General features: G+C 51.6%; 60 protein-coding genes and 1 pseudogene (2 of these 61 only partly in view). 22 read left to right on the top strand and 39 right to left on the bottom strand.

What is annotated here, in order from left to right:
* The 5 genes from J1836_RS13835 to trpD form a co-directional block, all read right to left on the bottom strand.
* Window positions 1–3,075 carry the 5' portion of a pyruvate carboxylase gene (locus J1836_RS13835; protein WP_207251710.1) on the bottom strand. The gene continues 369 nt to the left of window position 1, outside the view, so the window shows 3,075 of its 3,444 coding nt (coding positions 1–3,075); it begins with the start codon at window positions 3,073–3,075; its stop codon lies beyond the left edge, outside the window.
* A gap of 129 nt (window positions 3,076–3,204) precedes the next feature.
* A complete protein-coding gene (locus tag J1836_RS13840) occupies window positions 3,205–3,999 on the bottom strand; it encodes a thymidylate synthase (RefSeq protein ID WP_207251711.1) in 795 nt (264 codons plus the stop codon).
* A complete protein-coding gene (gene lgt / locus J1836_RS13845) occupies window positions 3,996–4,781 on the bottom strand; it encodes a prolipoprotein diacylglyceryl transferase (protein ID WP_207251712.1) in 786 nt (261 codons plus the stop codon). Before lgt ends, J1836_RS13840 begins: the two co-directional genes overlap by 4 nt.
* A 20-nt stretch (window positions 4,782–4,801) precedes the next feature.
* On the bottom strand, window positions 4,802–5,596 hold the full coding sequence (gene trpC, locus J1836_RS13850) for an indole-3-glycerol phosphate synthase TrpC (protein ID WP_207251713.1): 795 nt from the start codon (window positions 5,594–5,596) through the stop codon (window positions 4,802–4,804).
* Entirely contained in the window at window positions 5,596–6,618 is a 1,023-nt protein-coding gene (gene trpD, locus J1836_RS13855; RefSeq protein WP_207251714.1) for an anthranilate phosphoribosyltransferase, read from the bottom strand. The genes trpC and trpD overlap by 1 nt, the downstream gene beginning before the upstream one ends.
* Before the next feature lie 87 nt (window positions 6,619–6,705).
* Between trpD and J1836_RS13860 the strand changes: the two genes are divergently transcribed.
* Complete coding sequence (locus J1836_RS13860; RefSeq protein ID WP_207251715.1) at window positions 6,706–6,894, top strand: YgaP family membrane protein; 189 nt, start codon at window positions 6,706–6,708, stop codon at window positions 6,892–6,894.
* Between the two features lie 87 nt (window positions 6,895–6,981).
* Window positions 6,982–7,659: a hypothetical protein gene (locus J1836_RS13865; RefSeq protein ID WP_207251716.1), complete on the top strand. Its 678-nt coding sequence runs from the start codon at window positions 6,982–6,984 to the stop codon at window positions 7,657–7,659.
* Here the strand turns inward: J1836_RS13865 and J1836_RS13870 are convergent.
* Window positions 7,632–7,802: a MerR family transcriptional regulator gene (locus J1836_RS13870; RefSeq protein WP_207251824.1), complete on the bottom strand. Its 171-nt coding sequence runs from the start codon at window positions 7,800–7,802 to the stop codon at window positions 7,632–7,634. The two genes, J1836_RS13865 and J1836_RS13870, sit on opposite strands and share 28 nt — an antisense overlap.
* Window positions 7,803–7,867: 65 nt before the next feature.
* Here J1836_RS13870 and J1836_RS21595 point away from each other — a divergent pair.
* A pseudogene (locus tag J1836_RS21595) lies at window positions 7,868–7,990 on the top strand (IS607 family transposase); the annotation flags it as partial.
* A gap of 68 nt (window positions 7,991–8,058) precedes the next feature.
* Here J1836_RS21595 and J1836_RS13875 read toward each other — a convergent pair.
* Window positions 8,059–8,349, bottom strand: a complete 291-nt coding sequence (locus tag J1836_RS13875) for a zinc ribbon domain-containing protein (RefSeq protein WP_207251717.1) — start codon at window positions 8,347–8,349, stop codon at window positions 8,059–8,061.
* Window positions 8,350–8,488: 139 nt separating this feature from the next.
* Window positions 8,489–8,824, bottom strand: coding sequence for a LysM peptidoglycan-binding domain-containing protein (locus tag J1836_RS13880; protein ID WP_207251718.1), 336 nt, complete (start codon window positions 8,822–8,824; stop codon window positions 8,489–8,491).
* A gap of 226 nt (window positions 8,825–9,050) precedes the next feature.
* Between J1836_RS13880 and J1836_RS13885 the strand changes: the two genes are divergently transcribed.
* Entirely contained in the window at window positions 9,051–9,524 is a 474-nt protein-coding gene (locus tag J1836_RS13885; protein ID WP_207251719.1) for an STY0301 family protein, read from the top strand.
* A 108-nt stretch (window positions 9,525–9,632) separates the two neighbouring features.
* Here J1836_RS13885 and J1836_RS13890 read toward each other — a convergent pair whose 3' ends face one another.
* From J1836_RS13890 to J1836_RS13900, 3 genes are all read right to left on the bottom strand, one after another.
* Window positions 9,633–9,866 (bottom strand): hypothetical protein, encoded by a 234-nt coding sequence (locus J1836_RS13890; protein ID WP_207251720.1) that lies wholly within the window; start codon window positions 9,864–9,866, stop codon window positions 9,633–9,635.
* 183 nt (window positions 9,867–10,049) lie between these two features.
* Complete coding sequence (locus J1836_RS13895; protein WP_207251721.1) at window positions 10,050–10,625, bottom strand: protoglobin domain-containing protein; 576 nt, start codon at window positions 10,623–10,625, stop codon at window positions 10,050–10,052.
* 10 nt (window positions 10,626–10,635) lie between these two features.
* Window positions 10,636–10,998 carry a roadblock/LC7 domain-containing protein gene (locus tag J1836_RS13900; protein ID WP_207251722.1) on the bottom strand — a complete coding sequence of 121 codons (363 nt, stop codon included), beginning with the start codon at window positions 10,996–10,998 and terminating at the stop codon, window positions 10,636–10,638.
* Window positions 10,999–11,233: 235 nt separating this feature from the next.
* Between J1836_RS13900 and J1836_RS13905 the strand changes: the two genes are divergently transcribed.
* On the top strand, window positions 11,234–11,509 hold the full coding sequence (locus J1836_RS13905) for a pirin-like C-terminal cupin domain-containing protein (protein ID WP_242632855.1): 276 nt from the start codon (window positions 11,234–11,236) through the stop codon (window positions 11,507–11,509).
* 239 nt (window positions 11,510–11,748) lie between these two features.
* Here the strand turns inward: J1836_RS13905 and J1836_RS13910 are convergent, their stop codons facing one another.
* On the bottom strand, window positions 11,749–13,434 hold the full coding sequence (locus J1836_RS13910; RefSeq protein WP_207251724.1) for an alpha-amylase family glycosyl hydrolase: 1,686 nt from the start codon (window positions 13,432–13,434) through the stop codon (window positions 11,749–11,751).
* 138 nt (window positions 13,435–13,572) lie between these two features.
* On the opposite strand from J1836_RS13910, the gene J1836_RS13915 reads away from it, so the two are divergent.
* Together J1836_RS13915 and J1836_RS13920 are read left to right on the top strand one after the other, a co-directional pair.
* Window positions 13,573–14,601 carry a substrate-binding domain-containing protein gene (locus J1836_RS13915; RefSeq protein WP_207251725.1) on the top strand — a complete coding sequence of 343 codons (1,029 nt, stop codon included), beginning with the start codon at window positions 13,573–13,575 and terminating at the stop codon, window positions 14,599–14,601.
* Window positions 14,602–14,681: 80 nt separating this feature from the next.
* The gene (locus J1836_RS13920; protein ID WP_207251726.1) at window positions 14,682–16,283 is read left to right on the top strand and encodes an alpha-glucosidase; all 1,602 of its coding nucleotides are present in this window, start codon (window positions 14,682–14,684) and stop codon (window positions 16,281–16,283) included.
* Window positions 16,284–16,325: 42 nt separating this feature from the next.
* On the opposite strand, the gene glgC is transcribed toward J1836_RS13920, so the two are convergent.
* The 19 genes from glgC to J1836_RS14015 form a co-directional block, all read right to left on the bottom strand.
* On the bottom strand, window positions 16,326–17,576 hold the full coding sequence (glgC, locus tag J1836_RS13925; protein ID WP_207251727.1) for a glucose-1-phosphate adenylyltransferase: 1,251 nt from the start codon (window positions 17,574–17,576) through the stop codon (window positions 16,326–16,328).
* 27 nt (window positions 17,577–17,603) lie between these two features.
* Window positions 17,604–19,049 carry a pyruvate kinase gene (gene pyk, locus J1836_RS13930; protein WP_207251728.1) on the bottom strand — a complete coding sequence of 482 codons (1,446 nt, stop codon included), beginning with the start codon at window positions 19,047–19,049 and terminating at the stop codon, window positions 17,604–17,606.
* A gap of 34 nt (window positions 19,050–19,083) precedes the next feature.
* Window positions 19,084–20,091: an ABC transporter ATP-binding protein gene (locus J1836_RS13935; RefSeq protein WP_207251729.1), complete on the bottom strand. Its 1,008-nt coding sequence runs from the start codon at window positions 20,089–20,091 to the stop codon at window positions 19,084–19,086.
* A 16-nt stretch (window positions 20,092–20,107) separates the two neighbouring features.
* The gene (locus J1836_RS13940; protein ID WP_207251730.1) at window positions 20,108–20,932 is read right to left on the bottom strand and encodes a carbohydrate ABC transporter permease; all 825 of its coding nucleotides are present in this window, start codon (window positions 20,930–20,932) and stop codon (window positions 20,108–20,110) included.
* Window positions 20,929–21,864, bottom strand: coding sequence for a carbohydrate ABC transporter permease (locus J1836_RS13945; RefSeq protein WP_207251731.1), 936 nt, complete (start codon window positions 21,862–21,864; stop codon window positions 20,929–20,931). Before J1836_RS13945 ends, J1836_RS13940 begins: the two co-directional genes overlap by 4 nt.
* Before the next feature lie 68 nt (window positions 21,865–21,932).
* A complete protein-coding gene (locus J1836_RS13950; RefSeq protein ID WP_207251732.1) occupies window positions 21,933–23,219 on the bottom strand; it encodes an ABC transporter substrate-binding protein in 1,287 nt (428 codons plus the stop codon).
* A gap of 178 nt (window positions 23,220–23,397) precedes the next feature.
* Window positions 23,398–24,501, bottom strand: a complete 1,104-nt coding sequence (locus J1836_RS13955) for an ABC transporter ATP-binding protein (RefSeq protein ID WP_207251733.1) — start codon at window positions 24,499–24,501, stop codon at window positions 23,398–23,400.
* Window positions 24,502–24,522: 21 nt separating this feature from the next.
* Entirely contained in the window at window positions 24,523–25,398 is an 876-nt protein-coding gene (locus tag J1836_RS13960; RefSeq protein ID WP_207251734.1) for a carbohydrate ABC transporter permease, read from the bottom strand.
* Window positions 25,391–26,269: a carbohydrate ABC transporter permease gene (locus J1836_RS13965; RefSeq protein ID WP_207251735.1), complete on the bottom strand. Its 879-nt coding sequence runs from the start codon at window positions 26,267–26,269 to the stop codon at window positions 25,391–25,393. Before J1836_RS13965 ends, J1836_RS13960 begins: the two co-directional genes overlap by 8 nt.
* A 74-nt stretch (window positions 26,270–26,343) precedes the next feature.
* Window positions 26,344–27,609: an ABC transporter substrate-binding protein gene (locus J1836_RS13970; protein ID WP_207251736.1), complete on the bottom strand. Its 1,266-nt coding sequence runs from the start codon at window positions 27,607–27,609 to the stop codon at window positions 26,344–26,346.
* Entirely contained in the window at window positions 27,603–28,601 is a 999-nt protein-coding gene (glk, locus tag J1836_RS13975; protein ID WP_207251737.1) for a glucokinase, read from the bottom strand. The genes J1836_RS13970 and glk overlap by 7 nt, the downstream gene beginning before the upstream one ends.
* Window positions 28,602–28,831: 230 nt before the next feature.
* Window positions 28,832–29,458: a bifunctional 4-hydroxy-2-oxoglutarate aldolase/2-dehydro-3-deoxy-phosphogluconate aldolase gene (gene eda, locus J1836_RS13980; RefSeq protein WP_207251738.1), complete on the bottom strand. Its 627-nt coding sequence runs from the start codon at window positions 29,456–29,458 to the stop codon at window positions 28,832–28,834.
* Window positions 29,459–29,460: 2 nt separating this feature from the next.
* The gene (edd, locus tag J1836_RS13985; RefSeq protein WP_207251739.1) at window positions 29,461–31,293 is read right to left on the bottom strand and encodes a phosphogluconate dehydratase; all 1,833 of its coding nucleotides are present in this window, start codon (window positions 31,291–31,293) and stop codon (window positions 29,461–29,463) included.
* Window positions 31,290–32,762 (bottom strand): glucose-6-phosphate dehydrogenase, encoded by a 1,473-nt coding sequence (gene zwf, locus J1836_RS13990; RefSeq protein ID WP_207251740.1) that lies wholly within the window; start codon window positions 32,760–32,762, stop codon window positions 31,290–31,292. Before zwf ends, edd begins: the two co-directional genes overlap by 4 nt.
* Window positions 32,759–33,718 carry a carbohydrate kinase family protein gene (locus J1836_RS13995; protein ID WP_207251741.1) on the bottom strand — a complete coding sequence of 320 codons (960 nt, stop codon included), beginning with the start codon at window positions 33,716–33,718 and terminating at the stop codon, window positions 32,759–32,761. The genes zwf and J1836_RS13995 overlap by 4 nt, the downstream gene beginning before the upstream one ends.
* A gap of 12 nt (window positions 33,719–33,730) precedes the next feature.
* Entirely contained in the window at window positions 33,731–34,717 is a 987-nt protein-coding gene (locus tag J1836_RS14000; RefSeq protein WP_207251742.1) for a carbohydrate porin, read from the bottom strand.
* Window positions 34,718–34,878: 161 nt separating this feature from the next.
* Entirely contained in the window at window positions 34,879–35,697 is an 819-nt protein-coding gene (locus J1836_RS14005) for an ATP-binding cassette domain-containing protein (RefSeq protein WP_207251743.1), read from the bottom strand.
* A 2-nt stretch (window positions 35,698–35,699) separates the two neighbouring features.
* On the bottom strand, window positions 35,700–36,752 hold the full coding sequence (locus J1836_RS14010) for an ABC transporter permease (RefSeq protein WP_207251744.1): 1,053 nt from the start codon (window positions 36,750–36,752) through the stop codon (window positions 35,700–35,702).
* A 96-nt stretch (window positions 36,753–36,848) separates the two neighbouring features.
* On the bottom strand, window positions 36,849–37,868 hold the full coding sequence (locus J1836_RS14015) for a sugar ABC transporter substrate-binding protein (protein WP_207251746.1): 1,020 nt from the start codon (window positions 37,866–37,868) through the stop codon (window positions 36,849–36,851).
* Between the two features lie 259 nt (window positions 37,869–38,127).
* Here J1836_RS14015 and J1836_RS14020 point away from each other — a divergent pair, with 259 nt between their 5' ends.
* Together J1836_RS14020 and J1836_RS14025 are read left to right on the top strand one after the other, a co-directional pair.
* Complete coding sequence (locus J1836_RS14020) at window positions 38,128–39,390, top strand: ROK family transcriptional regulator (protein ID WP_207251747.1); 1,263 nt, start codon at window positions 38,128–38,130, stop codon at window positions 39,388–39,390.
* 8 nt (window positions 39,391–39,398) lie between these two features.
* Window positions 39,399–39,650 (top strand): SemiSWEET transporter, encoded by a 252-nt coding sequence (locus tag J1836_RS14025; protein WP_207251749.1) that lies wholly within the window; start codon window positions 39,399–39,401, stop codon window positions 39,648–39,650.
* Here the strand turns inward: J1836_RS14025 and miaB are convergent.
* Entirely contained in the window at window positions 39,647–41,008 is a 1,362-nt protein-coding gene (gene miaB, locus J1836_RS14030) for a tRNA (N6-isopentenyl adenosine(37)-C2)-methylthiotransferase MiaB (RefSeq protein ID WP_207251750.1), read from the bottom strand. The genes J1836_RS14025 and miaB overlap by 4 nt on opposite strands.
* Before the next feature lie 152 nt (window positions 41,009–41,160).
* Here miaB and J1836_RS14035 point away from each other — a divergent pair, with 152 nt between their 5' ends.
* The 3 genes from J1836_RS14035 (at window position 41,161) to tgt (ending at window position 43,563) form a co-directional block, all read left to right on the top strand.
* Entirely contained in the window at window positions 41,161–41,637 is a 477-nt protein-coding gene (locus J1836_RS14035) for an SH3 domain-containing protein (protein ID WP_207251751.1), read from the top strand.
* 40 nt (window positions 41,638–41,677) lie between these two features.
* Window positions 41,678–42,361: an SH3 domain-containing protein gene (locus J1836_RS14040; RefSeq protein WP_207251752.1), complete on the top strand. Its 684-nt coding sequence runs from the start codon at window positions 41,678–41,680 to the stop codon at window positions 42,359–42,361.
* Window positions 42,362–42,447: 86 nt separating this feature from the next.
* Entirely contained in the window at window positions 42,448–43,563 is a 1,116-nt protein-coding gene (gene tgt / locus J1836_RS14045; RefSeq protein WP_207251820.1) for a tRNA guanosine(34) transglycosylase Tgt, read from the top strand.
* Window positions 43,564–43,567: 4 nt separating this feature from the next.
* Here the strand turns inward: tgt and J1836_RS14050 are convergent, their stop codons facing one another.
* The 3 genes from J1836_RS14050 to J1836_RS14060 form a co-directional block, all read right to left on the bottom strand.
* Window positions 43,568–44,056 carry a PIN domain-containing protein gene (locus tag J1836_RS14050; protein WP_207251753.1) on the bottom strand — a complete coding sequence of 163 codons (489 nt, stop codon included), beginning with the start codon at window positions 44,054–44,056 and terminating at the stop codon, window positions 43,568–43,570.
* Window positions 44,041–44,385, bottom strand: coding sequence for a UPF0175 family protein (locus tag J1836_RS14055; RefSeq protein ID WP_207251754.1), 345 nt, complete (start codon window positions 44,383–44,385; stop codon window positions 44,041–44,043). Before J1836_RS14055 ends, J1836_RS14050 begins: the two co-directional genes overlap by 16 nt.
* A gap of 66 nt (window positions 44,386–44,451) precedes the next feature.
* Complete coding sequence (locus J1836_RS14060; protein ID WP_207251755.1) at window positions 44,452–45,306, bottom strand: PfkB family carbohydrate kinase; 855 nt, start codon at window positions 45,304–45,306, stop codon at window positions 44,452–44,454.
* Between the two features lie 88 nt (window positions 45,307–45,394).
* Here J1836_RS14060 and J1836_RS14065 point away from each other — a divergent pair, with 88 nt between their 5' ends.
* On the top strand, window positions 45,395–46,339 hold the full coding sequence (locus tag J1836_RS14065; RefSeq protein ID WP_207251756.1) for a serine protease: 945 nt from the start codon (window positions 45,395–45,397) through the stop codon (window positions 46,337–46,339).
* On the opposite strand, the gene J1836_RS14070 is transcribed toward J1836_RS14065, so the two are convergent.
* Window positions 46,314–47,732: a tetratricopeptide repeat protein gene (locus tag J1836_RS14070; RefSeq protein WP_207251757.1), complete on the bottom strand. Its 1,419-nt coding sequence runs from the start codon at window positions 47,730–47,732 to the stop codon at window positions 46,314–46,316. The genes J1836_RS14065 and J1836_RS14070 overlap by 26 nt on opposite strands.
* 235 nt (window positions 47,733–47,967) lie before the next feature.
* On the opposite strand from J1836_RS14070, the gene hflK reads away from it, so the two are divergent.
* From hflK to J1836_RS14115, 9 genes are all read left to right on the top strand, one after another.
* Window positions 47,968–49,188, top strand: a complete 1,221-nt coding sequence (gene hflK / locus J1836_RS14075) for an FtsH protease activity modulator HflK (protein ID WP_207251758.1) — start codon at window positions 47,968–47,970, stop codon at window positions 49,186–49,188.
* A 5-nt stretch (window positions 49,189–49,193) separates the two neighbouring features.
* On the top strand, window positions 49,194–50,057 hold the full coding sequence (gene hflC / locus J1836_RS14080) for a protease modulator HflC (protein ID WP_242632856.1): 864 nt from the start codon (window positions 49,194–49,196) through the stop codon (window positions 50,055–50,057).
* A gap of 9 nt (window positions 50,058–50,066) precedes the next feature.
* Window positions 50,067–50,261, top strand: coding sequence for a DUF2065 domain-containing protein (locus tag J1836_RS14085; RefSeq protein ID WP_207251762.1), 195 nt, complete (start codon window positions 50,067–50,069; stop codon window positions 50,259–50,261).
* 9 nt (window positions 50,262–50,270) lie between these two features.
* Window positions 50,271–51,458, top strand: a complete 1,188-nt coding sequence (locus tag J1836_RS14090) for an ATP phosphoribosyltransferase regulatory subunit (protein ID WP_207251763.1) — start codon at window positions 50,271–50,273, stop codon at window positions 51,456–51,458.
* A gap of 40 nt (window positions 51,459–51,498) precedes the next feature.
* A complete protein-coding gene (locus J1836_RS14095) occupies window positions 51,499–52,794 on the top strand; it encodes an adenylosuccinate synthase (protein ID WP_207251765.1) in 1,296 nt (431 codons plus the stop codon).
* Between the two features lie 8 nt (window positions 52,795–52,802).
* Window positions 52,803–53,552, top strand: coding sequence for a tRNA threonylcarbamoyladenosine dehydratase (locus J1836_RS14100; protein ID WP_242632858.1), 750 nt, complete (start codon window positions 52,803–52,805; stop codon window positions 53,550–53,552).
* A 61-nt stretch (window positions 53,553–53,613) separates the two neighbouring features.
* Window positions 53,614–54,435 (top strand): DUF2189 domain-containing protein, encoded by an 822-nt coding sequence (locus tag J1836_RS14105; protein WP_207251768.1) that lies wholly within the window; start codon window positions 53,614–53,616, stop codon window positions 54,433–54,435.
* A gap of 171 nt (window positions 54,436–54,606) precedes the next feature.
* On the top strand, window positions 54,607–54,843 hold the full coding sequence (locus tag J1836_RS14110; protein WP_207251770.1) for a hypothetical protein: 237 nt from the start codon (window positions 54,607–54,609) through the stop codon (window positions 54,841–54,843).
* Window positions 54,840–55,376, top strand: a complete 537-nt coding sequence (locus J1836_RS14115; protein WP_207251771.1) for a sensor histidine kinase family protein — start codon at window positions 54,840–54,842, stop codon at window positions 55,374–55,376. Before J1836_RS14110 ends, J1836_RS14115 begins: the two co-directional genes overlap by 4 nt.
* A gap of 89 nt (window positions 55,377–55,465) precedes the next feature.
* Here J1836_RS14115 and dcd read toward each other — a convergent pair whose 3' ends face one another.
* The 3 genes from dcd to apbC form a co-directional block, all read right to left on the bottom strand.
* Complete coding sequence (gene dcd / locus J1836_RS14120; protein WP_207251773.1) at window positions 55,466–56,032, bottom strand: dCTP deaminase; 567 nt, start codon at window positions 56,030–56,032, stop codon at window positions 55,466–55,468.
* On the bottom strand, window positions 56,029–56,475 hold the full coding sequence (locus J1836_RS14125; RefSeq protein WP_207251774.1) for an LEA/WHy family protein: 447 nt from the start codon (window positions 56,473–56,475) through the stop codon (window positions 56,029–56,031). Before J1836_RS14125 ends, dcd begins: the two co-directional genes overlap by 4 nt.
* A gap of 92 nt (window positions 56,476–56,567) precedes the next feature.
* Window positions 56,568–57,026: the end of an iron-sulfur cluster carrier protein ApbC gene (gene apbC / locus J1836_RS14130; protein WP_207251776.1), read on the bottom strand. 621 nt of this gene lie beyond the right edge of the window; 459 of the gene's 1,080 nt are visible here — the last part of the coding sequence; the start codon falls outside the window, past its right edge; the stop codon is at window positions 56,568–56,570.

A 57,026-nucleotide genomic window follows, 5' to 3' on the forward strand; every position in this document is an offset into this window, starting at 1 on the left:
GCGCCCTAATTCAACCAGCACTTCCTCATTCAACTTCAAGCCGTAAAAGAATAGTGATGTCGGCAGATGGCTAATTTCACCGTATTCCTGCTGATGCTTGTAGAAATCACGGAATACTGCCGGATACATTTTGAACGACAAGAAATCGAGGAAGGTTTGTTCAGGGTCAAACTCCTGCTTGAACGCCTCAAATTCGGCATCCAAATCCACCGGCTTTAAATTGTCATTCGGACGCCCCGTATACGGCTTCTCACCTTTGAGGATAATGTCGCTCAAAGTCTTCGGGAAACCGCCCGGTACTTGCCCTAAACCACCTTTAAACAAGTCGATCACGGAATCAGGGAACGCCAACGTGCGCCCACGTTCCATCACATCCTGCTCAGTCAAGCCGTTGGAAGTCATGTAAATCGCCATGTCACCCACGACTTTGGAGGACGGGGTAACTTTCACAATGTCGCCGAACATGCGGTTGACGACTGCGTAGTTTTCCTTGACTTCCTCAAACTTGTGCTCTAACCCTAACGCAATCGCCTGCGGACGCAAGTTAGAATATTGCCCACCTGGAATTTCGTGGTTGTACACTTCCGCCGTCCCTGCCTTCAAGCCAGACTCGAACGGGTAATACATTTCGCGCACATCTTCCCAGTAATTCGCGTAAGCATTCAAGGACTTGAGATTGTAGGGCTGTTCACGCGGCTGACCTTCCATCGCTGCAATCAGCGAGTTCAGGTTGACCTGTGAAGTCAGCCCCGACATGGAGCTCATGCAGCCATCCACAATGTCCACACCCGCTTCAATCGCTTTCAACAAGGTAGCGGATTGAATCGACGCGGTATCATGCGTATGCAAATGAATCGGAATACTCACCGATTCTTTCAACGCTGTAATCAAGGTGGTCGCCGCATACGGCTTCAATACGCCTGCCATATCCTTGACCGCCAGCATGTGCGCACCTGCATCTTCCAACTGCTTCGCCAAATCCAAGTAATATTGCAAATTGAATTTATTGGACGGATCTTTGTTCAACACATCGCCGGTATAGCAAATTGTGCCCTCTGCGATCCCGCCAGTACGCTCACGCACGCACTGAATGGATTTGCGCATCCCCTCAATCCAGTTCAAGGAGTCGAAGATACGGAACACGTCGATACCATTTTCCCACGACTTTTCGATGAAGGCTTCCACCACATTGTCGGGGTAGGCGGTATAACCCACCGCATTCGAGCCACGGAACAGCATCTGGAACAGGATGTTCGGAATCGCTTCACGCAATTGACGCAACCGATCCCACGGGCATTCGTGCAAGAAACGCATTGCCACGTCAAACGTCGCGCCGCCCCACAATTCCAATGAGAACAATTGCGGATGGTTTTTCGCCAGACCTTCGGCGATTTTCATCATATCATCGGTACGCACACGGGTTGCCAACAAAGACTGGTGCGCATCACGTAGCGTGGTATCGGTATAGAAAATATTCGGCTGGTCTTTCACCCATTGGCAGAACTTTTCTGCACCCATTTCGTCCAGCAAATTTTTGCTGCCCTTCGGGTATGCGCCCAACTTGTCAAAATTAGGCACAAGCGGCTTGCGGAAATGCTTGTGCGGGTCGACGTATTTCACATCCGGGTTGCCGTTAACGGTGACATTACCGATGAACTTCAGCGTTTTTGTGCCACGGTCAAAACGCAACGCAGTGTGGAACAGTTCAGGGTGGTTGTCGATGAACGTAACCGCGCATTTACCCGTGGTAAATACCTGATGTTGCAACACGTTTTCAAGGAAACCGATATTGGTTTTCACGCCACGAATACGGAATTCCTGCAAAGCGCGTAAGTTGCGGTTGGCTGCACCTTCCAGTGAACGCCCCCACGTCGTGACTTTTACCAACATGGAGTCGAAGAACGGTGATACTTTCGCACCGGGGTAAGCTGCGCCTGCATCCAAACGCACGCCGAAACCGCCGCTGCTGCGGTAGGCAATGATTGTGCCGTAATCGGGTTTGAAACCGTTTTCAGGATCTTCGGTGGTGATGCGACACTGCACTGCGTAACCGTTGCATTCGACCGATTCTTGGTTGGGAATACCAATGTCGGGGTCGTCCAACCGCGCACCGCCAGCAATCAAAATCTGGCTGCGCACAATGTCGATGCCGGTAATTTCTTCGGTGATGGTGTGTTCAACCTGCACACGCGGATTTACTTCGATAAAGTAAATGCGTTCGTCTTTATCGACCAAGAATTCGACTGTACCCGCGCAGGAATAATCCACGTGACGGGTAATCGCAAGGGCGTATTTGTACAGATTTTCGCGGGTTTCATCTTTCAAACCCGTGCTGGGCGCGACTTCGACCACTTTCTGGAAACGGCGCTGCACGGAGCAATCGCGTTCATACAAATGCACCAGATTGCCATGCGTATCGCCCAAAATCTGGATTTCGATATGCTTGGGCGAGTCGATGTATTTTTCGAGGAAAACCGTATTGTCGCCGAACGCTTTCAGGGCTTCGTTACGCGCATCGTTGTACGCGCCTTCCAATTGCGATGGGTCACGCAAGACGCGCATCCCACGCCCACCGCCGCCAGCAGCAGCTTTAAGCATGAGCGGATAACCAATGCGGTCGGCTTCGCGACGGGCGATGTCCACGGTATCCAGTGGTTCGCGGCTGTCTTCAATGACGGGCAAACCAGCGGTAATGGCGTTTTCTTTGGCGGCAACTTTGTCGCCTAAACGCTGCATCGCTTCGGGGGTAGGCCCCACAAAAATAATGCCTTCTTCGCGGCAACGCCGGGCAAATTGCACGTTTTCAGAGAGGAAGCCGTAACCGGGGTGAATCGCGTCCACATGATGACGCTTAGCGGTTTCAATAATGGCTTCAATATCGAGATAGGGCTTGAGCGGCTCGTCGTCTTTGCCGATCTGATAGGCTTCATCCGCTTTATAGCGATGCGGTGAGAAGCGGTCTTCATAGGTGTACACGGACACCGTACACAGCTTGAGTTCGGCTGCGGCACGCAAGATACGGATCGCAATTTCGCCACGGTTGGCGACCAGCAGTTTCTTAATTGGTCGGGTCATGGAACTACCTTCGATAATGGTGGAACAAGGTTGCCGTTAGCGGTGAATGATGTGCGGTAAGCCCACACTCTTATTGTGTCGATAGTTTGCGTGACTGATAGGTCGCTGTAAAGCCAAGATAAGCGGTAATCAAACCGCTATCGGCGCTTTTATCAAGGAATGATGCGTATAATCCAGCAACTCAAAATCAGCGTAGGTGAACGCAAACAAATCGTGCACCGCTGGGTTCAGTTTCATCTGTGGCAGCGGGTAAGGTTCACGACTGAGTTGCAGCTCCACCTGTTCCAAATGATTGGAATACAGGTGCGCATCCCCCAACGTGTGGATGAATTCACCCGGTTGCAGCCCTGTGACCTGCGCCACCATCATGGTCAGCAAGGCGTAAGAGGCAATATTGAACGGCACACCGAGGAAAATGTCGGCACTGCGCTGGTACAACTGGCACGACAGCTTGCCTTCCGCCACGTAAAACTGGAAAAAGGCATGGCACGGCGGTAGCGCCATATTATCCACATCCGCCACATTCCACGCGCTGACGATAATGCGGCGCGAATCGGGGTTGGTTTTCAATTGCTGGATAATTTGCGCCATCTGGTCGATATGCCGCCCATCAGGGGTAGGCCAGTTACGCCATTGGTAGCCGTAAACAGGACCCAACTCACCCTTGTCATCCGCCCATTCATCCCAGATGCTCACGCCGTTGTCCTGTAAATAGCGGATATTGGTATCGCCTTTGAGAAACCACAGCAACTCATGAATAATCGAGCGCAAATGCAACTTTTTGGTGGTGACAACGGGAAAACCAGCACTCAAATCAAAACGCATCTGATAACCGAATACGGATACCGTACCCGTACCCGTGCGATCCGCTTTAACGACACCATGATCACGCACATGGCGCATCAAATCGAGGTATTGCTTCATCGCTTACCCGCTTTGTATGCCCAGCCCATGAACAACAGCCCCAGTAAGACCATAGGCACACTCAAGACTTGCCCTTGCGTGACCCAGCCCCATGCCACGTAGCCAAGTTGTGCATCGGGTTCACGCACAAATTCAACAATAATCCGGGCAATGCCGTACCCCACGAGGAATAAGCCCGAAATCGCACCCACTGGCGGCGAACGCTTTCTAAACCAATTCAACACGAGGAATAACACCAAACCTTCCAACAATGCCTGATAAAGCTGTGACGGGTGGCGTGCAATATCGTCTACCCGTGGGAATACCATACCCCACGGCACGTCGGTTGCCCTACCCCACAATTCACCGTTGATAAAATTGCCGATACGCCCAGCCCCCAAACCAATGGGGACAAGTGGCGCAACAAAATCACTGACTTGAAAGAACGTCAGCTTCCAACGCCGTGCCAACAGGAACATCGCCAGAATCACCCCCAGCAAACCGCCGTGGAAACTCATGCCGCCATCCCAAATCTGAAACAACGAAATCGGGTCAGACAAAAAGCCTTTCAGGTTATAAAACAGCATGTAACCGACGCGCCCACCAGCAACCACGCCGAGAGCACCCCAGAACATCATGTCATCCACACGGTCTTCGGTCATGATGCTATGCGGTTCTTTCGCACGCATTTTGCCAATGAATAAAAAGCCGAGGAAACCGATCACGTACATTAGCCCGTACCAATGCACTTGCAACGGGCCCAGCGATAACGCAACGGGGTCAAATTGAGGGTGTACCAGCATAAGTTGTGTTTACTCGCTTGCTAGAAAAACAGTTTTTTGAGTTCAGTGCCGGGATCTTCCGCACGCATGAAGGCTTCGCCCACCAGAAAGGCGTTCACGCCGTGGTCACGCATCAGTTGCACATCGGCGGGGGTATGGATGCTGCTTTCCGTGACCAGCAGGACATCCTCTGGCACATCAGGAAGCAGATCAAGGGTCGTTTGCAGAGACGTCTCAAACGTCCGCAGGTTGCGGTTATTGATACCGATCAGTGGGGCATTGAGACGCAAGGCACGCCCAAGTTCATCCTTGTCATGCACTTCAATCAGTGCATCCATGCCCAGTTCCGTTGCCAGCACGTACAGATCCGTCATCTGTGCGTCAGCCAATGCCGCCACGATCAGCAGGATGCAATCTGCACCAATCGCCCGTGCTTCGTAAACCTGATACCGATCAACGATGAAATCTTTACGAATAACGGGCAATTGGCAGGCGGCACGCGCGGCCTGCAAATAGCTTTCGCTGCCTTGAAAGTAGTGCGCATCGGTCAGCACCGACAAACACGCCGCACCGCCGCGCTCGTAACTCGCCGCAATCGCAGGTGGGTCGAAATTTTCGCGAATCAGGCCTTTGCTTGGCGAGGCTTTTTTAATTTCCGCAATCACCGCTGCTTCACCCGCCGCCAGACGTTTGCGCATGGCTTGCTCGAAACCACGCACGGGCGAAGCACTCGCTGCCTCTGCCTGCAATTGTGCCAAGCTACACACGGCAGAACGTGCCGCGATTTCCTCCTGCTTAGTACGCAGGATTTTTTGCAAAATATCAGGGGTACTCATCAGGCATCAAAACTTTTGGTTAGGTCAATCAATTGCTGCAAACGCACGGCGGCTGCACCGGAATCCAGCACTTGCTGGGCTTTGGCAACACCAGCAGCATGGCTATCCGCCAGACCTGCCACGTAAATCGCCGCACCTGCGTTCAAGCATACAATGTCACGCGCTGTGCCTTGTTCACCGGCAAACACGCCCTGAATCAGTTGCAGGCTTTCTTGCGCCGTTTCCACCCGAATACTGTCAAGGCTGGATTGCTGCAAGCCAACATCTTCAGGCTGCATGGTGTATTCGGTAATCACACCATCTTTTAGTTCTGCCACAAACGTCAAGGCTGCGGTGCTGATTTCATCCAGCCCATCGGCAGCATGAACCACCATAACATGATGACTTCCCGAGGTTTTCAACACCTCAGCCATCGGGCGTACCCAATGTTGGTCAAACACACCGAGGACTTGGTTGGGTGCATTCGCCGGATTCGACATCGGCCCCAGCAGGTTGAAAATCGTGCGTACCCCTAATTCCCGCCGTGGCGCACTCGCATGACCCATCGCACTGTGATGCTTTTGCGCAAACAGAAAGCCCACGCCCAAGGTATTGATACACTCGGCAACCTGTGCGGGGGTAATGTTCAGATTCACGCCTGCCGCTTCCAACACATCCGCGCTGCCGGATTTGCTGGAAATCGAACGGTTGCCGTGTTTAGCCACTCGCGCTCCCGCCGCTGCTGCGACAAACGCACTAGCAGTGGAAATATTGAACGTGCCGGATGAATCCCCGCCCGTACCGCACGTATCCACCAAATGTTCCGGCGACACCTCAACACGGGTCGATAATTCGCGCATGACACTGGCGGCGGCACTGATTTCAGTCACCGTTTCACCCCGCATCCGCAAGCCTATCAGAAACCCGCCGATTTGCGCGGGAGTGGCTTGACCTGTCATGATGATGCGCATGGCTGCGGTCATTTCTTCCTTGGAAAATGAACTGTTTTCCGTGATTTTGCGTATAAAGTTTTGCAATTCCATGAATTCTGCTTGATTCTTGCTAAGCTATGAATGGACGAATGCTAACATGATTTAGTCCTTTGTGTTCACTACTGAAAGAGGTGTCTGATGGAAAAGAACGTTGGTAGCATGGATAGAAATATCCGCTTCGGGGCAGGCGCTGTCCTGCTGATTTGGGGCTTGGTGTTCAAAGGTGGCTTTTTGCTAACCCTGATCGGCATTGTGCTGTTGGCAACTGCCTATCTGAATTTCTGCCCTGCCTACAAACTGATTGGCATGAATACCGATAAGAAATAAGGTGATTTCTACTGGTCTGGTTAGCGTCATTTGCCGCTAGCCAGTCAGTGTGCGATATTGCCCGCCATTCAGTTGGAAGGACATACCATGATCATCAAACCCAGTGAACGCCCCGGCTCACACGAACGTCATTTGCTGCGCAAAGCCAGCAACCCACTATTCCCGTTTGCTCCCACCTTAGACGATGACAACCTCATCGACGCGCAACGCCTTGACCACGAAGCCTTGCAAACCTTTAACAGCGAATTTCGCACCTTGCTGGAAGAAACCACCGCGCTCACGGGCAACGTTGACAGCGACGTGATTTTGCAGCTCAAAGACCGCTTAGACCGCACTTACGAAACAGCCTCCAGCCTCGGTGATGAATTAGGCAAAACCAAAGACGCTATCCGCAAACTGCTAGGGTTTATGATGGCAAGCGTGCGCCGTGGCGCAGGTTCGGATATGCAGGCACACAGTGAACTTGATCAGGAAGAAATGGCGCGAGAAGCGCATTTCGCCTTGTTAGATGCCCCCTTGGTGGCAGATTTGTTGAACCCTGCCTCGCCAATTCACCCTGACGAATTAGTACCCACGCTGTTGTCTGCCGACAAAGACGAGCTGCAATTAGCGCTGCAAATGTTTGACGAAGTGCAATTGTTAGCCATTTTAAGCCAAGGCGCGGCGTTGCTTGAACAGTTACAGGGTGAAGGCGTGAATGTCAGCGTTCCGCAGGAAAAGTTGGCGTTTATGCAAGGCTATGCGGAATTTGCGGGCGGATTGTAATACGGCAGCGTACTGAACGCCTGATGCTGCGCTGGGTAACGCTGCTCAAACAAGTGATGCCACTGGCGCATAGTCGCCTCGTCCAAGCCAGTTTCACGGAATAGTTCAATCCACTGGGTTTTGGTCATGTTGGTGTTTGGCATAATGCATTCCTGATTGTTGATTGGAATAGGGGCTTGAACAGTTCGTTTGAACTCTACTTTATACTAATCAAAAAGACGATTTGGAACGCCAAAAGTAAGTGCTGGGATTCTATTGCGGCCAGCATGGCTGGACATTTGAGCTAATATCCGACCTCGGTTCAGGCATGAACTACTACAAAAAAGGGTTAGTAACAGGTGAGTTGTATCAGACTAAAAGTAGTCATGGTGTTGAATTCCTGCTTCACGGGGGCTGGTTTCACCTTCGGCTTGCGCCTTCCCTTCCACAGGCCGACACCGTGTCACTCACGGCGTAGTTGGCTAGGTTAATAGCCGCATTCACATTCCGGTCGTGGTTTCTGCCACAGGTCGGGCAAGCCCATTCACGTACCGATAGTGGCAATTTGTCCACTTTATGCCCACATCCTGGGGCAGAACAGGTCTTGCTGGAGGCAAAAAACCGATCTTGCCGATGGTGTGGAAACGGCGGGTCAGTGTGGGAAACTGTGGCTGAGAGGATTTTGCCGGAAAAGCGTAACGTTTCCTGCATCCGCACTAACCCAAGGTTGGGAATGCGGATGCGGCAAGTGTTTCAGCCTGTTACTAACCCCTTACACAAAAAGGCAAGCTAACCCAGCATTACCTGAATTAGCCTGCCTCTTCCCTATGCTAGCAGCTCTAACTTCAGCTTAACGAATACGCAGACGCTGACCGACAAAAATAGTATCACCCCGCAGATGGTTCAAGCGTTTCAGCGTGGCGACACGCGTGCGATACTTATGCGCAATACCACTCAGCGTATCCCCCCGATGTACACGGATAAAACGTGCCTTTTGTGGGTGCTGCTGTTGTTGTCCTTGCTGTTGTTGTCCTTGTGGCTTAGGCGGTGGCTTGACTGGCACTTGCTGCTGTTGTTGCATCGGTTTCTGTTGCACAGGGTTAGCCCCTTCCGCAAATACAGCACTACTTACCGCGACCATCATTGTAGATGCCAAAGCCGCTACGATGAAATGACGTATTTTCATAATCGTTCTCCTTGAATTTGATTATCGACTATTTAGCCTCACTTTAAGTTTAGCCCATACACTCTATAATATTGAGGCTTTCAAATGTAAAGTTATGTAAATTATTTGTGCCATCCAGAACCCTCCTAAAAGATGTGCCATAATTACAGCGAGCCATGTAACAAATCTATAGAGAAGACAATAAATACGTTTTATTTTTAAAATAACTGATCAGGAGTTTGCGAAAATGTTGACACAATGGTTTTTTTTAGCAATGGCAGCATCAATGTTGTCACCGAGTGTTGCTGCGGACGATTACACCTGCCCTTTATCCTTGGAAATTAAGGAAAAACTTGTTTCCGAGCCAGCCGACTGGTCAGGCATGTACGAAAAGTCATCTGGAGAAATAGCTTACACAGGTAATAACGAAGTCAGCGATACGGTTAATTTAGTAGAAATCATGCTTTATTCCGGTGAACCTAAAGAACAAGCCACTCTTATACCCGATAATGCTGATAACCTTTCAGAAGAAGAAGGTGATAGCCTTTGGTCTTTTAAATCACCTGATGAACAGAAAAAACACCCACTGTATATGGTTTGCCGCTATGACGGTTCAAGTTTAGGAGTATTCAGGAAACTAGCAACGCCTGTTAAAGCCTGCACTTGGCATTTTAAACCAGACGCAGCAAATAATATCCTGACGTGTGTGCCTGCTTTGTAACAATGGAACTGTATCGACGAGCTGGGCGATGGTGTTTACCACTACGCCCCGCACGAACATGCGCAAAAGCCAACCCACTAGGCGGCTTCCCCAAACACAACTGACCAATCATAGACGAATAATGTGGGATATATAGACGCTATTCATCCATCGCGTCGAAGGTTTACCCGCTGGTTTATACGCCCTACCCCGCCACACCGCACCCTTTCCTGCCATCAGGACATCGCCTCCACCTACCTTGAAGCGGTTCGAGCTAGGCAATTCCTCTGGCAAAGCGGCGGAACTGGCGGGTATGTCACGCATCGACTTTTTGATGAAATGTGGGTAATACAAAGTCAGCATTTTCAACTACGACGCTGACGAACTGGCACAAGAAATGGACGCTGACGTGGCGACATTGTTTGCCTAACCGAAGAAAATGTGGCGCGGTGCGTGGTGACAGAGGAAGTGGTGAAGGGCGCGGCAGAGGTTGTGTGGAATACCATGAGCCAGAAACCACTCAACTCGAAGCCACCACGTAACCGATTACTTATACGCTCTTGCCAGATTGTCAAACAGCTTCCGGCTCATGCCAGTGATGCGCAGGAATTTTTCCAATTCTTCCGCCAAGGAGGAGGACTGGTAGGATTCCTGCATGATCAGCAAGGAAAAGCCGGTCGCCGCGTTGAGCGCCCGAATTGCTTTCAGCAACATGGCCTGATCATCGGCGTACACCTCGCCGAAAATACGGATCAGTTCGGACTGGATAATGGTCATCGCCCCCGCCACAAACTCGACCGGCAGCTTGACCTTGACGTGGACATCACCCACTTTATAGAGCTTCTGGGTATATTCCACGCCGAAATCACTGCTGAACAACTCATGTAGCCACGCCACATGCGTTCTTTTCAAGCCCTCGACCCGCCCTTCCAGAAAGTCACGCGTTTTGGGAATGAGCAGCAAACGGTCATAGAAAATATCGCTCACTTCTTGCAGCCTTGCACTCACATCGGGATACACCTGATGCAAGAGCGCGATGTTGGCATTATCCAACCCAGAAAATTGTTTGGCATACTCACAAAGTGCCTGTATGTCGATGTTTTTCACTGTTTTCGTCCTCATTGAAAGCGTTTTATCGATATTCTTTTATTTGCACTACTGTCTGCTGAATAGCAGCGGTAATCAGGTCAAGGCGGGCATCTGGCTTTACCAACACGGCAATAAATGCCTGTTCGCCTGCTGGGGTAATCAGCACAGTGCCGTACTTGGCGGTGATGAGTACTTGTTCAACATCGCCATACCGCAATGTCCGCAGGGTACTTTTGCCCAACGACAAAACCGCTGCACTGATCGCGCTGACTCGATCCTCATCCACATCGGGGGGCAGCGATGAAGCTAGCGCCAAACCGGTCATGGAAATAAGGGTAGATGCCTCAATAGTGGCATGAGTACCGTTCAAGTCAGCGAGTATCTGAGCTAACAAGTCTGAGTGCATGTAGTGATCCCTAAATTCAGGTTAGGAAGTCTAATAATGAAGGGAGTATAGAAGGATACTGCGCCAATGTGCGGAATTTAAGACAAGTGACCGTTGATACTGCATAGTAGAATAATAGTCCACACAACACTCACAGGAGCTTTCAACATGGCAATCAAATCCTTACACCGCATTTTGTGTTCGCAGGGCAGCCACTGGGTAGGCGATGGTTTTCCGGTATGTTCCTTACTGTCTTATGACAGCGGGTTGGAGGCGCTGCAAAGCCCGTTCCTGCTTTCCCGCCGACAGAGCGGCGACTGGGGGTGGGTGCGCACCCGCACCGGGGCTTCGAGACCGTGACAGCAGCGAAGCCGCTACCGTGCTGCTGCTGACGGGCGAACCGCTGCATGAACCTGTGGTTGGCTATGGGCCTTTCGTGATGAATACCCAGCAGGAAATCCGCCAAGCGATAGAGGATTACCGCAACGGCAAAATGGGCAAACTGAATCCGCGCACCTTTCCCGCCGCATGAGCTACCACCCCGGAAATCACGATAACCACCACAAACAGTTCCGCCCGCCACTGCGGTAACAGGGTGATTCCTGACTTTCAGACACCTCTTTGGCGGTGAGTGCAAGAATACCGTTGCAACCTTTCACCAGCGGTACGCGGGTATCGGGTGGCAGCTAGGTGTCAGCAACGGTGGAAACCGATGCTGACTCGCAGCCCAACAACCTTGTGGGTATAACGCCTGCGCAAGACGATGAAATCTTAAAATCTCTCGCTGGTAACAACGTGCTGGTTCGAGTCCGGCTTCTGACACCAATCTATATCGGCAAACCACGCGCCATAGCCACCAAGATACACCGTATTCCCCTCACATCGTCCACCCAAGCCGTTGTTAGCAGCTAGCGGATTCAATACCATCGCCACTGGCAACACATACGTTTGCACCGCACTCCCCAAATTAAACAGACAGCACACCTGACCGCGCAACATCACCAACAACGGCTCTGGTGCATCCAAAAACTGGCAATCGCCACTCAGCAAATCCGGCTGTTGCTTCCGCCAATGCAAAAACGTGCTAACACGTTGCAACACCGAATCCGCCGCAATCTCTTGCACCTCAACCGCCAATGCCTGATGTACCGCTGGCACAGGCAACCACGTTTTCACGCCTTCTGGCGAAAATCCCGCATTCGCACCATCACGCCACGGCATCGGCGTGCGGCAACCGTCACGCCCCTTGTATTCCGGCCAAAAGCGGATACCAAACGGGTCTTGCAAATCCTCAAACGCAATCTCCGCTTCCGGCAAACCCAACTCTTCACCTTGATACAGGCAAGCACTACCGCGCAAACTGGTCAGAATTGCCACCAATAAGGGCGCTGCTTGCGGCTCTAAACCCCAACGGCTCACCACGCGCATAACATCGTGGTTGGAAAAAGCCCAACATGCCCAACCACCGCCTTGCGCCTGCATATTTTCTGCGACGCGCCGAATATGCGCTGCACTGAATTCATTGGTCATGAAATCAAAGCTATACGCCATGTGGATACGCTTACCCGTTTCGGTATACTCCGCAATTCGCGCATACATATCCGTCACCGCCCCCAATTCACCCACCGATGTCACCGCCGGATACGCATCCATCACCCCACGCAAGCGTTCCAAAAACGCCAGATTTTCTGGGCGAGTAATATTGTAGAGCGGCTCTTGCAGCGCATACGGGTTGGTTGCATCAATCCCATTCACGCGCTTATCACCAATCGGCGGATTGTCACGCAATTGCTGATCATGCACGTACATATTGACCGTATCCAGCCGGAAACCATCCACCCCTAAATCCAGCCAGAACCGCACCACAGCCAACAATGCATCTTGCACGTCACGGTTGTGGAAATTCAAATCCGGCTGACTGGTGAGGAAGTTATGCAAATAATACTGACGGCGGCGCGTATCCCATTCCCATGCCGAACCGCCAAAAATCGACAACCAATTCGTCGGTGGCGAACCGCCTGCTGTGGCATCTGCCCACACGTACCAATCCGCTTTGGCGTTCGTGTCTGACGCACGGCTTTCCACAAACCACGGGTGCTGATCGGACGTGTGCGACAATACCAAATCAATCAGCACCCGCACGTCCAATTGATGTGCCGAACTCAACAACGTTTTAAAGTCATCCAACACCCCAAACAACGGGTCAACATCGCAATAATCCGCCACGTCATAGCCAAAATCTTTCATCGGTGAAGTAAAAAACGGTGAAATCCAAATCGCATCCACACCCAGTGCCGCAATATAAGGCAACCGTTGAATAATCCCCGGCAAATCGCCAATCCCATCGCCATTGGAATCTTGGTAAGAGCGCGGGTAAATTTGGTAAATCACCGCCCCCTTCCACCAGTCACTGTCACCGCCCAATTGTAAATACGGCTGTTGATTCTGACGCTGCATTGCTTGCTCCTTTGATGGTCATTCTGTTTGATATGAACGCACATTACACCACAAATCCAAAGCGCTTTAAATTGTATGCAGGATTTTTTAAGACTAGAATCAGACAAATACATTGAAACCACGGATGGCATAACGCCCATGAACCTGAAAGCGCTTTCCCAACACCTCGGACTCTCCCAAACCACGGTCAGCCGTGCGCTCAACGGTTATCCCGAAGTCAGTGAACGTACCCGCGAACGGGTGATGCAAGCCGCCATTGAGCTGAATTATCGCCCTAATCCCAATGCCAAATCGCTGGCAACGGGGCGCACTGAACACATCGGCATTATCCTGCCCATCGAACAAAACTTATTTATGGAACCTGTCTTCGGTGAATTCATGGCAGGCATTGCGCAATGCCTCGCCGAAGCTGACATGGACATGACCATCATGCCCACGCCGCGTAGCAATGAATTGCAGGCTTATCAACAACTGGCGATTTCTGGGCGGGTGGATGGTATTCTGATCAGCAGCCCAACCTTGCAGGATGCGCGGGTGGCGTGTTTGGCGGAATCCGATTTTCCGTTCGTATTACATGGGCGAACAGAGTGCGCCTTTCCGTATTCCTACCTCGACATCGACAACCAAGGCGCATTTGCTAATGCCACGCGCTTGCTGCTGGACTTGGGGCATCAACGCATTAGCCTCGTCAACGGCGATGAAAGCATGACTTTTGCGCGTGACCGTCACGCAGGCTACCGCCAAGCCTTGCAAGAACACGGGGTCACTTACGACCCGCAATTGGTGTGTTCGCAAGGCAGCATGACCGAGGAACACGGCTTCAATTCGGTCTCGCGCTTGCTGTTGCAACGCCCCCGCCCCAGCGCGTTTATTGTCGGCAGCATGATTTTGGCGTTGGGTGCAATGCGTGCAATTCGCCATCACGGCTTAGAACCAGGGCATGATATTGCCTTGATTGCACACGATGACCACCTGCCCTATTTGCAAGCCGATAAGTTTGACCCGCCATTGACCACCACCAGTTCGTCGATTCGTGCTGCTGGTTATGAAATCACCCAAGTGCTGCACGCGGAAATCAACAATAAAGGCATGGGGCATAGCCAGACGGTATTGCCCGTCGAACTGATTGTGCGTGGCTCAACCCGCACGTATAAAAGACCCGCCTAAGTTTCTTTGCTACAAATTCAAAGCGCTTTGAATTATACTTTGGTCTACCCATAACGATGATCGACCCAAGGAGATTAACCATGAGCGAATGGTGGCGTGGCGCAGTAACGTATCAAATTTATCCCCGCTCGTATCAAGACAGCACCGGCAACGGCATTGGCGATTTACCCGGTATTACGGCTCGCTTGCCCTATATTGCTGATCTAGGTGTCGATGCGATTTGGCTATCGCCGATTTTCACCTCACCGATGGCGGATATGGGCTATGACGTGGCGAATTACACCGACATTGACCCGTGTTTCGGCACATTAGCGGATTTCGATGCGCTGATTGCCAACGCTCATGCACTGGGTTTGAAAGTCATTATTGATCAGGTGCTCTCGCATTCGAGCAATCAACACCCGTTTTTTCAGGAAAGCCGCCAAAGCCGCGACAATCCCAAAGCGGATTGGTATGTGTGGGCAGATCCGCAACACGACGGCTCACCGCCTAACAACTGGCTGTCGATTTTTGGCGGCGGTGCATGGCAATGGGAATCGCGTCGCCATCAATATTACCTGCACAACTTCTTAGTCGAGCAGCCCGATTTCAATTTCCACAATCCCGACGTGCAAGACTGGCTCTTATCCACGATGCGTTTTTGGCTGGAACGCGGCGTTGATGGTTTCCGCTTGGATACGGTGAATTTCTACTTCCATGACAAGTTGTTGCGTAGTGATCCCGCTGATTACCGCCGTAAAGCTGTGCCGGAATGGAATCCTTACGCGATGCAATACCATATTTTTTCCAAAAATCAGCCGGAAAATCTGCCCTTTATTGAGCGGATGCGGGCGTTATTGGATGAATACCCTGACCGTACAATGGTCGGAGAAATGGGCGAATCACACCACGCTATCCGCATGATGGGCGAATACACCACGGGCAAACGGCTGCACATGTGCTATTCGTTCGAGATGCTGGATACCGCGTTCAGCGCCGCGCATTTCCGCCAACAGATCGAGGAGTTTTTTACCGATGCACCACACGGCTGGCCTTGCTGGGCATTTTCCAACCATGACGTGGTACGCCATGTGAGTCGCTGGGCAGCACACGGCGCAAGTCAAGATGCGTTAGCTAAACAAGCGAGCGCGTTATTGCTGTCGTTACAAGGTTCGATTTGCTTGTATCAGGGCGAAGAGCTGGGGCAAACTGAATCCGACTTGGAATACCATGAATTGACTGACCCGCAAGGCATCCGTTTCTGGCCGGAAAACAAAGGGCGCGATGGTTGCCGCACGCCGATGGTGTGGGATGCCAGCCAACGCAATACCGGTTTCAGCACGGGCAAACCGTGGTTGCCGATCAATGCACCGCAAATGAATCGCCATGTAGCGGGGCAAGTGGGTAAAGCCGATTCGGTGCTGGCATTTTACAAGCAGATGTTGACATTACGCCGGAGCAGTGAAGCCTTGCAGCATGGCAATAGCGTGTTTTTTGATACGGCAGAACCGATTTTGGCGTTTACCCGTGGCGATAATATCCTGTGCGTCTTCAACCTGTCGCCGCAAGCGCAAACCGTGCAAGTGCAAGGCACGCTCGATATGGCATTGAGCGCAGCGGCGCAGCTATCCGACACTACGCTGGCGTTAGACGCAAACGGCGTAGCGATTTTCTACATGACGGGTGACGTGTCGGTTGCGTAAAGATTGGGGTGCTACGCTGATAATGGCGTAGCACCGCAAAGATTACTGCCCCAGCATCGCCGGAGTCACCAAGGTAATCCCCTTTTCCGTCACCCGAAACCGCGCCGCATCCGCTACCGGATCTTCGCCAATCACCGTACCTTCCGGCAAGTCGCAACCACGATCAATCACCGCCCGACTAATCCGGCAATGCCGCCCAATGCTGACCTCGGGCAAGATCACCGAATCTGTCACCGTGCTGTACGAATGCACTTTCACATTGGAAAACAGCAAGGAATTGATCACTGCCGCCCCCGAAATCACACAGCCTGCGGACACGACCGAATCCAACGCCTTGCCTTCGCGCCCTTCATCCCGAAACACGAATTTGGCGGAAGGGAGCTGGCGATGATGCGTCAAAATAGGCCAAGTCTCATCGTACAAATTCAGCTCTGGCTCGACCGCCACCAATTCCATATTGGCTTCCCAGAATGCATCAATCGTTCCCACGTCGCGCCAATACGGTTGCTTACCCGTCACCGGATCGCGGAACGGATGCGCGTAAACTGCATGGGTATGGATAATGGCGGGAATAATATCCTTGCCAAAATCGTGACTAGAATCAGGGTTTGCTGCATCCTGATGCAACTGTTCAAACAAGAATTCGGTATTGAAAATGTAATTGCCCATCGACGCGAGCGCGGTGTCATCCGACCCCGGCATGGGTTGCGGGTTAGCCGGTTTTTCATCGAACGCTATCACGCGATGCTGCTCATCCACGGTCATTACGCCAAACCCTTTGGCATCTTCCAACGACACCCCCACGCACGCCACAGTCATATCCGCGCCCTTGGCAACGTGTTGTGCCAGCATTTCGCCGTAATCCATCTTGTAAATGTGGTCGCCTGACAATACCAACACATACTTGGGGTGCAGCGTTTCCACAATATCCAGATTTTGGTAAATCGCATCCGCTGTTCCCTCGTACCAGTTATTGCTAGTAGTACGCTGCGAGGCAGGCAAAATTTCAACAAACTCACCCAGATCAGTACGGAAATTCGACCAACCGTGTACCAAATGGCGGATCAAGGAGTGCGCCTTGTACTGCGTCAACACCCCGATTTTGCGGATACCGGAGTTGACGCAGTTGGACAGCGGAAAGTCGATAATGCGAAATTTCCCACCAAAGAAAACGGCAGGCTTGGCACGGCGGTCGGTCAGTTCATACAAACGCGAACCGCGCCCCCCCGCCAATACCAACGCTAACGTATCGCGAGTCAGCAAACTGACAAAGCGCGGATTATGAGTTGACATACTTCCTCCTATAGCGATCGACTGTAGTTAACCGTTTTGATGTTCGCCGACGCGCAAAATTTTGAGCTGATTCGTGCCGCCTTTGATACCCGACAGGTCGCCTTTGGTAATAATCACCAAGTCGCCTGAGCTGACAATACCGACTTTTAATAACAGCTCAACGGCTTCGCGATTCGCCGTTTTGGAATCCTTAAACGGCGTAGGCAATTTAACCGGATATACCCCACGGTACAAGCTAACCCGTTGCGCCGCCGCATCATTGGTGGTTAAGGCATAAATGGGAATGCCCGCCCGTACTCGCGACATCCACAACGGCGTTGCGCCCGATTCCGTCAATGCCGCAATCGCCCGTACCCCCATGTGGCTAGCCATGTACATACTCGCCATTGCCACGCCTTCATCCATGTAGGCAAACGGCTGGTCTAAGCGGTGATCAGGTTTGTGCGCATTCGCTTGCTCCGCTTCTTTGCAAATCGTGGCAACCGTTTCTACCACGCGCACGGGGTGTTTACCCATCGCGGTTTCACCGGACAACATCACCGCATCCGTGCCATCCATGACCGCATTGGCTACGTCAAATACTTCGGCACGGGTCGGAATAGGATTTTCAATCATGGTTTCCATCATCTGCGTTGCCGTAATGACGGCACGATTCAGGTAACGGGCGCGTTTGATCAGCGTCTTTTGGGCTTTGGGCAACTTGGCATCGCCAATTTCCACACCCAAATCGCCACGCGCCACCATAATGGCATCGGAGGCGAGAATAATTTCATCCATCGTCGGCTGTTCGACCGTTTCCGAGCGTTCCATCTTGGCAACAATCGCCGCACTACCACCAGCAGCCACCATCAAACGGCGAGCCTTATGCAAATCGTGGGCGCTGCGTGGGAACGATACCGCCAGAAAATCCACTTTCATCGCGGCAGCCGTTTTAATGTCTTCCTTGTCTTTATCGGTCAAGGCAGCCGCCGACAAACCACCACCACGACGATTCAAGCCTTTGTTATTGGAAAGCACGCCGCCATTAATCACACGGGTATGAATTTCTTGACCTTGCACAGCCGTGATGGCCAAGACAATGCGCCCGTCGTCCAACCACAACTCATCACCCGCCACCACGTCGTAAATCAGTTCCTTGTAGCCCAACCCAACGCGCTGCTGGTCGCCCGCATCTTTATCCAATGCCGCATCCAGAATGAAGGTGTCACCGGCTATCAACGTAATATAGCCGTCACGGAAGCGCGAAATACGCAGTTTTGGACCTTGTAAATCGCCGAGAATCCCCACGACGCGCCCGGCTTTTTGTGCCATTTCACGTACCAGTTCCGCCCGTGCAATGTGTTCCGCTGGTGAACCGTGGGAAAAGTTTAAACGAACCACATCCACCCCTGCGCGGATAATGGCTTCAATCGCCTCTGGCGTGCTGGTGGCAGGGCCAAGGGTTGCTACAATTTTAGTGCGTCTCACATACATACCTTTTCATTATATTATTCGGCAAACCGTTGATTTATTGACGCATCGGTTTACCCTTAACATCAAAACGGTGTAAATTTTCAGCCTGCGGACGTACCCCAACGGTACTGCCCAACGGTAAACGCACTTTACCATCAACACGAACAATGATGGGCATTTCCTCGCCAATCGCCACAAACAAGTAATTGTCCGAACCGAGGTTTTCAAAATGCACTACCTCACCCGACCAAACCGGATTCGTATTATCCATTACCAAATGTTCTGCACGGATACCCAGCGTATGGCATTGAAACGCCTCCGCCTGCTTGCCCGTGAGGAAATTCATTTTCGGTGAACCAATAAACCCTGCCACAAACAACGAGTTCGGTTGGGCATACAGTTCCTCTGGCGTACCCACTTGTTCCACGATGCCATCGCGCAAGACGCAAATCCGATCTGCCAACGTCATCGCTTCCACCTGATCGTGGGTCACGTAAATCATGGTGACGTTGTTCATATCGTGGTGCAACTTGGCGATTTCCAAGCGCGTTTGTACCCGCAACGCCGCATCGAGGTTGGAAAGCGGTTCGTCAAACAAAAATACTTGCGGGTCACGCACAATGGCTCGCCCAATCGCGACACGCTGGCGTTGTCCACCGGAGAGCTGCTTCGGCAAACGATCGAGTAAATGGTCGATTTGCAACATTTTCGCGGCTTTCTCGACGCGGGTGCGAATGTCATCCTTGCCCGCCTTGGCAAGCTTCATTCCAAACGCCATATTGTCGTACACCGTCATGTGCGGGTACAACGCATACGATTGGAATACCATCGCGATACCGCGTTTGGATGGTGCTAACGCATTCACCCGCACACTATCAAACAACAAATCGCCAGAAGTAATGTCTTCCAACCCCGAAATCATCCGCAACAACGTGGACTTACCGCAGCCGGAAGGCCCCACAAAGACCATGAATTCGCCTTTCTGGATGTCGAGATCCACACCCTTGATCACATCCACCGCGCCAAAGGATTTACGCACATTCTGTAACTGGATACGTGCCATAGCAAAAACTCCCTGATTAACCTTTCACGCCGCCAGCCGTCAGACCTGCAACGATTTTCCGCTGGAACACCAGCACCAGAATCACGATAGGCACAGTTACCAGCACCGATGCCGCCATAATAATGCCCCACGGGGTTTCATATTGGCTCGCCCCCGACAGCATTCCAATCGCCACGGGCACGGTGCGTGTCTCGGTTGACGAGGTAAACGTCAGCGCAAACAGAAACTCATTCCATGCCCCGATAAACGCCAGCAACCCCGTCGTCACCAGCGCAGGCCACATCAACGGCATGAACACTTTGGTAATGATTTGCCACGGGGTTGCGCCGTCAATAATCGCCGCCTCTTCAATTTCAATCGGCAAATCCCGCATAAACGTGGTCAACACCCACACGGTAAATGGCAAGGTAAAAATGGTGTACGACAAAATCAGCGCCCATGGCGTATTGTAAATCCCGATAAAGCGCACCATTTCAAACAAGCCCGACAGCACCGCAATCTGCGGAAACATCGACACCGCCAAAATCGTCATCAATAACAAACCGCGCCCACGGAAACGTACCCGCGCCAACGCATACGAAGCCGTCACCGCCAACAATAACGACAAACACACCGTCACACTGGCAATCAGCACCGAATTCAGGATATTGCGGAAAAACCCACCCTGATTAAACACATCACGGTAATTGTCCAGACTAAATGTCGTCGGCCAATAATCAATTTGAAATAATGCCGTACCTGTTTTGAAACTGGTAATAATCGCGTAGTAAAACGGGAACACTGCGATAAACACAATGAACGCCACCAACAAATAAAATGCAGCAGATTTTAACGCTTTCATTGCTTATCCCCGCTCAAATCGACTTTACCCAGCCAAATATACAAGGTAACAAACAGCGCAATCATGAGGAATAACAAGGTCGATTGGGCTGAACCGTAGGCAAATTTGTCGAATTCAATCAAGTTTTCACGGCTAATCACCGACATAGTTTTGGTCGCTGCCGAATTCGGCGTTAACACATACACCAAGTCGAAGATACGCAGCGCATCCAACATGCGGAAAATAATCGCCACCATTAAGGCAGGTTTTACCAGCGGTAAGGTGATTTTGAAAAAGACTTTGATGGGGTGTACACCGTCGATTTTCGAGGCTTCGTATACATCACGCGGAATCATTTGCAACCCCGCCAAACACAGCAACGCCATGAACGGGGTGGTTTTCCAAATATCCACCATCAGCACCGCCCACATCGCAGTATCGACATTGGCTGTCCACGCAATTTTTTCGGAAATCAGCCCAATATTAAACAGCATGTCGTTAACAATGCCGAATTGGTCATTCAACATCCATGCCCACATTTTCGCGGAAACGATGGTCGGAATTGCCCACGGAATCAGAATCGCCGCGCGTACCAAGCCGCGCCCGTGGAAATTCGCATTCAAGACCAGCGCGACCATTAAGCCCAAAATGGCTTCAATCGACACGGAGACAAACGCAAAGCGCACCGTATTCCACACGGCATTCCACCACGCAGGGTCAACCAAAGTGCCACGGTAAATCGTGCGCCCCGACGGTAAGGTGCGCCAATTGAGGTAATTATCGAAACCGACCCACTGCCCCGTATACAAACTGGTCAAGGTCGTGTCGGTAAAACTGAAGTAGATTGAGCGCAGTAAAGGGTAAGCCGCCACGAACGCTAAAGCAGCGATCATCGGGAGGAGAAACCACATTGCCGCACGAATACGTTGTGCTTGAAGTTCAGCCTGTTGCATAAGATGCCTCACAATTCAGCAGAGAAACCACCGCATTGTCTGCTACGGTGGTTTGGAGGAACTTATTGTTACCAGCCTTTGCCTTTCATTTCGGTCAAATCAGCTTCCAGCACTTCCAGATTTTCAGCCGCCGTGCCTTTACCAGACAAGGTGCTGTGTACCGCTGACCAGAATTTGGAAGACACTTCGTTGTACTTCACTTTGGTCGGGGCGGACGGGCGTGGGACAGCCTGCATGAATACGTCTTTCCAGCGGGGAATAATCGGCTGTTGCGCTTTGATGTCGGCATCGTCATACAGGGACACGATGGTCGGTAATTGTGAGCCTTTCAGCGCCCGTTGTTTTTGCGTTTCTTTGGAAGTGAGGAATTTAGCTAAAGAAATCGCGACATCGGGGTTTTTGGAGTATTTGGAAACTGCCACGTTCCAGCCCCCCAAGGTTGCCGCTGACTTGCCATTGTCACCACCAGAAGGCAGCGTGGTTACGTCGAATTTGTCTTTCACCTTGCTGTCATCGCCATTGCCGAGTGCGTAAGCGTAAGGCCAGTTGCGCATAAAGACCGCATTGCCGGTTTGCCAGATGCCGCGTGATTCTTCTTCACCGTAAGACAATACGCCAGCGGGGGAAATGCCGCCGACCCAGCTTTTTGCCAAATCTAACGCCGCAACCGCTTTGGGATTGTTCACGGAAATTGTGCCATCCGCCTCAACGATTTGACCGCCGCCAAAGGATTTGACCCACTCCAGCGCATCACAGGTCAGACCTTCGTAAGCATTGCCTTGGAACACGAAGCCCCACAGGTCTTTGCTGCCCGCTGCACGTTCGGCTTCCTGAATCTTTTTCGCGGTGGCGGTCAACTCTTCCCACGTTTTCGGTACGCTTGCACCATACTTTTCCAGCAAGTCTTTGCGGTAATACAGCGCGGGTGCATCAGTAAACAAGGGCAAGGCAACCAATTTGCCATCAGCGGTTTGCGACTCAATGATGGAGGGGAAATGGTCTTTCACCACATCTTTGGCGGCTTCGGTCAAATCCAAAAACTGATCGGCTAATTGGGGTGCCCAGATAACGTCGGTTTGGTACACGTCGACATCGGTATTGCCTGCTGACAGCCACAGGCGGTATTGCGCAAACTGGTCAGTGGTGGATGATGGCATTGGTACGATTTTAACGGTATTGCCTGTGTCTTTTTCCCAAGGCTTGACTAATTCTTTGAAGATTTCAATATCCTTGCCGACCGCACCGGATACGAAGTTAATTTCAGCCGCGTAAGCACTGGATGCCAACAAGGCGGACATCACTGCACCCAATAACACCGCTTTGTTTAAGCCCGCTTTTTTAACACTTTTCTTCATGATCCCATCCTCCACAGATCGAATTAACAAACAGGAAAAACCTGCATATTTTCAGTTGTCTCTCTCAACTTTCACACTTATCCAAAGCGCTTTGGATTTTTAACAAAAGTACACCGACTGACGGATAAAATCAAATGTTTGTTGCTGATTTTTCACTATATTGCAAAATTCACAGCGCTTAAATCGCCAAACCGGATGCGGGGTCAAACAACACCGCTTTTGCCGTATTGAAATACAGCGGCATTTTGTCGATGCTGTGCTGCAATGCCGTTTCTGGCGTGACCCGACACACCACTTTGACCTTGTTCAAGGTGATGAATAACAAGGTATCGGGACCCGTTGGTTCAAGAATATCCACCTTGCAAGGAATCGCTTCCTGCGCTCCCACCTGTTCCGCGTAATCGGTAATATGTTCGGGGCGAATCCCAAACATGAGGTTCTTACCCAACCAGCGCGAATAATCCTTACCCGTTTGCGAGAGCCGGACAAAGAAACGGGTGGTATGCCCTTGCAAATACACGCCCACTTCCCCGCCCACTTCGGTCAATTGACACGGGATGAAATTCATCGACGGCGACCCCATGAACCCCGCCACAAACATATTATTCGGGTGGTTGTAAATCTCACTGGGTGTGCCAAATTGCTGGATAATCCCGTCCTTCATCACCGCGATGTAATCGCCCAACGTCATGGCTTCCACCTGATCGTGGGTCACGTAGACCACGGTAGTTTTCATGCGCTGGTGCAATTCCTTAATCTCGGTACGCATGTCCACGCGCAATTTTGCATCAAGGTTGGAAAGCGGCTCGTCGAATAGGAAAATCGCGGGGTCACGCGCCAAGGCTCGCCCCATCGCCACCCGTTGACGTTGCCCGCCGGAGAGTTGCGCAGGTTTGCGATCCAGCAAGTCTTCAATGCGTAACATTTTAGCAACGCGATCCACAATCTGTTGCTGTTCGGCTTTCGGCACTTTGCGGATATTCAAACCAAACGCAATATTGCCGCGCACCGTCATGGTCGGGTAGAGCGCATACGACTGAAACACCATCGCAATATTGCGATCTTTCGGGTCGCGGGAAATCACATCTTCCCCGGCGATTTCGATGCGACCCGTAGTCGCGGTTTCCAACCCGGCAATAATGTTCAGCAAGGTGGATTTACCGCAGCCCGAAGGCCCAACCAGAATCAGAAACTTCCCGTCAGCAATTTCAACATTAATGTCTTTGAGGACATTGGTTTTGCCAAAGGTTTTACTGACATTCGTAATTTTTAAACCATTCATAATTCATCACCCTATCAAAAGTCAGCCTTTTACTGAGCCTGCGGTCAAACCACGCACAAAATATTTACCAGCAACCACGTACACAAACAAGGTCGGCAAGGCAGCAATAATCGCACCCGCCATATCCACGTTATAACGTTTCACACCCGTGCTGGTATTTACCAGATTATTCAGCGCCACCGTAATCGGCTGTTGTTCACCCGATGAATAAATCACGCCGAACAGGAAATCATTCCAAATCTGGGTAAATTGCCAAATCGTCGATACCACAATAATCGGCGTAGACAGTGGCAAAATGATTTTGAAAAAGGTTGTCCAAAAACTTGCGCCATCAATTCGTGCGGCATTGATCAATTCATCGGGAATGGTAATATAGTAATTGCGGAAAAACAGCGTGGTAAACGCCAAACCATAAATCACATGCACCATCACCAACCCCGGCAATGATCCCGCTAAACCCACCATGCCCAACACTTTTGCCATTGGCAGCAAAATGACTTGGAAGGGGATAAAACAACCCACCAGCAACATGCTAAACACCACATTAGAACCAGGGAATTTCCACTTGGTCAGCACATAACCGTTCATTGCACCCAATAAGGTAGAAATTAGCATGGCGGGTATTACCATGATCATGGAATTGTAGAAATAACCTTGCAAGCCATTGCATTGCACGCCCGTACACGCGCTATTCCACGCAATTCCCCACGCCTCAAACGTCGGCTGCATCGGCAACGAGAGTAAATTCCCGCTACGGATTTCATCCAATGGCTTGAGTGAAGTCACCACCATCACAAACAACGGAATCAGGTAATACAGCGCAAATGCACCTAGCATCAAATAAATAAACGCCCGACCCAACACATGATTCCAACGAATCGTTCCTGAATTAAGCATGACGTTGACTCCTCAATTCGGAATACAAGTAAGGCACGATCACCGCCATCACAGTCATTAGCATCATCATCGCACTCGCCGCACCAATACCGATTTGCCCACGGGTAAACGCAAACGTATACATAAACGTCGCCGGTAAATCCGAGGAATAACCAGGACCACCACCCGTCAAGGCCATTACCAAGTCAAAACTCTTAATCGCAATGTGAGCCAGAATAATAAAGGCACTGAAAAATACCGGACGCATTCCGGGAATAATGATTTTGCGGTAAATCGTGGGTAGGGATGCGCCGTCAATTTGCGCTGCTTTAATAATAGACTCATCAATTCCGCGCAAACCGGCCAAGAATAACGCCATGACGAAACCCGACGACTGCCACACGCCCGCAATCACCACGGTATAAATCGCCATCTCAGAATTGACTAACCAATCAAACTGGAAGGTTTCAAAGCCAATATCATGCATGAGCTTTTCAAAACCCAAGCCCGGATTCAAGATCCACTTCCATGCTGTGCCTGTCACGATAAATGACAATGCCATCGGATACAGGTAAATCGTGCGAATCACACCCTCGCCCCGAATGCGTTGATCCAACAAAATCGCCATCAACAAACCAAGGAATAAGCAAATCAGAATAAACAGTGTTGCAAAAATGAATAGATTGGTCGCAGCGACCGCAGTACGTTCATTCGCAAATAAACGTTCGTATTGAATAAAACCTGCCCAATCATATTTGGGCATTAAATTAGAACTCGAAAAAGACAACCACGCATTCAGCAAAATAAACCCGTGGATAAACACCAATGCAATCACAAAGGTGGGTGCAAGCACCAGCCGAGGCATGATGCGCTCTAGCCATTTCGTTACCATAAGACACCTCAATAGAAGGGGAAGGCAGAGGAACATGCCCTCCCCCCGTTTCAACACACCAGTAGGTTAGTGGTTTACTTGGTTTGCGCGGCTTTAACCGCACTGGCTAAAGCTTTTGCCGCATCTTTGGAACTCATCGCATCATCGTTATAGAACTTAGTAACCGTATCGTATACCGCGCCCTGCACTGCCGAGAACATTGCCATACCGTGCGCCATACTTGGCACTAAGGTTTTATCCGCCGCACTTTTCACGAATTCCGCACTGGAATCTTTCGCGCAAGTATCAAACTTCGCCATATCCATATTCAAACGTGCGGGGATTGAACCTTTATTCAGGTTAAAGACTTCTTGGAAACCCGGTTCCATAATGGTTTTGGCCAAATCGACTTGCGCGGCTTTGTTCTTTTCATCCTTCAATTCAAACATCGCAAAGCTGTCAATATTGAAAGTGAACATACCCGCTGTACCCGGTGCTGGCATACACAGAAAATCCTTGCCCGCTTCTTTTTTCGCAGCGGTGAATTCGCCTTTTGCCCAATCGCCCATGAACTGAATCGCCGCTTTGTCGTTGATCAACATGGCCGTTGCCATGTTCCATTCACGACCCGGTGCATCTTTATCGGTGTAACCCTTGGTTTTGCGCAGCATATCGAAGGCTTTGACCATCGCTTCGCTATCCAAACTTGCCGGGTCAAGATCAACAAAGGCTTTACGGTAGAAGTCTGCACCCGCTGTACCCAATACAATGGATTCAAACGTGGTGGAATCCTGCCAAGGTTGACCGCCGTGTGCAATCGCGGTCAAACCCGCCGCTTTGATTTTATCCGCAGCCGCGAATAATTCATCCCATGTTTTGGGAATTTCTGCACCGGCTTTTTTGAAGACCGCAGGGTTTAACCACATCCAGTTAACCCGATGCACATTAACGGGTGCGGCAACGTAATTGCCTTTGTATTTCATGGCATCAGCCACCACACTGGGCAATAAATCATTCCATTTTTCAGATTCGGCAACACTGTTTAAATTGGTTAATACGCCTTCATCACCCCATTCCTGAATGGTTGGCCCTTTGATTTGCGCCGCAGCAGGCGGATTACCGGAAACCACGCGGGATTTCAGTACCGTCATGGCATTTTCACCACCACCACCCGCAACCGCAAAATCTTTCCAAGTATGCCCTTTGGCTTCGAGCATTTTTTTCAATTCGGCAGCCGATTTCGCTTCACCACCGGAGGTCCAGAAATGTAGAACTTCCACTTCACCCGCATGAACAACAGCGCTGGCACTCATCGCTAACAAGGCAATCGCAATGGATTTGCTTAAGATTTTCTTCAACATGTTCCTACTCCTCCAGTAATACAATTAACACCCAATCGAATAAATCGGCTGTCCAATGAATGGGCTGCTCCTCTCAAGGCAGCCTGATCCGCGTGGATCACGTACACCGGCACGGCTTCTAAATACGCACGGAAACGTCCGTGGGCTTCAAACGCTTGCCGAAAGGTCGAATTCACAAAGAAATCACCTAATTGGGGAATAATGCCACCGCCAATATACAAACCGCCGGTTGCCCCCAAACTCAACACTAAATTGCCTGCGACGACACCGAGGCATTCACAAAATAACGCCATGACTTCCGCACAGACAACGCAGCTCTGTGCTATGGCTCGCTGCGAAATCGCCGCAGCGTCCAAGGCTTCCGCAGGCACACCATCCAGCGCACACACCACTTGATAGACTTCCACCAAGCCCGTGCCGGACAGCAGGCGTTCCGCTGACATATGCCCATACTTCGCCCAAAAATGACTGAAAATCGCCAATTCACGGGCATTTCGCGCTCCCAAGGTGACATGCCCACCCTCACCCGACAGCGGATACCAGCCTTCGGGCGTTGCCACCAAACCGGATACCCCTAAGCCCGTGCCAGCCCCTAACAAACCAATCACGCCAGCCGCATCCGCCTCACCCCCGCCGATTTGCTGTAATTCGTGCGGATGCAATAATGGCAAGGACAACGCCAATGCCGCAAAATCATTCACCACTTTTAAACGTTGCCAACCGAATTGGGCGCGAACTGCTGCAATGCTGAATTGCCAGCTATGATTCGTTAGTTTGATGTAATCCCCCATCACGGGGGTTGCTACTGAAATAGCCGCGTCTGTTATTTGATGGGCGGGAGCGCTCTCCAAAAATAAGGCAATCACATCCGCTAAATGCGCGAATGCATTAATCTTATAAGCTTGAATATAGGTAGGGATATATTCACCTTGTTTTAATAATCCTAACCGAATATTTGTTCCGCCAATATCCATCACTAATGCAACAAACACGTCATTCTCCTTATCGCTGCTTGAGAACGCCCTCCTTTAAAAATCCCTCCCCCATGACGAGGGAGGCAAGACTTGAGGAGTTGCGTGAAACTGTTAAAAAGACCCTTCTTTTACGCATGACTCAACGTAAAAGAAGGGTTAACAGGAGCGCCGCATTCACAACTAAAACCTGACGCTCCGATGTCCAGAAAAGTAGAGGAGTCGACTCAATACTTTGCCAGAAACATTTCTTACTGCGTTTTAACCAAATCAACGTTAAAACGCGCCATCGCTTCAATACCTGCCCAATCTTGCGCAGCTATTTTATCGGCAGGGGTTAACCACGAACCGCCCACACACAAGACATTCGGTAATACCAAATAATCGCGGAAGGTTTGTACGCTAATCCCACCTGTTGGGCAAAAACGCACATCCGGTAACGGGCCGTGAATGGATTTCAACATCTTCACCCCACCCGCTGCTTCGGCGGGGAAGAATTTCAAGGTATCGAAACCGCGTTCCACCAACTTCATCACCTCGGATACCGTGGCAACACCGGGCAACAACGCCAAACCTTCATCTTCAGCAGCCGCTAACAAACGCTCGGTTGCACCGGGGGAAACCGCAAACGCTGCGCCCGCTGCTTTCACTGCTTTCACATCGGCAGGCGTTAATACCGTCCCCGCGCCAACAATGCTACCGGGGACTTCGCTCATGCGGTGGATCACCTCCAGCGCTACCGCAGTACGCAAGGTTACTTCCAACACATGCAAACCGCCGTTCACCAAGGCTTGCGCCAAGGGTTGGGCAATGCTGACATCGTTGACGACTAACACCGGAATCACCGGCACTTGCTGACAAATACTTTTAACTGACATGGTTAAGCTCTCCCTGTATCTGAAAACAGGGCACTTGCCCCACTGGCGGCAGCGCTGGCATGAGCGCGGAACACTTGAAACAGTTCCCGCCCACAACCGTGCGCATTCGCACGTAAATCAGCCGTCACGGGTGCGCGTTCGGCAAACCCGTCCGCCAACACCTCCAGATGACCGTTATTAGCATCCAAACGGATCAGATCGCCATCGCGTATTTTCGCAATCGCGCCCCCGTCCAAGGCTTCGGGGCTGACGTGAATCGCAGCGGGGACTTTGCCGCTTGCCCCCGACATTCTACCATCCGTGACCAATGCCACGACTTGACCGCGATCTTGTAATAAGCCCAAAATCGGCGTTAAACCGTGCAATTCCGGCATTCCATTGGCTTTAGGGCCTTGGAAACGCACCACGCACACAAAATCCCCATCCAGTTCCCCCGCCTCAAATGCCGCTTTCACCGCTGCTTGATCGTGGAAAACCTTCGCAGGCGCTTGAATCAAGCGTTTTTCCGACTTGACTGCCGACACCTTAATAACAGAATCGCCCAAGTTGCCCTGTAACCGCACCACACCACCGGAAGGCTGGAACGGCTGAACAACTGGGCGTAAAACGTCCGCGTCATGGCTGGTGCTTGCACCCTCACGCCATGCCACGGTTTGATCGGCGGTTAAAAACGGTTCTTGCGTGTAGTGATGCAAACCCGTCCCCGCGACGGTTTCGACATCCTCGTGCAATAAACCCGCTGCCAACAATTCGCGCATCACAAATTGCAAGCCACCCGCCGCATGGAAATGGTTCACGTCCGCCACCCCATTCGGGTAGACCCGCGCCATCAGCGGGGTAATGGCAGACAAATCCGCAAAATCTTCTGGCGCAATCAGAATCCCAGCCGCTCGCGCCATTGCCACGATATGCAGCAATAAATTGGTCGAACCACCTGTCGCATTCAGCCCGACAATGCCATTTACAAACGCTTTCACGCTGAGGATAGCGGCAGCAGGCGTATAGCTTGCCCCTTTAGCCGTCATTGCCAAGGCACGTTGCGCCCCCGCCACCGTCAAGGCTTCGCGCAAGGGCGTACCCGGATTCACAAAGCTGCTGCCCGGCAATTGCAAGCCCATGAACTCCATCAACATCTGATTGCTGTTTGCCGTGCCATAAAACGTGCAAGTGCCCACGCCGTGGTAGGATTGCATTTCCGCTTGCAGCAACTCATCGCGCCCGACTTTGCCTTCCGCGTATTGCTGGCGCACTTTGCTTTTCGCATCATTCGCCAAACCGGATACCATCGGCCCTGCCGGTAAGAAAACGCACGGTAAATGCCCAAAACTTGCTGCCGCAATCACCAAGCCGGGCACGATTTTATCGCAGACTCCGAGGAAAACGCTCGCATCGAAGACATTATGCGACAACGCAATCGCCGCACTCATCGCAATCACATCACGGGAAAACAAGGAAAGTTCCATGCCCGCCTGCCCTTGCGTCACGCCATCACACATTGCCGGAACACCACCGGCAACTTGTGCCGTACCACCGACTTCACGCGCTGCCGCTTTAATCACATCGGGGTAATACACAAACGGTTGATGCGCGGAAAGCATGTCGTTATAAGCAGTGACAATGCCGATATTGCCTGCCGTCCATTCCACCAGTTTCAACTTATCGGCGTTGGGAACAGCGGCAACCGCGTGTGCCAGATTGCCGCAACTCAGCTTGCTGCGCGGGGTCACAGGGTTGGCAGCCGCAATTTGCTGTAAATACGCGCTACGGGTTGCCGCACTCCGCGCTTCGATACGCTGGGTGACGGCGACTAATTGGGGGTGAAGAGGTGTATTCATGCTTCAATCTCCCGCCAGCGCCGCCCGTCTCGTGCCATCATTTCAATCGCGGAAATCGGCCCCGAACTGTTGGGTTCGTAGCCTTCCGGTTTGCTACCGGATGCTTGCCACGCGTCGATAATCGGGTCGATCCATTGCCATGCCGCTTCGACTTCATCGCCGCGCATGAACAAGGTTTGGTCGCCGCGCACCACGTCCATCAGCAAGCGTTCATATGCATCCGGCATCCGCCAACCGGCATCCTGCCGTTCCGCAAACGCCATATCCAGCGGGATGTCGTGCAAACGGAAACCACCAGGCCCCGGCTCTTTGGTCATGATGTGCAGGCGCAGCCCTTCATCGGGTTGCAAGCGCATACTCAACACATTCGGGAAAATCGGCGTGGGTAATTCGCCGAACATGAGGTGCGAAGGCTTCTTGAAAACAATGGCAATTTCAGCCGATTGTGCTTTCAAACGTTTGCCAGTACGCAAATAAAAGGGCACGCCTGACCACCGCCAACTATCAATCTCGACTTTCAGCGCAACATACGATTCGGTCATACTGGCAGGATTCCCCACTTCTTCGGTGTAGGCAGGGGATGAGGAACTCGCCAAGTATTGTCCACGTACCGTATGGTCGAGAACTTTCCGCCCGGAGAGAGGGCGTAGGGAACGCAGTACCTTCAACTTTTCATCGCGGACTGCATCCGCCTCAAAACGATAGGGCGGTTCGATAGCGATCAGGCAGAGCAACTGTAACAGATGGTTTTGCACCATATCGCGGATAGCACCCGCAGTGTCGTAATAGCCACCACGCGAACCCACGCCCAACGATTCAGCGGCAGTAATTTGCACATGATCAATGCATTGCGCATTCCAAATCGGCTCAAACAAGGCATTGGCAAAGCGCAACGCCATGAGGTTTTGCACCGTTTCCTTACCGAGGTAATGATCAATGCGGTAAATCGCGTGTTCGTCAAACACATCGCCGACTTGCGCATTCAAGCGGGCGGCACTGGCGTAATCATGCCCCAAGGGTTTTTCCATGACCAAACGGGCATTTTTACCGGTTAAACCAGCGGTCGCTAAACCGTGGGAAATATCGTCAAACAAAGCAGGCGCAACCGCCAGATAATAGACACGGATACGCTCAGGATAAGCCGCCAGCACCTCCGCCAATACCTGAAAACTGTGCTGACTCATCACATCCGTCGGATAATAGTCTAAACGCCCCAGAAAACGTTCCAACGCATCCGTTTGCCGTTCATTGGCATCTAAATGGGTGTACAGGGCATCAGCGACTTGCGCACGGTAATCCTCGACGGTTTGTTGGTTCAGGGCTAAACCAATAATGCGGGCTTCCGCTGGAATTTGCCCCGCTGCATCACGGCGAAACAGGGCTGGCAATAACTTGCGCAATGCCAAATCACCCGTGCCACCAAAGATGACCAGATCAAACGCTGCGACAGGAATAATGATATGACTCATAGCGTTAACTCCGTTAGGGCTTGTTGCACCTCTGCCGCGTTCGGCAAATCCGCACCCTGACGTGAACAGGTAAGCGCTGCGGCGCATACCGCTGTTTGCCCGATACGCTGCAAGGTTGTTTCTGTTAACGCTGATGCCCAATCAGCCGTATTGGCTTGTAAATCCAGCAGGCTATTCAATAATGACGCTTGGAACGTATCCCCCGCGCCGACGGTATCCACCACGTTCACACGCGGTGTCGGCAGCGTAACCTGCGCCTGCTGACTCCACAGTGACGCACCTTCGCGACCACGCGTTAATGACGCAAGTTTTACGCCACGAGCTAACCAATCGGCGATAATGCTTTCTGGCGCAACGTCCGGGTATAACGCTGCCAAATCTTCGTCACTGACTTTGACAACATCCATAAAGGGCAGCAATTTAGTGATACGCTCGCGCCATTGCTGCACATCCGGCTCGACGTTCAGACGAATATTCGGGTCAAGCGAGAGTAAACACTTGCCCGACTGCTGCCGAGCAAGTGCTAACAGCGCATCGGCTGTGGGGGGTACAACAAGGGAATAAGAACCCATGTGAATGCCGCTGACGGCTTTACCATCCAAATTAATATCGGCGGTGGTCACTAAACGATCCGCAGCGCCTGTGCCATAAAACGCATAGTTGGGTACACCAACCGCATTTTTTTGGATGAAACCTAAGGTGGTCGGTGCTGCTTTACGCACAATGCATTCGGTAGAGACCTGTTCCGCTTGCAGCACCGCCATCAGTCTGTCACCCAAAAAGTCGTTGGAAACCCCTGTCAATAACGCCACGGGCTGCCCCAAACGGCGCAAACCAATTGCCACATTGAACGGCGAACCACCCGCCCGTGCCACAAACGGCACAGCGAATGCTGATTGACTCACCCCTTCTGGGACGAATACATCAAACAGGGCTTCACCACAGACAACAAACATGGGTTAAATTCCTTAAAAACCGTAGTTAAAACGCACACGCACGGCATTCACCGATTCGTCTTTCGCAACGTTGCTGGCACGCGATGCATTCGCGGCGAACGTCACGGATGCATCTTTGCTGCCAAACACAGGGACAGTATACGTCGCGTAAACAGTGTTCACTTTAGGTTTGGTAGCTGAACCGTTATCCGTGGTGGAATTGACCAAGCCTGCACCGAAAGGGCCACGCTGCATGTTCAGACCCAACGAGGTAACATCCACATCGGCTTTGCCAGTGGCTTTTTCACTCAACGAAGCAACACTGGCATTCACATTGGTTGCACCCAGCTTAACCCCTGCACCAACGCCCACGCCGGATTGTTTCAGTTCAGTGCCATCGGTAGCTTTGTCTTTGACGGTTTCAAAACCGGCGTGCAGCGTAGTGTTACCCATGTTGTAAGACACCGCCGGACGCAATGCCGTAAAGCTATCGCTATCGGCTTTGCCGTTCATCACGCCAAGTTCCAGCTTGAGTTTATCGGAAGGGTTGGAATGCAGTGCGACGTGCAGCACATCATCTTTACGACCACGTGCTTTATTGGCTTCGTAGACTTTAGCTTCACCCGCACCGGCATGGCTCACGATAGTATCTTTACCCAGCGGAAACAGGTTGGCTGCTTCAAAGCGACCGATTTGTACATCCCACTTGTCGCGACCCATTTGCAGGAATACGTCGTCGTAACCCAAGCTGCTACCTTTGAATGGCACGAGCGGTTGGGCAACGCCTTTAATGAAGTAGTTGTCACCTTTGGTTTCACCCACGGCGTTGAGCTTAATACGACCGCCATGCGTGAAATTATTGCCTGCGTCACCGCCATCGTCAGCCGTGATGTCCAATTCCACATCACCACCGAAGGTGAACGTTTTGGGGGAAGCTGCTGCATCTGCCGCCATTGCGCCAACACTCAGGGACAGCATAGCAATGCCGCTAATCACACTTAACCGAATACTCATTTTCATCGCACTTACCTACTGTGTTAATATAAGTGCGCTCATTGCTGAGCGCTAAGGGCGCAGTTCGCCTCGGTCAAGCTAGCGGGAGTACCAGTCCCAGTAGCTTGGTTCAACACCGGAGCGAACTGCCATTTTTACGAAAACTTCAAAATTTCATCACCTGACGGTTACATTGCCCCTGCGGGTAATGCGTATGCCCCTGCTGGGTGATCATTCGGATCCATTGCCCCCGTCATGATCGCCACCCCTTCCGACATGGTGTGTGTCGACGGCTTGATCACGGCATGGCGTTTGCCCAAACGGTGTACATGGATACGATCCGCCACTTCCCACACATGCGGCATATTGTGACTAATCAGCACCACTGGCATTCCCCGATTACGCACATCCTTGATTAAATCCAAAACACGGCGGGATTCCTTCACCCCCAAAGCAGCCGTTGGTTCATCCATAATGACAACCTTGCTGCCAAACGCGGCGGCACGCGCTACCGCGACCGCTTGACGTTGCCCACCCGACAGGGTTTCCACCGCTTGGTTGATCGACTGAATCGTGAGCAAACCCAGCTCGGACAATTTGTCGCGGGCAATTTGCTCCATTTTCTGATGATCTAACATGCGCAACCACTTACCGAGAAAGCCGGGTTTCAAGAGTTCACGCCCTAGAAACAGGTTGTCAGCAATGTTTAACGAGGGGGAAACCGCTAGGTTTTGGTAAACGGTTTCAATACCGGCAAGACGACCTTCCATTGGATTTTTGAAATTCACCAATGCGCCTGCCAGATACACATCACCAATGTCGGGTGGTGCTGCACCTGTGAGGGCTTTGATCAGGGAGGATTTGCCTGCGCCGTTGTCGCCGATGACCGCCAGCACTTCACCGGGGTAGAGGTCGAAATCGGAGTGATCCAGTGCGGTGACACGCCCGTAGCGTTTCACCATATTGCGACCTTTGAGGATGGGTTCGAGTTTGGTAACAGCATTCATGATTACGCCCTCCTGATCCATTGGTCGACAGCAACGGCTACGATAATCAGCAAGCCAATCGAGAACTCTTGCCACAACACATCGACCCCCGCTAATGCCAGACCGTTACGGAAAACGCCGACCACCAGCGCACCAATCAACGTACCGACAATCGCCCCACGCCCACCAAACAAGCTCGTGCCACCGATAACCACCGCAGTAATGCTGTCGAGGTTGGCGGATTGCCCTGCTTGTGGGCTAACTGAGCCGATACGTCCGATCAATGTCCATGCCGCAAAGGCACAGATAACCCCAGCGACGATGTAGACGGATAGCAACACCTTTTCGGTATTAATCCCCGCCAACTGCGCCGCTTGCGGATCATCACCAGTTGCGTAGACATGCCGACCCCACGGAGTATGATTCAGCGCGTACCACATCCCCGCAAACAGCGCGAGCAAACTCAATGTGCCCGTGGTGAAACGTGCGCCCAAAAATTCAAACGAAATGCCCATGAATTGCAGCAACGGAGCTTGCGCGGCAATATCTTGTGAACGAATGGTTTCACTTTCGGAATACCACAGATTCAGCGCGAAAAAGATGCTCCACGTCCCTAACGTCGTAATGAACGGTGGTAAACGCAGGCGGGTAATCAGAAAACCATTGATTGCGCCACACACCGCCCCCGCCAATAAACCGAGCATTAACGCCAGTTCCGCCGGAAGCCCCAGCGTAATCGCGGTGCGCCCCATGACCACGGAACACAGCACCATGATCGCCCCAACAGACAAGTCGATACCGGCGGTTAAAATCACGAGGGTTTGTGCCACACCGATCATGCCGATGATGGTGACTTGCTGGAATACCAGCGATAGATTAAACGGGTCTAGAAATTTACCGCCGATAATGGCGTAAAAGAAGGCGACTGCCATCAGCAACACAAATGCTGGGGCAGCAGTCGGGTAATTGTGTAAAAAGCGTTGGGTACGTTCACCCAAGCTCACATTTTCAGGCTCAAAGGAAGCAACACTTCCCCCCGCGCTCGCAGCAACGGCTTCAAAATTGTCTGTGGCCATGTCAGTCTCTCCTTCTCACAAAGCCCAGCCTATGTAACGGTGTCTGAGGTTGCGCCACCAGACACCACTCGACCTCAGCAACTCAATGTGTGCGGATTAACCCCAGCACTTTTTCAGACCGTCTTCGGATTTGATCGATTCAATACCGTCAGCAGGCTTATCCGTGATCAGCTCAACACCGGTATTGAAGAAATCCAGCCCTTCACTGTTAGCAGGCTTTTTGCCTGATTTGGCAAACTCAGCAATCGCCTCGATACCTTTGGAAGCCATCAGCAGCGGGAACTGCATGGAGGTTGCGCCGATGACGCTGTCCTTAACGTTTTTCACGCCAGGGCAACCACCGTCAACGGATACGATCAGCACGTCTTTTTCTTTACCTGCGGCTTTCAAGGCTTCATACGCACCTGCTGCCGCCGGTTCATTGATGGTGTACACGACGTTGACACCTGCATCTTTTTGCAGCAGGTTTTCCATCGCTTTGCGACCACCCTCTTCCGAGCCTTGAGTCACATCATTGCCCACAATGCGCTTATCGTCTTCGTCACCCATTTTCTTGGCATCTTTCAGGTCAATACCGAAACCTTTCAGGAAGCCTTGGTCACGCGCTACGTCAACCGAGATTTGGTTAGCATTCAAATCCAGCAGGGCAATTTTGGCGTCTTTGGCTTTGTCGCCCAGTGACTTGGCTGCCCACTGCCCAATCAGCTCACCCGCTTTGAAGTTGTCCGTCGCGAATGTTGCATCCGCTGCACTGGCAGGGTCTAACGGCGTATCCAATGCAATGACCAGCAAGCCCGCTTTACGCGCTTTTTCAATCGCTGGGACAATCGCTTTGGAATCGCTAGGGGTGATCATGATGCCTTTTGCACCCGCAGAGATCAGATTTTCAACTGCTTGTACTTGGGAGTCGTTGTCACCATCCACTTTACCGGCGAAACTGCGTAATTCGATGCCCATTTCCTTGGCTTTCGCTGCCGCGCCTTCCTTCATCTTCACGAAAAACGGGTTGGTGTTGGTTTTGGTAATCAGACCAACAATCATGTCTTCTGCGTGTACCGCAGCAGGCAACATGAAGCTAGCAGTCAACGCCAAAACCATCGCACTTTTCTTGAACATCTTACATTCCTCCACCACTCGACATATTAAATTTACCTGCGACTAAACAAACGCTTACTGGCTTGTTGGGTCGCGGCATCTCTCTTCCTATTCACAAAATAGTAATGATTCAGTGAGTGCCTGTCAATAATTAATTCAAGTTTATTTATTAATTGCTTCGGACTAATCTAACGACAAAATCGACCACCTAGCACACGATTGGATACAATGCCGCAAGCATTGCCAACCATTGATAAATATTGAGGTCAAGATCTAGCCAATGAAGCACAAAACCAGTCCATCAGTTGGGGGCAGCAACCTCTCAGGAATCGCTCAATACAACGAGCGACTTGTTCTTCAACTCATCCGCCGTGCCGGTAGCCTGACCAAAGCCGAAATCGCGCGTATCACCAACTTGAGCGCTCAGACTGCCTCGGTGATCATTAACCGCTTATTGGATGAGAAGCTATTGCGCAAAGAAGAGCGCCGCCATGAAACCGGCAAAGTGGGGCAACCCGCCGTACCGATTGCCCTCAACCCGACTGGCGCGTATTCATTAGGGGTAAAAATTGGGCGCAGTGGGCTGGATGTGGTATTGATCAATTTTACGGGGCAAATCTTGCAACGCTGCGGTTACACCTACGCCTACCCCGACCCTGATTTCATTTTTCCGGCCATTCGGGATGCCATTACCACGCTCACCGCCCACTTCAACGCAACACAAGACAAGCGTTTGATGGGTATTGGGGTCGCCGCACCGTATGGCTTGGGTGGCTGGCAACAAGAGGCTGCCATTCCTGACCACATCACCACGCGCTGGAACAGCATCGACATCAAAGAAACCATCCAGCAAGACCAAACACTCCCCGTGTGGCTGGTCAACGATGCCACGGCAGCGTGCATTGCTTCGCTGGAATTCGACAATAGCGAGAAATTTAACAATTACTTGTACATCTTTGTGGGCACATTCATTGGTGGCGGCATCATCATGAACCGCACTTTGTATTGCGGCAGTTTCAACAATGCCGGAGCGGTTGGTTCAATGCCCGTACCGAGTAGCTATGCCGCCGAAGATATGCGCAGTGGTGCAACGGTACAACTCATTAACTGCGCCTCCCGTTATTTATTGAATAAGCGTTTTAATGCACTGGGTTTAGAAACCGATACCATGCTCAACGGCTTGGCAAACAACCAAACCGAAGCCCCGTTTGACCAAGCGCAAGCCATCTTTGATCAATGGCTCAATACGGCAGCCCCCGCCATTGCCTATGCGATTGTCGCAGCAGTCAGCGTCATTGATTTTGAAGGCGTGATTATTGATGGCTTGTTCCCACCTGCCTTAACCAAAAAACTCACGGATGCGGTGCAAGTGTCCATGCAGCAGTTGGACTTGGAAGGTTTAACCCTGCCTAAAATGACGGCAGGCACTATTGGCAACGATGCCCGGGCATTGGGTGGCGCATTCCTGTCGTTCTACACCAATTTCACGCCGGATCGGAATATTTTAATCAGTGGGGAACAGAACGTTTCCCACGCTTTTTAAGGATACTCATGTTTATTGATATGCTTGGCTCAGTCGCGGGTCTGCTAACAACGATTTCGTTTGTACCGCAGGCTTACCAAACCTTGAAGACACGGGAAACGCACTCGATTTCCCTGCCGATGTACATTATTTTTACATCGGGGGTGTTTTGCTGGTTACTGTACGGGCTGGCGCTGAATGCGTGGCCGATTGTGGCGGCGAATATCGTTACCTTCATTCTCTCCGCCAGCATTTTGGTGATGAAGATTCGTTATGGTTAAACCGCTTCCATCACCATCCGCCCAACCACACTTTCCACCGCGACGATCTCGCCACGCAGGGAATTGGGTTGGGCTTCGGTGATGCGCACATCGACGAACCGACCGATCAAATTCGCCTGCCCGTCGAAATTCACCACACGATTATTTTCGGTACGCCCCGCCATTTGCTCATGCTTGCGTGAAGGGCGTTCCACCAACACCCGTTGCACCGTGCCCACCATTGCTTCGCTAATGGCGTTGGCTTGCGCCAAAATACGGGTTTGCAGGTGTTGCAAGCGGTCTTTTTTCACCGATTGTGGCACATCATCCGGCAAACTCGCAGCGGGTGTACCGGGGCGTTGGCTGTAGATAAAGCTGAAACTCAGGTCGAAATTCATTTCTGCAATCAGCTTCATGGTATCGGCAAAATCCTGCTCGGTTTCACCGGGGAAGCCAATAATGAAGTCGGATGACAAGCTCAAATCCGGGCGAATCTTGCGTAATTTGCGGATTTTGGCTTTGTATTCAATCGCCATGTGATTGCGCTTCATCGCCATCAAAATCCGGTCAGAACCGCTTTGCACGGGCAAGTGCAAATGGCTGACCAATTCCGGCACATCCGCGTACACCTCAATCAAACTGTCGTTGAATTCGTTGGGGTGTGAAGTGGTGTAACGAATTCGATCAATGCCATCGACCGCTGCCACCAAGGTGATCAGCATGGCAAGGTCGGCAATCGAACCGTCGTGCATTTTGCCACGATACGCATTCACGTTTTGCCCCAGCAAATTGACTTCACGCACGCCTTGCGCCGCGAGTTGCGCCACTTCGGTAATCACGTCATCGAAGGGACGGGAAATTTCTTCGCCACGGGTGTAAGGCACGACGCAGAACGTGCAATATTTGCTACACCCTTCCATCACCGACACAAACGCCGTTGCCCCTTCCGCACGCGGTTCGGGCAAATTGTCGAACTTTTCGATTTCGGGGAAGGAAATATCCACCACCGCATGGTGTTCCGTGCGTACTTGGCGAATCATGTCCGGCAAGCGGTGTAAGGTTTGCGGGCCAAATACCACATCCACCACGGGGGCACGTTGGCGTAAGGCTTCGCCTTCTTGGCTGGCAACACAACCACCCACGCCGATGACAATGTTGGGATTTTTATCTTTGAGTTTTTTCCAGCGCCCTAATTGTGAGAACACTTTTTCCTGCGCTTTTTCGCGGATCGAACAGGTATTCATCAATAACACATCCGCTTCCGCCGGATTGTCGGTGAGTTCCATACCCTGCGCATGATGCAGCACGTCCAGCATTTTGGCTGAATCGTACTCGTTCATTTGACATCCGTGGGTTTCGATAAAAATTTTGCCTGCCATTGTGTCCGTTCTATCCGTCGTATCAGCGTTGGAAAGCCGACCATTATCCTCGGTCTACCGAATCCAAACAACTTTTCGTGAAAACGAACTAAAATCGTAGGTGTAATGCCTAACTAAAGGCAGGCTAACAATCAATGACACAGGACTTCATCATGAAAACGTTTTCATTCTTCTCGGCAATCGCCTTAGCAACGACCTTAAACGTCGCTCCCGTACACGCTGCTACCGATGTGTATGTCGTCACCGGCGTACCGTCTGGTGAATTTTTGAATATGCGCAGTGGCGCAGGCACGGGCAATGCGATTACCGGCAGAATTCCATTTAATGGGCAAGGTGTCGTCACCACGGGCGAAGAAAAAAAGGTCAATGGCACGATCTGGGCAAAGGTTTATTCAAACGGTGTCGGCGGCTGGGTCAACAAACAGTATTTATTGCCCGAAGGTAAACAAGCGACGGTGACACCAGCAAAACCGGCAAAACCCGCCGTCACACCGCGCAAAGCCACTCCGGCAAAACCCGCCGCACCAATCACAACACTCACCCCGCGAGCAATCACCCCGCGTGCTATTATTGTGCCGCCCATAAAAGTACCGTCCTACATCACGCTACCCAAACCTGCCGAAAAATGATAAACCAGCGTAAGGTAATAAAGGATTGAAGGAATATACCATGAAAGCGTTTTCATTTTTCTCAACAATGGCGCTGGCATTGACCTTGAGCGTCGCCAGCGTCCACGCCGCCACGGATGTGTATGGGGTCACAGGCGTACAATCCGGTGAGTTCTTGAATATGCGCAGCGATGCGGGTGTCAGCAATGCGATTACGGGCAGAATTCCATTCAACGGTCAGGGCATCGTCACCACCGGCGAAGAAAAAAAGGTCAGTGGCACACTCTGGGCAAAAGTGTATTGGAACGGGGTCGGTGGTTGGGTCAGCAAACGCTATTTGTTAGCGGAAGGTCAAACAGCCACAACACCCACCAAGCCCGTCACGACGCGCCCACTCACCGTGCCGCCCCCAAAGGTCGTTGTGCCTCCCGCAAAGCCATCCGCCAACAAATTGGTGTGCAGCGGCACAGAACCCTTCTGGAGTGTGGAAATCAGCGATACCAACCTCATCGTCAATATGATGGATGGCCCACGATACAGCGTTCCGGTGACGTTCCGCCAAACGTCCGCGAACAATACCACCATCGCGGTGATCGGCGGGGCATCAGGCACTAACAACACCCAAGCTTTCATGCAAAAGGTGAACAGTTGCAGCGATGGCATGTCCGATATGAGTTACCCCTACAGCGTCACTGCGGTGCTGAATAACAGCAAGGTTGTGTCAGGCTGCTGCAAGGTGCAGTAGCAGCATGGAAAAAAGGGGCAATGATGGGTACACTCTGCCCACATTGCCCTTTAACCCCCTTGCTGTAAGGAAAACCGATGTCTCACATGCAGTTTGACCTGCTCACCACCGACGGCGCTGCCCGCCGTGGGCGCTTAACCTTCCCGCGTGGCACGGTAGAAACCCCCGCCTTCATGCCTGTAGGCACGTATGGCACGGTCAAAGCCATGACCCCCGAAGAACTGCAAGGCATGGGTGCTGAAATTATCCTCGGCAACACCTTCCACCTGATGCTGCGCCCCGGTACGGACATCGTGAAATTGCACGGCGACTTGCACAACTTCATGCACTGGGAAAAACCGATCCTCACCGATTCCGGCGGCTTTCAAGTGTTTTCACTGGCGGAAATGCGCAAAATCTCCGAAGAAGGCGTGCGTTTTCAATCCCCCGTGAATGGCAGCAAAGTGCTGATGACCCCCGAATCGTCGATGCAAGTGCAGCGCGACCTCGGCTCTGACATCGTAATGATTTTCGACGAATGCACGCCCTTCCCCGCAACACCCGACGAAGCACGCCATTCAATGGAGCTGTCGTTACGCTGGGCAAAACGCAGCAAAGACGCACATGAAGGCAATCCTTCCGCGCTCTTCGGCATTGTGCAAGGCGGGATGTACGAGGAATTACGCAAGGTGTCCGCGCACGGCTTGCTGGAGATTGGCTTTGACGGTTACGCGATTGGCGGCTTATCGGTCGGCGAACCCAAAGACGAACGCGACAAAGTGCTGGAATGCACCCTGCCCGAATTACCAGCCGACCGACCGCGCTACCTGATGGGGGTTGGCAAACCGGAAGACATCGTGGAAGCGGTCAAGCGTGGCGTGGATATGTTCGATTGCGTTATCCCCACCCGCAATGCACGCAACGGCTTTTTGTTCACGCGCTACGGCACGCTGAAAATCCGCAATAGCCAATACCAATACGACACGCGCCCGATTGATGAACAGTGCGGCTGTTACACTTGCCAGAATTATTCGCGTAGTTACTTGCGGCATTTGGATAAATGCGGGGAAATTCTCAGCGCCCGCCTCAATACCATTCACAACCTGTATTACTATCAGGAATTGATGCGTGGGATTCGTGAGGCAATTGCGGCGGGGACGTTTGAAACGTTTGTGCGGGATTTCTACGCACTACGCGATAACGGACAAACAGCAACAGATTAACCGCTTATTCCCCCACCCGCGCTAGCACTTGCTTAATTACAGTGGCGGAAATGCGAAAATCAGACTGGTGCAGCACATCAAACACCGCACGGGCAGAAGCAATCAGCCCGTGTTGTTTGGCTCTGCCAATAATCGCAGCAGTACCAATGACCTGTAACCCGTATTCTTGTGCAACTGCTCGTCCGGCGCGTTCGTCCATGATAATGAGAACGGGAAGAGGATGATCCAGTGCCAAGCTAATGCACGCACTTTCACCTTCATCCAGATCAAGACCAGCCAATGCGGGAAACGCTTGATCCCATACTTTCAACCAACCTGCATCCAATGCTGCTTGAATATCTGCCTTACCCCGTGCTGGTTTGCTAGGCAATACCTCGCGGTAGACCTCAGTGGGTATCCAAACCTCACCAAATAACAAGGGCAACCACGTCAGTCCATTGACGATACTCAGCCCAATCAATGGACTGGCATCGGAAATTACAACGAGAGCCATTGATCCAGCGTATCCATATCACGGTCAACTTCAGCAGCCGTTTGATTAATAACAGGTATACCCAACCGTGACACATGCACAATGAAATCCGCCAATACCATGTTCGCCAACCGCGCAGAACGTGCCAACGACAATGCCCCATCTTTGAACAATGACGTTGCCAATGCAGCCCGTACCCCAGACATATCCAATATTCCACCCGTTTGATTCAAGCCCACCATCAAAGCATCGGGCTGGTCACGATTCATCACCAGCACCATGCCATCGTGCGCAAATCGTAAAGCTTCACTGGGGTTGTTCTTTAAACTACTCACGTTAACCGTTTTCATGCCTATATTTCCTAGGAAAGTATTATAGGAAGATTATAGGGGAATATTGGATTTATTTCTGTGTAATTAAAGCGCGATTCCTTGCTCTGCCACCTTGCGCCCCGCCATTTTCACGGCATGGTGCAAGGCTTCCTCCAACAACTGCCCCGTCGCCAGCGCGTGTACCAAACCCGCGTTAAACACATCCCCCGCCCCCAAAGTATCCACCACGTTCACCCGTAATGCAGGTGCATGAAACACCTCCCCCAATTGATCAATTGCCCACGCGCCCTGCTCACCCCACGTACACGTCATCCACACCTTGCCGTGCTTTTCCTGACGATCACGCAAGAAAATCTCCGCATCCATGAATCCCTGCTTATGCGCATAGGCACGCGAAAACATCACCAAATCCACCTGTTCAATCAGTGCTTCCAACCCTTCGCGGTCTTTCTCGATTTCCAAGGAAATGGGTTGATCGATGATATTCTCCCGCGCATACGCCAACATTTTTGCCAATTCCGCGACATTGCGCCCCTCGAAGTGCAACCAATCGTAACGTTCCACCGGAATCTGGCAGAAAGCATCTGCCATCAATTCCTCCACAGCACGGTGATGCACAATCGTGCGGCTACCGTTTTGCTGGTTCAGGGTAATGTAGGAAACAGGAGATTTTCCCGTCAAACGCGGCGCATAGTCCAAGCCTACTGATTTTTCCGTCAGGGTCGCGGCAATGCAATCCCCAGCGGCATCTGTCGCAATGACACCCACAAAATCACAACGGTGTAACTGAGCCGCAAGGATTTTCGCCATCGTGGCAGCATTGCCACCTGTTGCCGTCCATTGCTGTTCAGCCCGCATTTCCTCATCTTCCTGTGGATAATGATCAACCACATTGACAATATCCAAGGTGGCGTTACCGGTTATTAATAGAAAACTCATAACAATTTTTCATCCGTGTGCAGTATTTTTTGAAATTTCGTGGTCGTAATCGTTGGGCTAGATGATAACGTTAACAGGGGATTTAAGAATGTATAAATTACTGGGGCTACTCTGCTTCTTGCTATTGCACCTGCAACCCGCAAGCGCTGAAGACCTAACCATGCGTATTGTAAACGGTAATCCGGTGGGACAAAACGCATGGCCGTCCGTGGTTGCCATCAAAACCGCACGGGATGGGCAAATACTGTGCGGGGGCAACCTGATTCACCCGATGTGGGTACTCACCGCCGCGCATTGCATCAAAGGTGAAGCCGAAGGCTTGTATTATGAATACGGCTCACCGGATTTGATTACGTTCTCAGGGGCAACCGGGCTGGATTCACCGAATGGGCGACATATGCGCATCCAACGTATCGTGGTTCACCCCGGCTACAATATGAGCAATGGCGTCAATGACCTCGCCTTGCTGATGCTGGAAGCACCACTAGAAGGGGCAACCATGCCAGTGTATGCCGACAATCCACCGCCTGGAACACTTGCCACCGTCGTCGGTTGGGGTGCTCGCACTGCCAAAGCCAATAATGGCTATCCCGGCAATTACCCCAATCAAATGCAACAAGTCGCACTGCCCATTGTCCCGAATGAGGTGTGCAACGCGCCCAGCTCTTACGGCGGTAAAATCCAAGCCAGCATGTTGTGTGCAGGCTATCCACAAGGCGGACGCGATGCCTGCGTCGGTGATAGTGGCGGCCCCTTGATGGTGCAACAGAACGGTGTCTACCGCCAGATTGGGATTGTTAGTCAGGGCGAAGGCTGCGCGATGCCCGGTAAGTACGGCATTTACACACGTGTTGCCAATTACGCAAGCTGGATTCAGCAATTTGCGCCGCCACCTTACGCACACGCACCTGTCACGCAATTGAGCAACCCCCGCGCCAATTATCCGGGCGGCGCAGGTATGGTTGACTTGAACTGGATCGGTTTGCTGATGCCTGCCCTGTGGGTGGTTAGGAAGAAGACTTCAGGAAACTAACGGTATTATCCAGTTCTACCTGCTTCAAGAGCAGCTTCTTCATGCCCCACGGTACAAATTGGAGCAGTGTGATGCCCGCGCTGCCCAATAGCAACATACTGCCCAAGATATTGCTCACCAATGCATCGGCAAGCAACAAATTGCCGATGCCCAGTACATCCAGCACAAAACGCAGCAAGTAAAACATCAAGGATGCCAGTAACAGAATGATCGACAAATGCAGTAACGCACCGCCCGTTTGATTTACCCACGACCAGCGTTGTCGCTCTTTTTCAGCAACTTGTTCGTAATGGCGCGAACGCAATTGCACTTCGCGAATAATGCGTTGTTCGGATGCGGCAAGAATACGATCACCGATTTGCTGTTCGCGCTGGCTCAAGGTGACATACGGCAAATGCGTCATGACGTGCTCGTGACGTTCCACCACTTCTTTGAATAATTCACCGGAATCAATTTGATCAGGCAGCGGCAAGCTCGCCAGCGCGTTCTGCTGCCAATTAGCGTGGACGTAATGCTGAATGCGTTGTACCCGCACGCTGCGTAAGTCGTCTAGCACCTGCATCAGCGCGGGCTTGCCAATAAAATCCGGTTCGACTTGTGCTTGCACGTAATACAACGAGGAACGCCCAACCACTTGCGCCAATTGCTGTGCAGCGGCTTGGGTATCACCAGCCGCTGCCAAATAACGCGACATTTCGTAGTGCACTTCCAAATCACCTTGCGCACTGTGCGGCACGACACTCAAGGCAATCTCAGCGGCTTTACCGAAGGCTTGCAAGCCGTACCACGCATCCGCCAAATGCCGCCGCGCAAAGTGTGCAAACGTGGGATTACTCGCTTGCGCTTGTTGTGCTGCCTTATCCAGATGAAACGTAGCTTCGGGTAATTTATCCAGTAAAAACAGATACAACCAACCCAACTCAAAATGCGCTCGGTAGTTCTGATCATTCACGGCTAAGGCATCTGTCAGCATCCGTTCCGCTAATGCCACGCGTTGCGGCGTATCTTGTGCAGAAACCACCAAGGCTTCGGAGAGCTGTTTGCTCGCAAAATCTGCGCCCATGCCCGCCCGATACAAGGTGAAATTGCCTTGGCTTGCCGTCAGCAATTGCTTACGCAACTGTGCTTTATCGCGTGACAGCGCCGTGCTTTGCGTAAACAACGTATTGGCTTGCCATGCCAACTGCGGGTGTAAACTCGGCAGAATCGCGGCGTTATCGCCTGCGGCTTGCAAGTTACCGCGCATTCCCACTGCCAGCAAACGCTCAATAGCGTGCGGCTGCATGGTCTGTAAGGCGCTCAAATATTCCAGATTCAGACGATGAAATACGTGATGTTGATGAGCAGGGTAAAAAATACCCTGCATCTGGCGAGCAATGAATTCGTCAGACATGCGGTGTGATCCAAAATAGTGACACTTAGGGTTGTGTTGGTCGATATTATAGCTGATCTTGCTTAAATACTATGATACCCATCACGTTATTAATCAAATATACAATATTAATCATAAGTTTAATGTATAAAACTTTATGCGCCTTTCAACACCCTTTTTTAAAAGGTGAGTTGGGAACTGGCTTTCCGAATCTGTTATGCTTCGCGCTGGAATTTTTTCTGTTAGGAGCTGACATATGCCCTGGAACGAACCGGGTGGGAATCAACAAGATCCTTGGTCTGGCAAAAAGCGCGGATCAGGTGGCAATGATCCCGAAGAATTGATCCGTAAACTGAACCAACAACTCGGTAAATTGTTTGGTGGTTCGGGCGGTGGTAGCGGATCGGATAATAACAGCGGTAAAGGCATTATTTTACTGGCAGGTTTACTGGTGATTGGCTGGTTGCTATCCGGCTTTTACACGGTTGATGCGCGGCAACAAGGCTTGGTCTTGCGGTTTGGCGCATATCAAGCCACCACAGGCGCAGGTTTACACTGGCGTTTGCCCTACCCTATCGAAACGGTAGAAGTGGTCGAAGTTGAGTTAAACCGCAGCGCTCAAGACCGCAGCACCATGCTCACCAAAGACGAAAATATCGTCGAAATTGCCGTGTCTGCCCAATATAAAGTGCGTAGTGCTGAAGAGTACGCGTTTAACGTCCTCAACCCTGACTCGATGTCCACCGCCGAATCCAGCGAAGGCACGTTGTACCAAGTCTTGCGCGGCACTACACGTGAAATTATAGGGCGCAATGACATGGACTTCATCCTCAAAGAAGGACGGGCGCAAATTGCTGGTGACATCCAAAAGCAAATGCAACAAGTATTGGATAGCTACAAAATTGGTTTGCAAGTCATCACCGTCAACCTGACTTACGCGGAAGCCCCAGCAGAAGTCAAAGCAGCTTTCGATGAAGCCAACAAAGCGCGGGAAGATTCCAACCGTTACAAAAACGAAGCGGAAACCTATTCCAACCGCATCCTGCCTGAAGCACGCGGTGAAGCAGCACGGGTGAAAGCGCAATCCGAAGCGTACCGTCAAGAGACAGTTGCCAGAGCCGAAGGTGACGCAGCACGTTTCACCCAGTTGGTAGGCGAATACCGCAAAGCACCGGAGATTACCCGTGAACGCCTCTATTTGGAGACGATGGAACAAGTGATGTCTTCCAGCCGCAAGGTCATGATCGACAGCAGCAATAGCAATAACCTGATGTACCTGCCGTTGGATCAACTCGGCATCAAAACCGATGCAACCACGAGCGCCGCCACCGCTGCTGCTATGGCGACGCAAGCCGCACAAGCCGCCAACAACGGTGAAGTGCCTGCTGCTGCCCCTGCTACTACTGCACCTGATGCCGCTGCCGTACCCAGCGATAGCGAGCCTAGCCGTCAACCTAACATTAGAGAGAGCCGCTAATGGAAATGAAAAATATAGTGGTCGGCGTGGTTGGCCTTGTTGCAGTGGTATTGGCGAATACGTTGTACACCGTCGATCAACGTGAAAAAGCCATTCTGTTCAAATTCCGTGAAATCGTGAATGCCGATCTGCAACCGGGGCTACATTTCCGCCTGCCGTTTGTGAACACGGTCAGTAAATTTCCAGCACGTATCCAAACCCTCACCTCCAAACCGGAGCAATTCCTGACGGGTGAGAAAAAGTACGTTACCGTGGATTTCTTCGTGAAATGGCGCATTCAAGACGTATCCGCGTTTTACCGCTCTACCGGCGGTGGGCGCATCGGTGATGCCGAAAACCGTTTGGAACAGCTCATGAAAGACGGTCTGCGTAACGAATTCAGCCGTCGCACTATTGAACAGGCACTGTCGGCTGAACGTGGCAATATCATGAAAGGCTTGGAAAGCAAGTCCAACGAAGTCGCTAAACAGCTCGGTATCGAAATCGTGGACGTGCGTGTCAGCCGTATCGACTTTCCCGATACCGTGAGCGATTCCGTGTACGAACGGATGCGCTCTGACCGCAAACGCGTTGCTCAAGACTTCCGTTCACGCGGTAAGGAAGAAGCCGCCAAAATCGAAGCCACTGCTGACCGTGAAGCCACGATTACTAAAGCGGAAGCTTACAAGGAATCGGAAACTATCCGAGGTGAGGGCGATGCTAAATCTGCCGACATCTATGCGCGTGCTTACCAACAGGATGCGGAATTCTACGCATTCTACCGTAGCTTAACGGCTTACCGTAATTCGATTGGTAAAAACGGCGACGTCATGGTACTAGAACCCAACTCAGCGTTCTTCCGTTACTTCAAAAAACCAACAGCGCAGTAAACCCACCCTGTGGCGTTTAACTGGAACGATTTGCTCAATGCTATCGCCCTCCTGCTGATACTGGAGGGGCTTATGCCATTCTTAAGCCCCTCCCGCCTCAAACAAGCCTACCGCGAATTGCTCGAATTACCGGACAAAACCTTACGAACCATTGGTCTGGTAGGTGTAATTGCTGGTATCCTACTGCTCTTTTTGACCGATTAGCCACAAACCATGCTGAATACTCACCAATATTGGGCACTTCCTGATGGCATCAGCGAAGCATTACCCGATGAAGCGGAAGCGCTGGAGCAATTACGCCGCCGCTTACTCGATCTTTACGCTACGTGGGGCTACCGTTTGGTCATGCCGCCACTGGTAGAATTCATGGAATCGCTGCGTACCGGGCATGGCACGCATCTGGATGTGCAAACCTTCAAGCTGACCGACCAGTTGAGCGGGCGCATGATGGGAGTACGTGCCGACATGACCCCGCAAATTGCGCGGATTGATGCCCACAAATTGCAAACCGAACAGCCGAATCGCCTATGCTACATGGGCACGGTATTGCGCACCCGCAGTTTCCACGACGGTTCACGTTCGCCCCTGCAAGTGGGTGCGGAACTGTTCGGTCACGCGGGGCTGGATAGCGATGTCGAGGTCATGGCCTTATTGCTGGAAACCCTGACACATTGCCAGATTCCCGACCTGTTGCTAGACATTGGTCACGTTGGCATTTTCCGCACACTCGCCCGCGAAGCTGGCTTTACCGCGCAACAGGAAAGCCATTTCTACGACATGCTGGTACGCAAATCGCTGCCGGAAATTGATGCTTGGCTCGCTACAGCCCACTTACCCGCCGACATCAGCATGTGCTTGCAGCAATTGCCACGCTTGAATGGTGGCGTGGACGTGTTGGATCAAGCCGCGTCCTTATTCACGAATGCGCATCCTGATGTGCAGAATGCACTCACCTATTTGCGCACTTTGACGGCACGGATTACCGCACACTTCCCCGCCTGCAAGATTCATGTTGATCTGGCTGAATTGAGTGGTTACGACTACCATACTGGCATTGTGTACGGTGTTTATACATCGGGCATAGGGCGAGAAGTCGCACGCGGCGGACGTTACGACGGCATCGGTGAAGCCTTTGGGCGCACCCGCCCTGCCACCGGTTTCAGCACCGATTTGCGTACCTTGGCAACGTTTGCCCTGCCACAGAAGCAACGTGCGAGCAACGCCAGTATTTTTGCCCCAGCGGTACAAGATGCGGCACTGGAACAACTGATTCGGACATTGCGCAATCAACAGCAACGGGTTATCCGTGCGCTGAACGGGCAAACACATGACGCGGCAGCATTGGGTTGCAGCCAACACATCATTCAGCAAGACGGTCACTGGAACGTCGTGGCTGTTTAATCTTTACTAACACCTTTTGGCATATTTGAGCGAGACTGACATGGGAAAATTCGTCGTTGTATTGGGCACGCAGTGGGGTGATGAAGGCAAAGGCAAGATCGTGGATCTGCTGACTGAAAATGCCTCCGCCGTAGTACGTTTTCAAGGTGGGCATAATGCCGGACACACGTTGGTCATCAACGGTGAAAAAACCGTGCTGCATTTAGTCCCTTCCGGCATTTTGCGTGAAGGCGTGGAGTGCATGATCGGCAACGGCGTGGTGGTCGCTCCTGATGCCCTGCTCAAAGAAATTGAAATGCTGGAAGCGCGTGGCGTTCCGGCGCGTGACCGTTTGAAAATTTCCGCAAGCTGCCAACTGATCCTGCCTTACCACGTTGCTCTGGATGCAGCGCGTGAAAAAGCGCGTGGCAAACAAGCCATCGGCACGACGGGGCGCGGCATTGGCCCGGCTTACGAAGACAAAATTTCCCGCCGTGGGTTGCGCGTTGGCGATTTGCTGAATCCAGAACAGTTTGAAACCAAACTGCGCGGCATCATGGAATACCACAATTTCATGCTGGAACATTACTTCAAGTGCGACACGGTTAACGCCGATGCAGTACTCGCCGAAGCGATGCAAATGGCAGAAATCATCAAGCCGATGATTACCGACATTCCGAACCGTTTGGCTGAATTGCGCAAAGCGGGCAAAGACGTGATGTTGGAAGGTGCGCAAGGCACGTTGCTGGATATTGACCACGGCACTTACCCGTTTGTGACCTCTTCCAGCACCACGGCGGGCGGCGCTTGCACGGGTTCGGGTATTGGTCCTCGTAATCTTGATTACATCCTCGGTATCACCAAAGCCTACACCACCCGTGTGGGTTCAGGGCCATTCCCGACCGAGTTGTTTGATGACGTAGGTGCTTACATTGCCAAGCAAGGTAATGAGTTTGGTTCTACCACCGGTCGTCCGCGCCGTTGTGGTTGGTACGATGCGGTTTCTTTGCGCCGCGCCATGCACATCAACTCCATCAGCGGGCTGTGCATTACCAAGCTGGACGTGCTAGACGGTTTGGAAACGGTACGGATTTGCACAGGCTACAAGCTGGACGGCAATATCATTGATGTTCCACCTGTTGATACCGATGAATTTGCGCGTTGTGAACCAGTCTACGAAGACATGCCGGGCTGGACAGAATCGACGTTTGGCGTGACCAGTTATGATGCGTTGCCAGCGAATGCCAAGGCGTATTTGGCGCGTTTGGCGGAAGCGGTAGAAACACCTATCGACATTATTTCGACTGGGCCTGACCGCGACCAGACGATTATTTTGCGCGATCCTTACGCTGCATAATGATGGAGATGGATGTTAGCCGTCGGTTTGGCGGCATCATCCGCACTTACGGTGAGGCGGCGTTTAACCGCTTCACTGTTGCGCATGTGTGCGTGATTGGTGTGGGTGGTGTGGGTTCTTGGGCGGTCGAAGCCTTGGCACGTAGCGGTATTGGCACACTCACGCTGATCGACCTCGATAACGTTGCCGAATCCAACATCAATCGCCAGTTAGCTGCGCTTGGCAGCACGCTTGGACGTGCCAAAATTGACGTATTGCGGGAACGTTGCCTCGATATTAATCCTGCTTGCCAATTACATCTCGTTGAAGATTTTGTCGACAAGGACAATCTTGCGAGCCTCATCAAACCCGAATTCGATTACGTGCTGGATTGCATCGACAATGCCCGCACCAAAGCGGCACTGATTGCGTATTGCCGCCGCAACAAAATCCGCTTAATTACCGCCGGTGGCGCGGGTGGGCAAAAAGACCCGACCAAAATCCGTCTAACCGATTTGACCAAAACCTTGCAAGACCCGTTACTCTCCAAAGTGCGTAAGGAATTACGCCAGCATTACGGTTTCAGCAGCAATCCCAAACGCCGCTTTGACGTGCCTGCCGTGTGGTCGGAAGAAGCGATGACTTTGCCTGAGCGGGCGGAGAGTGCAAGCGTGTGTGATTTGAGTTGCGCGGGGGGGATTGGCTCGGTGACAACGGTGACGGCGAGTTTTGCCTTGGTCGCAGTCAGCCACGTATTAGGCAAACTAGCAGCCCACTAAATCAACGAATCGCTTATTTCTGGTGTATTCTCTTCCATAGAAACCAGAGGAGGATTTCGCCATGTCATCAACAGAAGAAACCAATAATAACACTCATGAATCTGAAGCCACAGCAAGCGTCCGCTTACGACCGTTTATTGCCCCCTGCCGCCAAATTTCCCCAACTGCCCCCCTGCGCTGGCTGAAACAGGGTTTTCAGGATTTTAAGCAAGCGCCGCTCCTGAGCATGGCATACGGGGCGATCTTTATGCTCGCCAGTTGGCTGATTGCCTTGTGGTCATGGGAAGTGGGCAGTTTTACTATGCTCATCGTTTTGTTTGCAGCCTTTGTATTTCTTGGCCCCGCGCTGGCGATGGATTTGTATTCCGTCAGTTGCCAACTGGATCGCGGCATGAAACCACGCATCGGGTTTTGCCTGACACAGGGCAGGAAACGTCTCGGCAATCAGATGGTGTTTGCTTTTGCCTTGTTGGTTATTTTCTTGGTCTGGGCGCGAGCCGCCGCCATCGTCAATATTTTTCTACCGATGGCACGAAGCCCTAATCCCTCGGAATTAATGACGTTTCTGATCATCGGCTCTGTGGTGGGTTTGCTGTTTACCTTGGTCGTTTACTGCGCTAGCGTGTTTTCCCTGCCTATGATCATGGATCGGGAGGTGGATGCGATTACCGCCGTGCTGAGCAGTGTTAATGCTGTTCTGAAAAACAAGGTTGCCATGTTGCTATGGGCGCTGATCATTTTGGGGTCGGTGTTGCTGGGCTTTCTGACACTGTTTCTCGCCTTTGTCGTCACCTTGCCAATCATTGGTTATGCCAGTTGGCGAGGTTATCGGGAAACCATTATCGGCGATGAATGGCAGCAAGACCCGAATACAGCCGCCTGATCCGGGTCTTGTAACGTTAGGTTTTAGGCAAGGTCAGCCATGTGTTGGGAAGTTAGCGGAACGGGCGTGCGTGTGTAAAGAAATGTAACAATGCTTCATGATCTTGTCCTTTGGAACAAATAATGCTCACTGCTTTTTATTGAACATTGTTTATTCAAAGAGGAAATAGTCATGACCGACATCCATTTACCATCATGGGCTAAAGTAGTGTTTGCTGTCGCATTAACCAGTATGTTCTTAGCTTCCTGCGGAGGAAGTTCGAGCAGTACGCTGACGACAGCGGGAGCGACCGCCACTGATACCACCACAGGAACAACGACAGCCGCTGCAATATCGACCCGTAGCTGGAAAGATGTGGCCTATGCCACTACTTCCAACAGTCAAAAACAGTTGCAACAGGCGACTTGACCCGGCGCGTCGCGCAAGATATTGGAGCGCGGCGCGATGAATTGGCAGATTTGGGCAAAGGCTTTGATTACATGGCGACACAACTGCAAAGCTTAGTGGAAAATCAACAACACCTGATGACATTACAACAACGGCTTTTACACGATGTTTCGCATGAGTTACGCTCACTACTCACACTGGCACGCCTAGAAGCCGGTGTATCAAGCGATATGGATGGCTTTGTGGACATACGCTTACTACTGCAAACATTGACGGCAAGCGTCGAGTTTGAAGCGCTTGCGCTACAACGGCGTATACAATTCATCCACGACTTACCCGATGAGGGTTATCTGATTCCGGGAAATGCCGAATTATTATATCGTGCTTTAGAAAATTTGCTGCGCAATGCTATCCATCACACACCACCGATCAGCATGGTGCTATTGCGTGTATTGGGCTATGCTTCGCCCAAAGTTCTGAAAATTTATGTGGAAGATCAAGGTACCACCTCAGCACTCCGGCAAACAGCAATAGCCATGAAGGTTATGGTTTAGCGCCATTATTGCTCACCAAGGCAGCATTATTGCTAAAAACCGTGCCAAAGGCGGTCTGGTCGTACAAATAATACTGCCTTGCTGAATGGCTACGTCTTCGGCAAGGTAACGCCCGTTTGCCCTTGGTATTTGCCACCACGATCTTTATAGGACGTGGAGCAAACCTCATCCGACTCGAAGAACAGCATCTGCGCCACGCCTTCGTTGGCGTAGATTTTTGCGGGTAGCGTCGTCGTATTCGAGAATTCCAAGGTAACATGCCCTTCCCATTCCGGTTCTAAAGGCGTTACATTCACGATTATTCCTGTTCTTGCATACGTCGATTTTCCAAGGCAAATGACCAGTGTGCTACGTGGAATGCGAAAATATTCCACCGTGCGTGCCAAGGCAAACGAGTTGGGTGGAATGATGCACACGTCACCCACAAAGTCAACGAAACTACGCTCATCGAAATTCTTCGGATCGACAATCGTGCTATTAATGTTAGTGAAAATCTTGAATTCATTGGCGCAACGCACATCGTAGCCGTAGCTGGATGTGCCGTAAGATACGATTTTTTCGCCATTCACAGAACGCACTTGCCCTGGCTCAAACGGTTCAATCATGTTCGTTGCGGCTGCCATACGGCGAATCCAATGGTCAGATTTGATACTCATTGACGCACTCCTACCCCGCCTTGGCGTTGGAACGGCACACTGATAAACGGCAATTTCACCGCCCCCGTTAAATCGTATTGCAGGCTACGCGTCTTCATCGCTTCGGGTGCGAGTTGCAGCAATTGCATGAAATCTAACTTGACGGGGATATTGATGGGCATTTCCTGACGTGCGCCAATACTCATACCTTGATTTTGATCACCACTCGCAACCGGATGCCCGTTCAAGCTCAAACCGTATTGGATACCCTGCAAGGGAATCGGGAACGCATTGGGATTGGCAACATTCAATGTCACCAAGGCAGTGCCTTGCGTCAGGGAAATATCCTGCAAGGAAATGTTTTCGATGGAAATTTTCGGTTGCTCGATGACACCGGGAACGCCACTGGCGCAAGCTTGCAGCAGTACGGCGGCAGAGAATAGCGTTGGAATTCGTTTCAGCATGGATTGTTCTTCATATAAAGGGACGTGCCGAATACTAACAAAAAAGCCGTGGCAGATACCACGGCTTAATTACGCTCTCAACGCACAACGTTTTACACGTTCATGATCTTAATAGACGGGAACTTCGTGCTGTAATCCTTAGCCTTCTGTGCCAGACGTGCTGCCGCCTTGCGCGAAATATCTTTGTAGATTTTCGCCACTGCACCATCAGGGTCAGCCACGACAGTCGGATTACCGTTGTCGACTTGTTCTCGGATTTTAATATCCAACGGCAAACCACCGAGGTAGTTCACGCCGTATTGTTCTGCCATGCGCTGACCGCCACCTTCGCCGAAGATGTGCTCAACCGTGCCGCAGTTGCTGCAAATGTGCATACTCATGTTTTCGACGATGCCGAGGATAGGCACTTCGACTTTCTCGAACATTTTCAGCCCTTTACGGGCATCCAACAAAGCAATGTCTTGCGGGGTGGTGACGATGATTGCACCAGAAACCGGAATTTTCTGGGAAAGCGTCAACTGGATGTCGCCTGTGCCAGGTGGCAAGTCGAT

The sequence above is a fragment of the Thiothrix fructosivorans genome (genome assembly GCF_017349355.1).
Lineage (GTDB): Bacteria > Pseudomonadota > Gammaproteobacteria > Thiotrichales > Thiotrichaceae > Thiothrix > Thiothrix fructosivorans.

What these genes read in the sequence shown, in the direction of transcription:
- lgt (WP_207251712.1), bottom strand. Translation starts at nt 4,781, where the DNA reads ATGCTGGTACACCCTCAATTTGACCCCGTTGCGTTATCGCTGGGCCCG.
- J1836_RS14055 (WP_207251754.1), bottom strand. Translation starts at nt 44,385, where the DNA reads ATGAAAACGGTTAACGTGAGTAGTTTAAAGAACAACCCCAGTGAAGCT.
- J1836_RS14005 (WP_207251743.1), bottom strand. Translation starts at nt 35,697, where the DNA reads ATGAATGCTGTTACCAAACTCGAACCCATCCTCAAAGGTCGCAATATG.
- J1836_RS14035 (WP_207251751.1), top strand. Translation starts at nt 41,161, where the DNA reads ATGAAAACGTTTTCATTCTTCTCGGCAATCGCCTTAGCAACGACCTTA.
- J1836_RS14015 (WP_207251746.1), bottom strand. Translation starts at nt 37,868, where the DNA reads ATGTTCAAGAAAAGTGCGATGGTTTTGGCGTTGACTGCTAGCTTCATG.
- J1836_RS13935 (WP_207251729.1), bottom strand. Translation starts at nt 20,091, where the DNA reads ATGGCACGTATCCAGTTACAGAATGTGCGTAAATCCTTTGGCGCGGTG.
- J1836_RS14095 (WP_207251765.1), top strand. Translation starts at nt 51,499, where the DNA reads ATGGGAAAATTCGTCGTTGTATTGGGCACGCAGTGGGGTGATGAAGGC.
- eda (WP_207251738.1), bottom strand. Translation starts at nt 29,458, where the DNA reads ATGTCAGTTAAAAGTATTTGTCAGCAAGTGCCGGTGATTCCGGTGTTA.
- J1836_RS13910 (WP_207251724.1), bottom strand. Translation starts at nt 13,434, where the DNA reads ATGCAGCGTCAGAATCAACAGCCGTATTTACAATTGGGCGGTGACAGT.
- J1836_RS13960 (WP_207251734.1), bottom strand. Translation starts at nt 25,398, where the DNA reads ATGCTTAATTCAGGAACGATTCGTTGGAATCATGTGTTGGGTCGGGCG.
- J1836_RS13860 (WP_207251715.1), top strand. Translation starts at nt 6,706, where the DNA reads ATGGAAAAGAACGTTGGTAGCATGGATAGAAATATCCGCTTCGGGGCA.
- J1836_RS13895 (WP_207251721.1), bottom strand. Translation starts at nt 10,625, where the DNA reads ATGAGGACGAAAACAGTGAAAAACATCGACATACAGGCACTTTGTGAG.
- J1836_RS13920 (WP_207251726.1), top strand. Translation starts at nt 14,682, where the DNA reads ATGAGCGAATGGTGGCGTGGCGCAGTAACGTATCAAATTTATCCCCGC.
- J1836_RS13890 (WP_207251720.1), bottom strand. Translation starts at nt 9,866, where the DNA reads ATGCTGACTTTGTATTACCCACATTTCATCAAAAAGTCGATGCGTGAC.
- J1836_RS13940 (WP_207251730.1), bottom strand. Translation starts at nt 20,932, where the DNA reads ATGAAAGCGTTAAAATCTGCTGCATTTTATTTGTTGGTGGCGTTCATT.
- dcd (WP_207251773.1), bottom strand. Translation starts at nt 56,032, where the DNA reads ATGAGTATCAAATCTGACCATTGGATTCGCCGTATGGCAGCCGCAACG.
- J1836_RS13955 (WP_207251733.1), bottom strand. Translation starts at nt 24,501, where the DNA reads ATGAATGGTTTAAAAATTACGAATGTCAGTAAAACCTTTGGCAAAACC.
- hflC (WP_242632856.1), top strand. Translation starts at nt 49,194, where the DNA reads ATGAAAAATATAGTGGTCGGCGTGGTTGGCCTTGTTGCAGTGGTATTG.
- J1836_RS14020 (WP_207251747.1), top strand. Translation starts at nt 38,128, where the DNA reads ATGAAGCACAAAACCAGTCCATCAGTTGGGGGCAGCAACCTCTCAGGA.
- J1836_RS14105 (WP_207251768.1), top strand. Translation starts at nt 53,614, where the DNA reads ATGTCATCAACAGAAGAAACCAATAATAACACTCATGAATCTGAAGCC.
- hflK (WP_207251758.1), top strand. Translation starts at nt 47,968, where the DNA reads ATGCCCTGGAACGAACCGGGTGGGAATCAACAAGATCCTTGGTCTGGC.
- J1836_RS13870 (WP_207251824.1), bottom strand. Translation starts at nt 7,802, where the DNA reads ATGCCAAACACCAACATGACCAAAACCCAGTGGATTGAACTATTCCGT.
- J1836_RS14050 (WP_207251753.1), bottom strand. Translation starts at nt 44,056, where the DNA reads ATGGCTCTCGTTGTAATTTCCGATGCCAGTCCATTGATTGGGCTGAGT.
- J1836_RS13995 (WP_207251741.1), bottom strand. Translation starts at nt 33,718, where the DNA reads ATGTTTGTTGTCTGTGGTGAAGCCCTGTTTGATGTATTCGTCCCAGAA.
- J1836_RS14010 (WP_207251744.1), bottom strand. Translation starts at nt 36,752, where the DNA reads ATGGCCACAGACAATTTTGAAGCCGTTGCTGCGAGCGCGGGGGGAAGT.
- J1836_RS14025 (WP_207251749.1), top strand. Translation starts at nt 39,399, where the DNA reads ATGTTTATTGATATGCTTGGCTCAGTCGCGGGTCTGCTAACAACGATT.
- J1836_RS13945 (WP_207251731.1), bottom strand. Translation starts at nt 21,864, where the DNA reads ATGCAACAGGCTGAACTTCAAGCACAACGTATTCGTGCGGCAATGTGG.
- J1836_RS14125 (WP_207251774.1), bottom strand. Translation starts at nt 56,475, where the DNA reads ATGCTGAAACGAATTCCAACGCTATTCTCTGCCGCCGTACTGCTGCAA.
- J1836_RS13880 (WP_207251718.1), bottom strand. Translation starts at nt 8,824, where the DNA reads ATGAAAATACGTCATTTCATCGTAGCGGCTTTGGCATCTACAATGATG.
- J1836_RS13875 (WP_207251717.1), bottom strand. Translation starts at nt 8,349, where the DNA reads ATGCAGGAAACGTTACGCTTTTCCGGCAAAATCCTCTCAGCCACAGTT.
- tgt (WP_207251820.1), top strand. Translation starts at nt 42,448, where the DNA reads ATGCAGTTTGACCTGCTCACCACCGACGGCGCTGCCCGCCGTGGGCGC.
- J1836_RS14060 (WP_207251755.1), bottom strand. Translation starts at nt 45,306, where the DNA reads ATGAGTTTTCTATTAATAACCGGTAACGCCACCTTGGATATTGTCAAT.
- J1836_RS13950 (WP_207251732.1), bottom strand. Translation starts at nt 23,219, where the DNA reads ATGAAGAAAAGTGTTAAAAAAGCGGGCTTAAACAAAGCGGTGTTATTG.
- J1836_RS13905 (WP_242632855.1), top strand. Translation starts at nt 11,234, where the DNA reads ATGACAGCGGGTTGGAGGCGCTGCAAAGCCCGTTCCTGCTTTCCCGCC.
- J1836_RS14110 (WP_207251770.1), top strand. Translation starts at nt 54,607, where the DNA reads ATGACCGACATCCATTTACCATCATGGGCTAAAGTAGTGTTTGCTGTC.
- J1836_RS13965 (WP_207251735.1), bottom strand. Translation starts at nt 26,269, where the DNA reads ATGGTAACGAAATGGCTAGAGCGCATCATGCCTCGGCTGGTGCTTGCA.
- J1836_RS14090 (WP_207251763.1), top strand. Translation starts at nt 50,271, where the DNA reads ATGCTGAATACTCACCAATATTGGGCACTTCCTGATGGCATCAGCGAA.
- J1836_RS13865 (WP_207251716.1), top strand. Translation starts at nt 6,982, where the DNA reads ATGATCATCAAACCCAGTGAACGCCCCGGCTCACACGAACGTCATTTG.
- trpD (WP_207251714.1), bottom strand. Translation starts at nt 6,618, where the DNA reads ATGGAATTGCAAAACTTTATACGCAAAATCACGGAAAACAGTTCATTT.
- J1836_RS13915 (WP_207251725.1), top strand. Translation starts at nt 13,573, where the DNA reads ATGAACCTGAAAGCGCTTTCCCAACACCTCGGACTCTCCCAAACCACG.
- J1836_RS13840 (WP_207251711.1), bottom strand. Translation starts at nt 3,999, where the DNA reads ATGAAGCAATACCTCGATTTGATGCGCCATGTGCGTGATCATGGTGTC.
- J1836_RS13885 (WP_207251719.1), top strand. Translation starts at nt 9,051, where the DNA reads ATGTTGACACAATGGTTTTTTTTAGCAATGGCAGCATCAATGTTGTCA.
- J1836_RS14065 (WP_207251756.1), top strand. Translation starts at nt 45,395, where the DNA reads ATGTATAAATTACTGGGGCTACTCTGCTTCTTGCTATTGCACCTGCAA.
- J1836_RS14070 (WP_207251757.1), bottom strand. Translation starts at nt 47,732, where the DNA reads ATGTCTGACGAATTCATTGCTCGCCAGATGCAGGGTATTTTTTACCCT.
- miaB (WP_207251750.1), bottom strand. Translation starts at nt 41,008, where the DNA reads ATGGCAGGCAAAATTTTTATCGAAACCCACGGATGTCAAATGAACGAG.
- zwf (WP_207251740.1), bottom strand. Translation starts at nt 32,762, where the DNA reads ATGAGTCATATCATTATTCCTGTCGCAGCGTTTGATCTGGTCATCTTT.
- trpC (WP_207251713.1), bottom strand. Translation starts at nt 5,596, where the DNA reads ATGAGTACCCCTGATATTTTGCAAAAAATCCTGCGTACTAAGCAGGAG.
- J1836_RS14100 (WP_242632858.1), top strand. Translation starts at nt 52,803, where the DNA reads ATGGATGTTAGCCGTCGGTTTGGCGGCATCATCCGCACTTACGGTGAG.
- J1836_RS13970 (WP_207251736.1), bottom strand. Translation starts at nt 27,609, where the DNA reads ATGTTGAAGAAAATCTTAAGCAAATCCATTGCGATTGCCTTGTTAGCG.
- edd (WP_207251739.1), bottom strand. Translation starts at nt 31,293, where the DNA reads ATGAATACACCTCTTCACCCCCAATTAGTCGCCGTCACCCAGCGTATC.
- J1836_RS14000 (WP_207251742.1), bottom strand. Translation starts at nt 34,717, where the DNA reads ATGAAAATGAGTATTCGGTTAAGTGTGATTAGCGGCATTGCTATGCTG.
- glgC (WP_207251727.1), bottom strand. Translation starts at nt 17,576, where the DNA reads ATGTCAACTCATAATCCGCGCTTTGTCAGTTTGCTGACTCGCGATACG.
- J1836_RS13900 (WP_207251722.1), bottom strand. Translation starts at nt 10,998, where the DNA reads ATGCACTCAGACTTGTTAGCTCAGATACTCGCTGACTTGAACGGTACT.
- J1836_RS14040 (WP_207251752.1), top strand. Translation starts at nt 41,678, where the DNA reads ATGAAAGCGTTTTCATTTTTCTCAACAATGGCGCTGGCATTGACCTTG.
- pyk (WP_207251728.1), bottom strand. Translation starts at nt 19,049, where the DNA reads ATGTATGTGAGACGCACTAAAATTGTAGCAACCCTTGGCCCTGCCACC.